The organism is Gammaproteobacteria bacterium (genome assembly GCA_032250735.1).
Classification (GTDB): Bacteria; Pseudomonadota; Gammaproteobacteria; order SZUA-152; family SZUA-152; genus SZUA-152.
Genome location: JAVVEP010000006.1, coordinates 114466 through 156400 on the forward strand (window position 1 = coordinate 114466; position 41935 = coordinate 156400).

Genomic DNA, 41935 nt, shown 5'->3' on the forward strand with positions numbered 1-41935 from the left:
GGGTTCAGGCGGTCTGGCGGCAGAGACCGACGCCCTGCTGGCCTGGCAGGGATTGGAGGACCCGCTGCTGCGCGCGGCGCAGTTTGACCTCTTGCAGGGCGATCCCTTTGTTGCGCTGACGCAATTAAAGGCCGCGCAGGCGCAGGGGCATATCAAGGGGCCACCGGGACAGCTGCAATTGACCCTGGGCGGGATGTATCTCGCCTACGGGGCGCACTACAGGGCGGCCGAGATTTTCAGTGCGCTGGGCGAAAGCGGTCAGCCGCAGGCGGTGCGTGACCTGGCCTGGCTGCGTCTGGCACAGGTGCAATATCAACGCCGGCAGACCGATCAGGCGCTGGCAAGCCTGGGTCATATCGCGGCGGCCTTGCCCAGCCAGCAACAGCAGGAGCGCCTGTTGCTGATGGCCATGCTGCTGATGCAAAACCAGCGCTTCGATGAGGCCATCACCTATCTGCGTCAACTGGGACAGAAATCCCTGGTGCAGCAGTTGAGCGAAAAATCCGTCTGGGCTACCTATGGCCGGTTCAATCTCGGCGTGGCCTTGCATCGCCAGGGAGAAACGCAGGAGGGCGAGAAGCTGTTGCAAGAGCTGGGCGCGGCATCCGCCACCACCGAAGAGGAACTGGCGCTGCGGGACAAGGCCAATCTGACCCTGGCCTTCCACTATCTGGCGAAAGAAGACCCGGCGCAGGCCCAGCATTACTTCGAGAAGACACGCCTGCAGGGGCCGATGTCGAGCAAGGCCCTGCTGGGTCTGGGGCGCGCCTATTCGGCCCGACAGGAACACAAAAAATCGCTGGTACCCTGGCTGAAACTGAGCCAGCAGAATCCCAGCGATCCCGCAGTGCAGGACGCCCTGCTGGCCGTGCCCTATGCGTTTGGTCAATTGAATGCGCTCAAGCAGGCGCTGGAGTATTACCAGCAGGCGCTGGCCGTCTTCAAAAACGAAATGCAGCAGGTCGATCGGGCCGAGGAATCGGTGAAACGGGGGGTGTTGGTGGACAGTCTGGCGCGCGAGCTGGGTGGGCAGGAGCGGCCGGGTTATGGCGCGCTGACCGACCTGCCCAACACCCCCGGCGGCCATCATTTGTGGCAGTTGTTTGCCACGCATGAGTTCCAGGAAACGCTAAAGAATTACGCCCAGTTGCGGCTGTCGCTGGGCCGCCTGGAGCAGTGGTCATCGGAAATTGATATCAATGAGGGGCTGGCGCCGTCGCAACGCCAGCAGCTGAACACCCGGATTCTCAACGCCCAGGGCAAGGTGATCGACATGCTGGATAGGCTGCAGGTGCATCTGCAGGATCTGGCCCTGGCAGAACTGGATAAACGCCGGCAACGTTTGCAGAGTTATTCGGGTGAGGCCCGTTTCTCCATGGCGCAGATCTATGACTATGCCGCAAAACGTTGGGGTGCAGAGAAATGAGAACGTATTTAGGCGCGTCAACACTGCTGCTTGCGCTGATGATGGCGGGCTGCGCCGCGCCGCCAAAGCAGGAGACGCTGGGTGATCTGGGTGAACTGGGCGATCTGGGTATCAAGATCGATACCGAGTCCCCGATCGATGATGGTCGCAATAAGGCGATGGATAATTATTGGGAGTTCATGGCCGGCGCGGAACAGGAGTCGCAGAAGATCGAGGCCCTGCGCCGTCTGGCGGATCTCGAAATGGAACGCAGCGAAGAGCGTTTTCAGAAACAGATGGAGGTGCTGAGCCAGGGTGAGGCGGGGGCCGATGCGGATCCGGATGCACTGCGCAGGGCGACCTATCGTGGCGCGATCAAATTATACGAAGATGCGCTGAAGGTGGCGGGTGACGCGCCGATCAGCACCCGCCTGCTGTATCAGCTTTCAAAGGCCTATGAACAGGCGGCGCAACCGGAAAAGGCACTGGAGGCCCTGGATCGCATGCTGGTCCTTGAGCCGCTCGCCGCAAACCGCGATGAGGTGCAGTTCCGTCGTGGTGAATTATTGTTCGGGCTGCAACAATTCAAACCGGCCGAATTGGCGTACACCCAGGTATTAACCGCAGGGCCAGACTCGCGCTATTTTGAAAAGGCCATGACAAAGCGTGGCTGGGCATTGTTCAAACAGGAAAATTATCAGGATGCACTGCGCGCCTTTTTTGAGCTGGCGGATCGTAAACTCAAGCCGTTGGTGGGTCTGGTCACAGAGCGCAAGCTGAGCCGCGGCGATGAAGAGCTAGTGGACGATGTGTTCCGGGTGACGATACTAAGCTTTAACGAGCTGGGTGGGGCCGACGCCGTAAAGACCTTTTTCGAAGGCTTTGGCCGCCGTGATTATGAGCTACGCGTGTATCGAGAGCTGGCGGAATTTTACCTCAAGCAGAATCGGGTGCGCGATGCGGCGGAGGTCTATCATGCCTTCGCGAAAGTGTATCCCATGCACGAGCAGGCCTTTGAATTCGAGCTTGAGGCGATCAATGCCTACACCGCGGCCGGATTCGCCAGCGTGCTGATGGAGGAAAAGCAGGCGTTTGTGCGGCGTTATCGTGTGAATGGCGCGTATTGGAAAAAATATGAAGAACGCGAAGACACCGTGCTCGCCGATCTCAAAAAGGCATTGAGAAAAAACTCGGAAGATATCGTGCGCCACATGCACGCACAGGCGCAGAAAACAAAAACCAGCGAAAACTATCAGCGTGCCTTTATCTGGTACCGGCAGCATCTGAAATGGTTTGAGCAAGGCCCGAACACGCAGAAACTAAATTTTCTGTATGCCGAGCTGTTGTTTGAATCCGGTGATTTTGAAAAGGCGGCCGAGGAATTTGAGAAAACGGCGTATCAGTATCCGCGTTTTGGCAAGGATGCCGAGGCTGGTTATGCCGCCTTGCTGTCGTATGCGGAGGCCGAAAAGAAGGCGCAAGGAAAACAGAAGGCGGTCTGGAGCCAGTTGGCCGTGGGCAGCGCATTACGCTTTGGCAAGACCTTCCCCGCCGACCAGCGCTCGGCAGAGGTGCTGACCAAGGCCGCGCAGGATATGTTTGCGCTGGAGAAATATGCACAGGCAGCCGTGGCGGCGCGAGAAATACTCGAGATCTCGGAGGGGGCTACCACAGAGACGCGCCGCACCGCCTGGAAGATTATTGCCCGCGCCGAATTTGAGAAAGGCGATTACACCCGGGCGGAGGTGGCCTACAAGGTCGCCTTGAGTCTGACGGATAAAAAAGATGCCAGTCGAAAGGCCCTGGAGGATGGCCTGGCGGCCGCGGTGTACAAGCATGGCGAGTACATGCGCTCGAAAGGCAACTTCGAGGGGGCGATCGCACAGTTTGAGCGTGTGGAGCAGGTGTCGCCGGATTCTTCGGTGGTGGTGTCGGCTGAATTTGATATTGCGGCAAGCCTGATGCAGTCCATGCAGTGGGCCATGGCGATCAGCAAGTTTTCTGATTTCCGCGACAAAAATCCTGCCCATCCCTTGGCGGAGCGGGCCTCTGAAAACCTGATCAAGGCCTATCTGGAGACCGAGCAGCACGCCAAGGCTGCCGAGGAACTGGAGAGGCTTTCGGCCAGCAAGTCGGACCCGGAGATCAAGCGTGATGCGCTGTGGCAGGCGGCAGAGCTGTACGAAAAGGCGGGCGCCCAGGCAAAGGTTATTGAAACTTATAAGCGCTATGCCGGCACCTTTCCGCAGCCGCTGGAACCGGCAATGGAGGCGCGCAATAGACTTGCCGAGCATTATGCAAAGGCCGGGCAGGTGGATGATCAACGGTATTGGTTGAAAGAGATCATTCGCCGCGACAGTGAGGCGGGAACGGCAGGCACTTCGCGTACGCGCTACCTGGCGGCAACGGCCGCCTTCGAGCTGGCGAAGCCTGCCTTGCAGGCTTACCAGCAGGTGAAGCTGGTGCGGCCGCTGAAGGATAACCTGAAGCGCAAGAAACAAAAAATGCAGGAGGCGGTTGATGCCTATAGCCTGGCCGCCGATTATGGCATTGCCGAGGTGACCACCGCTTCTGTCTACTGGTTGGCGGAAATCTACAATGAGTTCGGGCGCGCATTAATGGGCTCCGAGCGGCCGCCCGGCCTGTCGGAAGAGGAGCTCGAGCAATATGATATTTTGCTGGAAGAGCAGGCCTATCCGTTTGAGGAAAAGTCGATCAATATCCATGAGACCAATGTGGGTCGCGTGAGTGAAGGGACGTATGACGAGTGGATCGAAAAGAGTTTTGGCAAGCTCAAGACCCTGAATCCGATTCGATATGCAAAGGTCGAGAAGAGTGAGCCGATGGCGCAATATATCTATTAATGTTGTCAGTCTGAATGCTGTTGGGTTTATGTTTGCGGTGGTTGGGTTGATCTATCACAGGCGATAGGCGATAACGACGATATTTTTCAGGAAAAGGCGGGAGTGCTGAGTGACACGTTTCAATCAGATGGCAATTGTTGTACTGGTCCTGTTGCTTGCGGGTTGTGCCGCGACCGGACCGGGTGGCGGCACAGACAGACCGGCAGCGGAGGCGGTTCAGCCCAAGGTGGATCCGAAGATAACAACGGCCTATGAACTGGCCTTGTCGGCGATGCAGGACGGCAATACGGCACAGGCGGAGTCGGCGTTGCGTCAGTTGGCAGAGGCATATCCGGATTTTTCCGGCCCGCACGCGAATCTGGGCATCCTGTATTTTCGTGACAACAAGCTTGAACAGGCAAAGTCAGAGTTTCACGCCGCGCTCAAAATCAACCCGCAGAATGTCGTCAGCCTGAATCATCTGGGGATCATTAGTCGTGGCGAAGGCAAGTTTAAGGAGGCCCATGACTACTATGAAAAGGCCTTGCAGATCGATCCCGAATACGCTTATGCTCATCTCAACTTCGGCATTTTGCTTGAGCTGTATATGGGCAAGCTGACGGAAGCGCTGGGGCATTATGAGCGCTATCAGGAGCTGATTAAGGCCGAAGGCAAAGAAGAAGATGCAGAAGTGGGCAAATGGATAGTCGATTTGGGCCGCAGGGCCAAAAAATGATGCGCTGTCTGATTTTCACCTTGGCGACGCTGCTTGTTGTGATCGCCACGCCGGCGTTAGCGGCGGATCGGATTGAGCTGGATGCTACCGCTATTCAGGGTAGTCGTGAGTTGCCAAAGGTTTTATATATCGTTCCGTGGAAAAGTTCGCGTCTGGGTTCGTTGTCGAGTGCCGCGGGCAGTAGTTCGCTGGATACTTCGTGGGAAGTCCTGGACAGGGATGTTTTTCGGCGTCAGGTCGAATATTATGGGATGCTCTATGGCAGTAGTGCCAAATAGACGGTTTGCCGACGTTTTCACTGTACGGATGTTGAATTATTTTCCTCGTTTTTGTCGATAGCGTTCAAGAATCTCACCGGATGGTCGCCTAATGTTTCGTTATCGGGCGGTCGTAAACTGCGGGCGTTGTGAACTGCATCAACTACCGAGAGGCCTGTTTTGTGGCATGGTGTGCGGTATTGTTTAAAAAGCAAACAGCACGATGATGGCATGTGTGAAGTTAAGGAGAAGGGTATGGAAATCGTTAACGCGATCGTAAAATTTTTTCAGGAGGGTGGGATGTTTATGTATCCCATCATGTTCGTGTTTGCGTTGGGCGTGGCAATTGCGGTGGAACGGTATCTTTATTTGAGCCTTGCGAAACAGAGCAATCGCAGCATGTGGGATAAGCTGACACCGCTGGTGAAAGCCAACAACTACGATCAGGCGCTGGCGCTCAGTAGCCGTTCCAAATCGGAAGTGGGTAAGATTCTATCCTATGGCCTGAGCCGGCTGCGCATGACCAGGCAACGTGATGATATCGAGATTGCGATGGAAGAAGGTTTGATGGAAGTGATCCCGCGCCTTGAAAAACGCACGCATTATCTGGCGACCTTCGCGAACATTGCCACCTTGCTGGGTTTGCTGGGTACGATTATCGGTCTGATCCAGGCCTTTACCGCGGTGGCAAATGCCAACCCGGCCGACAAGGCCGATCTGCTTTCCGCCAGTATTTCCGTGGCCATGAACACCACCGCCTTTGGTCTGATGGCGGCGATCCCGTTGCTGCTGATGTTTACTGTCCTGCAAACCAAAACCACTGAGATTGTGGATAGCATGGAAATGGCGACGGTGAAGTTTTTGAACTCGATCACCGAGTACAGTAAAGACACCGCCCGTAGCGCAGAATAAGCGGGAATATTTCGTATGTCGGTAAGAGCCCGTGTCAGACGCGCGCATCGTGATGCGCCGGAACTCAATATCACTGCCTTCATGAATCTGATGGTGGTGCTGGTGCCGTTCCTGCTACTTTCCGCGGTGTTTACGCAGCTCAGCATTCTGGAACTCAATCTCCCGCCGGATACAAACTCACAGGCCGATCAGGATCAAAACAAGGTGCGTAACTTTGAAGTGATCGTGCGCAAGGATAAGCTGGTTGTGGCAGATAACATCGGTGGCATCCTGAAGGTGATTGAAAACACCGGTGGTAATTATGATTTTGCCGCACTGTCCGATTTTTTGATCAAATTAAAGCTGCGCTTCCCCGAGAAGCAGAATATCAGTATCTTGCTGGAGCCCAGCATTGAATATGAATTATTAGTCAAGGCGATGGATACGGTGCGCGAGGTCAGTGTGGTTGAGGCGGCATCGGTTGTGAAAAAAGAGCTGTTTCCCCTGATCGCCATTGGTGATGCCCCGTGAAAGTATCACGTCGCGCAAAACGCATGACGCGTCATCATGCGCGAACCAAACGCAGCGCCAGTTTAAACATGGTCTCCCTGATGGATATCTTTACTATCCTGGTGTTTTTCCTGTTGGTGAGTTCATCTTCGGTGCAGGATCTGCCGAATGCAAAGCAGGTCCAGCTGCCTGAGTCCGTTTCTGACCAGTTGCCCAAAGAGACGATTGTCATCGTTGTGGGAAAGAACGATATCGTTGTGCAGGGAAGAAGGGTTGCCTCGATTTCCGATGTGATGCGTGGTGGTGAGGACGATCAGGAAATCGAGCCGCTGAAGGCAGAGCTGTTGCACCTGGCGGGTCGCAAGGTGCGCCAGACAACGCCGGACGGAAAACCCATTTTGCGTGAAGTAACGATCATGGGCGACAAAAATATTCCCTTCTCCCTGCTCAAGAAGATTATGTTGACCTGCACCAAGGCGAGTTATACCAATATTTCACTGGCCGTCCTGCATAAACGGCAAGAAGGGTAGCGCGACCGTGTCTGTACTCGTCTATCGTTCATTTGTACTGCCCTGGACCCGTCTGGAAAACGACGAGGGCCGTCTCAAGAAAATCATTATTGTCGTGCTGGCAATCTCATTTGTGTTAAGTGTGGCGATTCCATTTATTCCCGTGCCCAAAGCGGACAGAGACAAGGCCGAAGAGCTGCCGCCGCGACTGGCCCAACTGTTGCTGGAAAAGCAAAAACCCAAACCCAAGCCGGTGCCGAAAAAGGTAGAAAAGAAAAAAGAAGAGAAGAAGGAAGAAAAGAAGGAAGAGAAAAAGAAAGAGGAAGAAAAGCCCAAAGAGAAGGTCGAGGAGAAACCCAAGGTCGATCGCGTCGCAGAGGCACGCAAGAAGGCCGCCTCATCCGGTCTGCTGGCATTTTCTGACGAACTGGCGGATCTGCGCGACAAGCCGGTGACCGACAAGCTGAACAAGAGCCAGCCGCTGGCCAAGGGCGCCACCGCCGCCAACGTGAAGAAGCGCAATATTCTGACCTCCGGCACCGCCAGCAGCGGCGGTATTGATACCTCAAACCTGAGCAGCGGGGTGGGTCGGAGTTCGCTCGCCGGTCGTGAAACAACGCATGTTGAGAGCCCGGTCGATATGGTGGCGAAGGCGGGGCCACAGGTCACGGGTGAGAGCGGGTCAGGCAAACCGTCACGTACCTTTGAAGAGGTCACCCTGGTTTTCGACCGGAACAAGGGCGCCATCTTTTCACTCTACAGCCGTGCCCTGCGTAAAGATCCCACCCTACAGGGCAAGGTGGTTCTGGAGATTACCATTGCCGCATCGGGGCAGGTGACCTCATGCACCCTGGTATCCAGCGAACTTAATAATGAAGACCTGGAAAGAAAGCTGGTTGCCAGGGTCAAGTTGCTGAACTTCGGTGCCCGCGATGTCGAAGAAATGATCGTCACCTACCCGATCGATTTCCTGCCCAGTTAAGCCCCACCACGGAATCCTGCTCCAGGTCTCACGGCCTAGGAGGCTGTCGGATTTAGGATGAATTGGCTGCGGAAGCGGGAGAGCGGCCCACTATCCCCAATTTTTCGTTACGTAGAACCACTATGCGCCTCAACATCGGAAATAGTGTGCTCACTCTCCTACTCCCTCGCTACAATCCACCTAAACCGGCAGCCTCCTAGCAATTCCCTGGCCTGTTACAACGCCCTCTCGGTTAATCCCTGCGACCCTGCCGTAGAACATGGCAGTGCTCATCCGTTGGCTGGCGCGCTTTTGAAAGTTTGCGACTAGCGGGTGTTGGCACCCTTTTCAGGGGCGGATGATGACTGAATCTGGCAATGGGTGAGGGCGGTACGGGTCGTGGAGATGTGCAAGGCTGACGTACTGCGGGGCGAGATTGCCGGACATCAACATCGAAAAAAGTACCGAACTAAAGTACCGGATCAGGCAGTGACATCCAGCAGGCTGCCGAGGATATCATGCACGCTTTCCACAACCTTGGCCGATGCCTGAATCTGCAGGCTGTCCAGTTTGGTATTGACCAGGGCAGAGGCGACATCCGTATTCTGATTGCTGCCGACCGCCTGAGCGACGGCGGAGGCATCGCGGCGCAAATGGCCAAGGCCTAGATGGATGCCGTTAATACCGGCGTTGAGGGCGGGAATACTCATGATCCTTGGCTCGCTGCACCTGTTGTTTGGTTAACCTGGATGGACCTGCCTGGAGACAGCCCATTGCTAGCGGCCATCGGGGAATAGCAGGCCTTATCCCCTGTATCGTACAGCGGCCACCTGGCTTTAGTGGATTTAACCCGGATAGTGAGGCCGAGATTCAGGCGCGATGCCGCCCCGGTTGCCAGAGCACATCAGACTGGCCTGCCTGCTGGTTCAGATAGCGGGCCACCACAAATAACAGATCCGAGAGCCGGTTGAGATAGTGCAGGGCCGGGTCGGTCACGGCCTCTTCACGGGCCAGGCTGACCGTACGCCGCTCGGCCCGACGACACACCGTGCGCGCCAGATGGCAGGCCGCCGCGGCAGGGCTGCCGCCGGGCAGAATAAATTCCTTGAGCGGCTCCAGCCCGGCGTTGAGTGCATCCAGTGCGTGTTCCAGTCGCGTCACATAGTCCGGCGTCAGTGCCTCGCGTCCCGGGATACAGATCTCACCACCGAGATCAAACAGGTCGTGCTGGATGCCGGTCATCAGGTCCTGGATTGTGGCGGGGAGTGCGTAGCTGAGCAACATCCCGATGTGACTGTTCAGCTCGTCGATGTCACCGAAGGACTCGACACGCAGGCTGTCCTTGGCGGTACGGCTGCCGTCACCCAGCCCGGTGCTGCCATCGTCGCCGGTGCGGGTATAAATTTTAGAAAGTCGATGTCCCATGCTGGGTCTCCGTAGAGTTTGGATAGTGACGAGCGGCGTATCACCGCTGGTACGGACAGTCTGTCATAACATCAATCGGTGCAAGGCAAATGGGTTGCGCACCGGCTGTCAGGCAGTTTTGATATCACGCTATACTGGCGCTGTAAATGATTCCGACCAAAGGTTTTTAAGGTGCGCGCGATTTCGGTTATGGTTCTTCATCTGTGTGGCAGTCTGTGCCTTGCGTTACTGCAAATAGGTAACAGCGTTGCCGCGCCGCTGAGTGTGGTTGACGATGCGGGCCACATCGTCAACCTGGATCAACCGGCGCGGCGCATCATCAGTTTGGCGCCGCACGTGACTGAGCTGTTGTATGCGGCGGGTGCCGGTGACCGCATCGTCGGTGTGGCCGAATTCAGCGATTTCCCCGAGGCGGCGAAAAAGCTGCCGCGGATCGGCACCCATAATGCCTTTGATCTGGAGGCCATACTGGCATCGAAACCGGATCTGGTAATTGCCTGGGAGAGCGCCACCCCAAAGGCGCTACTGGCAAGGCTGCAGAGCCTGTCGATAGCGGTTTTTTCTAGCGAGCCCCGCCTGCTGGAGGATGTCGCCAGCAATCTGCAACGACTGGGCCGACTGGCCGGCACGCTGACCATTGCCAACCGTGCCAGTGCGGCATTTCGCCGGCAGCTAGCCGACCTGCGGGCGCAGTACGGCAACCACGAACAGGTATCCGTGTTCTATCAGATCTGGCATCAGCCGTTGATGACCATCAATGGCGAGCACATCATCAGTCAGGTGATCGAGCTGTGTGGCGGACGCAATGTGTTTCACGATCTGCCCGTTCTGGCGCCCAGGATCAGCCTGGAGTCGGTGCTGATGAATGACCCGGAGGTCATCATCGCGGGCAGTTCGGCAGACCATCACTCGAACTGGAAGGCCGAGTGGTCTCGCTGGCCGCAGCTGCGGGCGGTGAAGAACGGCCACCTGTTTTATATCCATCCGGATATCCTGCAGAGAAACACGCCGCGTATTTTGCAGGGTGCGGATCTGCTCTGTCGGCAGCTGGCGCAGGTGCGTGCTGCGCGTGATACGGCTCATCAGTGAGCGCCGATTCATCTGCTTTAACTTTCGTGTAACTGGTAACGCACCGGCAGTTGCAACTCCATTGCCTGAAGGCGACCCAGTGTGTCAGGCAGGAAAATCTGTTCCAGCTTGTTAATGGCATTCACCGCAGAACGATCGAGTAGCGAGTGACCTGAGCTTTTCGCCAGACGCACATTGTGGAGATGACCGGTGATATTGATGTCGAAGGCGACCATCACCTCACCCTGCCAACCTCTTCTGCGGGCGACAACAGGGTAGCTCAGATAGCGGTTCAGCCGACTTTGTAATTCACCCAAAAGATAGTTGCGTTGTGTTTGTCGTTGACTGGCAAGTTGTTTGGTTGTCAGTGGTGCTGTGTTGTTTGTTACAGCCGTTGCCGTGGTGACCGGTTCGGTCTGTCGAGGTGTTTCCTGTAGTCTACGCAGTCGAGGTGGCTCCGCGCCTATCCCCGTTGTTGCTTCGGATTTTTTCTCGGGATGTGTTTTGAATTCGGTGTTACTGGTTGCTGAAATAGTTGAAACCGTTGATGGCTTTGTGGTCTCTGCTTTGGGTGTTAATTGACGCTCTTTGGTCGAAGGTCTTTCTGGCTGAGTCAAAGGCGCAGCCTTGTGTGATTGGGGTAGCGCGGGTTGATCTTTCGCGGGCGATAATACCGTGCTGATGATGGTCGCACCGAATCGGCGTTCGCTCAATTGCACGACGGGCTCTGCTGGAAACAGCAGGCTTACCCCATGCGCCAGTGTCGATAAAACAACGAAGGCGAGCAACAGCCACGACACATTGGGGAAATGTGCCGGGGCCATTGGCTCGCCTTGATTGCGGAATTGCATAAGCGGTGTTTACAACTCACCCTCGAACGTAATATAAAGCGCGCGTTCGGGCAATGGGTAGTAGGTGTATGGCGGTGTTAACCACCAGGCATAGTAGCCGGCGTCAGCGACATTGACGTTAGTTAGATTTTGCACCAATACGCGCGCTTTCCAATGACTGAACTGCTGGATGTAACTCGCATCCACCTGAGTGTAGCTGCGCATTTGTTTGCCGACGTTAGCAAAGTCATTACCAAAATAGCGTTTGCCATTATGCGCGACATTCAGTCCCAATTGACGCTTGTCATCTAACTGGTAGTTGCCGGACATGGTTAGCTTGTGTTTCGGTACCTGTGGGACGATGTTGTCGTCATTGTCGCCGGCGCGGAAGCTGGCCTTGCGATAGGCATAACCCGCGTTGATCGACAGTTGTGAAGTGATAGTCGTGTTTAAGTCAATGTTAAGGCCGTCATGACGGGTCTTGTCGAGATTGACGTTGGCGCTGCCGTCGTAAGCAATTTCATCGTTGATATTCATGCGGAACAGGTTAGCGCTGAGCTGCATGCCATTGCCAAAGGTTTGCCGTGTACCAATCTCTACATGATTGGCGGTCTGTGGTTTCAGTAGGCCAATGCTGCCGTCATAGTAGCTCCACATTTCATCCAGCACTGGCGAACGAAAGCTGCGAGCAAGGCGTACATAGTTGCGGCCACCGTAATTATGCTTATGGCTCAGGGTGATGTCGGCAGCATTGAGTTTATCACCGCTGTCGTCGCTGACTTGGCCGCTGAGGGTGCCGTCGTTTTCAATATCCAGTTTCACTTGCTGATGCCGAGCGCCAAAGTTCAATGATGTACTGTCACCGAAGTTAATGGTGTCAGTAATGTACAGGGCATAACTGTCGCGAGTGATTTCGCTGTCATTGATGATGAAAGCGGGTGGAGCAAAGGGGGAATTGTCCCATACCGCATTTGTTTCCAGGCGGCTGTGGTAAAGGTCGGCACCGGCTACCAAATTGTGATTGCCGTATTGACGCTTGGTGCGCGGCGTGAAAGACAGGGTGCTGAGATCCGCCACGACGTCGCCGAATACAAAGGCCTCCTGATGTTTTTTGCTTAGAGTCAACTCGGCGGCGAGATTCTTGCCGGCAAAGTAGCCTTCAATGGCAAAGCGCCGTTCTTTGGCCTGTTCCAGGGGGTTGGCGGAGGCGGAGGGGTTGGATTTGAAGGTCGCCTCATCTAACGCGCCCGGTAATTGCAGTTTTTCGCGGCTGGCATTAATGCGCGCGCCATAGTTTTTACCGTCACGTTCGCGGCTAACCTCGGTCATCAGACTGAAACTATCGAAGGCGCCGTTGTCGCGGTAGCCGTTGGATTTCAGACCATCGAAGGCGAAGGACAGTGCGGTATCGTTGGCGAGAGTGCGCAGGTCACCAGACAGGCGTTGCGTCTGGAAAGAGCCAGTCTGCAATTTAAGCGTGCCCTGCTCGCCGTCGAAACCGTTTTTGGTGACGATGTTGATGACGCCGCCGACGGCGTTATCACCGTAGAGCACCGTGCCGCTGCCGTAGACGATTTCCACTTGCGCGATGCTGTCCAGCGGGATGGCGGCGAGGTTAGCACCTTGCAGGTCCACATCGTTGAGACGACGACCGTTAAGTAGCACCAGGGTGTTTTGGCCGCTGTTACCGCCGAAGCCACCCATGTCCACCTTGGCCTTGGAACCGGAGATGCCGAACAGGTTGGACACGCTAATGCCGGCCTGTGCCTTGAGTACATCAGACAAGGTGCTGGCATTGCTGCGCGCAATGTCTTCAGCAGTAATGGTGGTGACGTTCACGGGCGCGGTGTCGATGCTGGCCGCAAAGCGCGTGGCAGTGACCACGACCGGCGCTGCTGTCATGAATTTGTGTGCGCTATCATCAGCAGCGATAGCGGTTGTGCTGGCGATACTAGCCAGCGCAAGGCTGCTAACGGTAAATAGATTGTTGATGGCGATTTTCAAACGGCTACTCCCCAAAAATATTGCGCACACCCGCGCGCGTTTTTATTTTGACTGCTGCATTGGGGAATTGAGGAGGTCGAAAAAGGGCCGCAGCGCCTATCGCCCGCCATCGTCGCCCGCCGCAACGTTGTCTACGGATGCTCAGGCCGGTCTCCGGGCTTATGAGTGATCTTTCGATCCGGCAGATGCCTTCCCGTGCACAGGCACAGTGGCGTGATATCTGCCGCGAACTCAATTACCGTTGCGGGGGCAGCACTGGAATAGTCTTGCGAAGGGCTCGCGTGACGCACCAGTTTCCCGTTTCATCCCTGGAACGAAAGTTCATGGGACACCTGAAACAGGCGGCTACTGTATGGATTGATCGGCCGAGCGTCAAGCCTGTGGGGCACCTAAATCCCTGTCGATGATCGTCTGGCCAGTGTTGAGCAACTATTTTGGCCGTTTATCGCGCCCCGTTTCTGCCAGCCCGTTCTCAGGTTTTGCCCTCGGCTTGCCGTATAGTTTCGTTATGCAGCGTATTCTCGTACTCAACGCAAAAGGCGGTTGTGGCAAAACCACGCTGGCGACGAATCTGGCCAGCTATTATGCCGACCGTGGACGGGTCACTGCGCTGCTGGATTATGACCCGCAGGGCTCCGCGATGCGCTGGCTGAGCCTGCGGGATGCCGAGCGCCCGGCGATACACGGCATCGCCGCCTTCCAGCGCCGCCGTGACGTGACCCGCGCCTTTCAGCTGCGCCTGCCGGTCGCCGCGGAGCGGGTGATCATGGATGTGCCGGCCGGGGTATCGGGCCTGGGGCTGGTGGAATACGTGCAGCGCGTCGATGTCATCCTGCTGCCGGTGTTGCCCTCGCCCATCGATATCCATGCCGCGGCGCATTTTATTCAGGATCTGTTACTGGTGGGCAAGATTCGCAGCAGCGGCGTCAAGCTCGCGGTAGTGGCTAATCGGGTACGGGAAAATACCCTGGCCTTCAAGGACCTGGAGCGATTTCTCGCCACCCTGCGCCTGCCACTGGTGGCGACCCTGCGCGACAGCCAGAATTACATCCGCGCCGCCGAGCAGGGTCTGGGTATCCATGAGCTGGAACAGGGTCGCACCCTGCCGGATCGTCAACGCTGGGCCTCGCTCACCGGGTGGCTCGCGGAGCAGGCCGAGGCCTCGCCCCAGAATCAGGCCTCGACCCGGCTGGCCGGCGTGGTGCCGATTGCCAGTTTTACGTGCTGAGTAGGAGGCCAGTGAAATCGCCGAGGGGGCTCGGCTCCTACCAGTGCGCAAGGGCGTAATAACCGAAGGGCATTGCCCACCCTCAGCACTAAAAAAATCACCCCGGCAGATAAATCGTTCCCTTTGGTCCCTGCACCGAAATCACCGGATGCCCGTAGAGTCGTGACAGGGTGTCGGTGTTCAGCACCTCGCGGGTCGGCCCGCTCAGGTGCTCGCCGTCGCCGAATAACAGCAGCAGGTGATCGCAGAAACGGGTGGCGAGGTTGATGTCGTGCAGGATCATCAGCGAGGCGCGTCCCTGCTGGCTCACCCGTTGCGCGAGCAGGGAGAGCAGGCCGATCTGGTGATGGGGGTCGAGGTGGTTGGTGGGTTCGTCGAGCAGGAACAGCTGCGGGTCCTGCACCAACAGCGTGGCCAGGGCCAGCCGACGACGTTCGCCGCCGGACAGGGTGTTGACCTGCCGGGTGCCGAGGCCTGCCAGCCCAACATCGCCGAGCGCGGTCAGCGCCAGGGCCCGGTCGGCCTCGCTCTCCCACTGCCACTGGCCGAGCCAGGGGTGGCGGCCGCTGAGCACGGTCTCCAGCACCGTACCGGGAAAGGCGTCCACATCGTCCTGCAGCAGCACGCCGATCTGCTGGGCGATGCGCCGACGCGGCAGCGCCGCGAGCGCCTCTCCACCCAGCCATAAACTGCCCTCGCGGGGCGCGCGCAGCCCGGCGAGGGTGTGCAGCAGGGTGGTCTTGCCCACGCCATTCACGCCCAGCAGGCCCCAGTGCTGACCGGCCTGGATGTCCATATCCAGGCCCTGACACACGGACTTGCCGCCGATCTCGACGTCCAAGGCCCTGGCCTGCAACAGGGGTGGTTGACCTGCCGTGCTCACAGCCGGCCCCCGCGTCGATGCAACAGATACAGGAATACCGGCACCCCCAGCAGGGCGGTGATCACCCCCACCGGGAGTTGCTGGGGGGCCAGCAGGCTGCGGGCTACGGTATCGGCCAGCACCAGCAGGCTGCCGCCGGCCAGCACTGCCGCGGGCAGCAGGCGGCGGTGATCGGTGAGTCCCAGCAGCCGCAGTAAGTGAGGGATTACCAACCCCACAAACCCTACGCTGCCTGCGATAGTGACGGCGGTGGCGGTGAGCAGGCTGGCGACGAGGTACAGCATCAGGCGCAGCCGGGCGACCGATACGCCCAGCGCCCCGGCGGCCAGCTCGCCGCGGGCCAGCACGTTGAGGTCGCGGGCGAGGGGCAGACAGGCGAGCAGGCCGAGGCCGAGTACCAGTAGCCCCCAGTGCGGGGGTGGGGTGTGGCTCAGGTCGCCCATCAGCCAGAACAGCATGCCGTGCAGGCCACGTTCCGGGGCGATGGCCAGCATGAAGCTGATCACCGCCCCCCAGCCGGCGGCCACCACCACCCCGGTGAGCAGCAGCCGCAAGGGGCTCCAGTTGCCCCGGCCGTGGGCGAGGCCGAATACCAGCAGCATCGATAGCAGCGCACCGGCGAAGGCATTGCCGCTGGTCCAGGCCGCACCGAGGCCCAACAGCATCGACAGCAGGGCGCCCACGGCGGCGCCACCGGAGATGCCGAGGATGTAGGGATCGGCCAGGGGGTTGCGCAGCAGCACCTGCATCAGCGCCCCGGCCAGGGCGAGCAGGCCGCCGGCGGCGAAGGCGGACAGGGCGCGGGGCAGGCGTAGCTCCATGATCAGGGTGCGGGGCAGGTCCGTGTTGTCAGGGCCCGCCGCCCCGCTCAGCACCCCCCATAGCACATCCCACAATACGCCCCACAACACATCAACCGAGAGGGGCACACTGCCCACCGCCAGTGCCAGCAACAGGCTCAGCGGGGCGATGATGAGCAGCAGCGGCAGGGGGAGGCGGGGGCTCATCGGCGGGCCACGGCCCGTTCAGGCATCAGCGGGCGCAGGGATTGCGCCGCGCAGGCTGATGATCGGCCAGCCCTTGCTGCGGGCGTGATCGGCCAGGGTGGTGTCGGGGTCTACTGCCACCGGGTGGGTGACCAGCTCCAATAGCGGCAGGTCGTTGTGGGAGTCGCTATAGAACCAGCTGTGGGCCAGATTTTCCTGATGCCCGGTAAGCCAGTGTGTGAGCCGCTCGACCTTGCCGGACTGAAAGCAGGGCGTGCCCGCGACCTGCCCGGTGTAGCGCCCGTCGATCTCCTCCGGGGTAGTGGCGATGAGGTGTTCCACCCCCAGGGCCGCAGCGATGGGGGCCGTGATGAAGCTGTTGGTGGCGGTGATGATCAGCAGGGTGTCGCCCTGGGCGCGGTGTTTTTCCAGCAGCAGTTGGGCGGCGGGTAGCATCACCGGGGTGATGATCTCCTGCATGAATTGCTGGTGCAGGGCGTCGAGGGTGTCGCGGCTGTGCTCGCTGAGCGGTTTCAGACTGAAGGCCAGAAACTCGAAGATGTCGAGACGGCCGGATTTGTAGTCGTTGTAAAAACGCTGGTTTTCACGGGCGTAGACCTCGCTGTCGACCAGGCCCTGCTGCACCAGAAACTGGCCCCACAGGAAATCGCTGTCATCGCCCAGCAGGGTGTTATCGAGGTCAAAAATAGCCAGGCTCATGATCTGCATCTCTTGATGGTAATGGCGGTGTTGAGTAAACGAGCGCCATCATAGCGAATGCCGGCCCGTGCGGGAAACGCATACGGCTTGCGTGGTTGGCGGGGGATGTGGAACAATCAAAGCTAATTTTTAACATAAGTCTTTGATTGAACGATGATTGATTCTGAGGGTTACCGGGCCAATGTGGGCATGATCCTGTGCAATGCGCAGGGGCGTCTGCTGTGGGCGCGACGCATTGGTCAGGATGCCTGGCAGTTTCCCCAGGGTGGCATCAAACCCTATGAGACTCGCAAGGAGGCCCTGTTTCGGGAGTTGCAGGAGGAGATCGGTCTCACCTCGAGCCAGGTCGAGCTGCTGGGCTCCACCCGCAACTGGCTGCGCTACGAGCTGCCGAAACGCTTTTTGCGCCACGGCTCCATGCCGTTGTGTATCGGCCAGAAACAGATGTGGTACCTGCTGCGACTCACGGCCAGGGACGAGGACGTGCGCCTGGATGTCGGCGCCCAACCAGAATTTGATGACTGGCGCTGGGTCGATTACTGGCATCCCATGGAAGAAGTAGTGTCCTTCAAGCGCGAGGTCTATCGCAGCGCGCTGCAAGAGCTGGAGCCCTTGTTGAAGACCATGCTCAGCCGCGCATCCTGATCCACAGCGTTAGCACACCATGAGCGGGCGCAGACTCGCGTAGATCGGTAATCACCACCCCGGATTCATTATCCCGGATTCAACACGCATCACGAGGCCGTCCATGCTCAATACGCTACGACGCATCATTCAGGAAGTCACCGCAGCCAGGGATCTGGATCAGGCCCTGGAGGTGATTGTGCTGCGCGTGAAAAAGGCCATGAAAGTGGATGTGTGCTCCGTCTATCTGCTGGACAAGGCCCACCATGAAAATGTGCTGATGGCGACCGATGGACTGAACGCAGAGGCCGTGGGCATGGTGCGCATGAAACATAACCAGGGCCTGGTCGGCCTGGTGGGCGAGCGCGAAGAGCCCGTCAATCTGGCCGATGCCCCGAGCCACCCCCGCTACCAGTATTTCCCCGAATCCGGAGAAGACCGGTATCACGCCTTTCTGGGGGTGCCGATCATCCATCACCGGGAACTGCAGGGCGTACTGGTGGTGCAGCGCCATTCACGGCTGCATTTCAGTGAAGACAAGATCAGCTTTCTGGTCACCATCGCGGCACAGCTGGCGGGGGCGATTGCGCATGCGGCGGTCAGTGGCGGGATTAACGGCCTGAACAGCGGGACACGTGAGCTTGCGCCCCTGACCGGGCAGTCGGGCGCGCCCGGCGTGGCGATCGGCACCGCGGTAGTGAATTATGCCCTGGTCAATCTGGACTTTATTCCGGATCGCCCGGCCGGTGATGTGAAGCAGGAGATCCGGCGTTTCAAGACCGCGGTGGCCGAGGTGCGCAAGGATATCCAGTCCATGTTAGAGCGCATGCAGGAGGTGTTGCCGGCAGAGGATCGGGCCTTGTTCGACGCCTATCTGCTGATGCTGGAAGGCGAGGCCATCACCGGTGAGGTGGTGCGGCGTATCAAGAATGGCAACTGGGCCTCCGGCGCCCTGCGCGAGACCATCGTTGAGCACATTCAGGCCTTTGATGCGATGGAAGACGAGTATCTGCGGGAGCGTGCGGATGATGTGAGGGATCTGGGCCGGCGCATCCTGGAAAAGCTGCGCGCCAGGGAGCCACAGAAGCCGAAGAGATTTCCCATCCGCACCGTGCTGGTGGGGGATGAAATCACCGCCTCCATGCTGGCTGAGGTGCCGATCAAACGCCTGGCGGGCGTGGTCTCGAAGCGTGGTTCACAAACCTCGCACGTGGCGATACTGGCGCGCGCCATGGGCGTGTCCGCGGTGATGGGTGTCGATGACCTGCCGGTCAATCGAATGGATGGCCGCAGCGTCATCGTTGATGGTTACGCTGGCCGCGTGTACGTCAATCCATCAAACGCCATTCGTGAAGAATTCAAACACCTGTTGCGTGAAGAGGCGGAGCTTTCCAAAGAGCTGCGTGAATTGCGCGACAAGCCGGCGATCACCCCCGACAATGTGGGTATCCCGCTGTACGTCAACAGCGGTCTGCTGGCGGATGTGACCCCGGCCAGAAAGAGTGGCGCGGAAGGTATCGGCCTGTACCGTACCGAATTTCCGTTTATGGTGCGTGACCGTTTTCCGGGCGAAGACGAGCAATATCATATCTATCGACAGGTGTTGAAATCCTTTTCTCCCGCGCCGGTGACCTTGCGCACCCTGGATGTGGGCGGCGACAAGTCCCTGCCCTATTTCCCCATTGAGGAAGACAACCCCTTTCTGGGCTGGCGTGGCATTCGCATCAGCCTGGATCACCCGGAGATCTTTCTGGTGCAATTGCGCGCCATGCTGCGCGCCAGTGCGGGATTCAATAACATGAATCTGTTGTTGCCGATGATCAGCAGTGTCAGCGAGGTGGACGATGCCCTGCGCCTGTTGCGGCGCGCCCATCATGAGCTGATCGATTCCGGTGTCAGCATCAACATGCCGCGTGTCGGGGTGATGATCGAAGTGCCCTCGGCGGTGTATCAGGTGCGCGAGCTGGCCAAGCGCGTGAATTTTCTGTCCGTGGGAACCAACGACCTGACCCAGTATCTGCTGGCGGTCGATCGCAACAACTCCCGCGTCGCCGGTTTGTACGATTCCCTGCACCCCGCCGTGCTGCGCGCCCTGCAACAGGTACTGGAAGGCGCCAAGGCGGAAAAGACCCCGGTCAGCGTGTGCGGCGAAATGGCCGGTGATCCTGCCGCCGCGATTCTGTTGTTGGGCATGGGGGTGGATTGTCTGAGCATGAGCGCGCCCAACCTGCTACGGGTGAAATGGGTGATCCGCACCTTCACCCGGCGCAAGGCGCGCATGCTGTTAACCGAGGCGCTGACCTTTGAGTCCGCCCATTCCGTGCGTAATTTTCTCAATACCGCGCTGGAAGATGCCGGGCTGGGTGGGCTGGTGCGCGCTGGGCGTTGATTCGCAGTTTCCTAGAAGAAAGGAACATACGCCTCAAGGTAGGCCTGATCTTCTCCGCCGAGGTCAAAACCCCTGGTGAAACCCATGCGCAGATCCATTGCCAGCCAGTAGCCGAGTACCAGCTCGGCGGTCAATTCGATGCCCGCACCCCGTCGTAGGCGGGGGATGCCATCGGCCTGATTCCAGCCCTCACCCCAGTTATAGAGCAGTTTGCCGTGCAGCTGATGCAGGCCGATGGGGGGTGCCATCAGGCCCCGTTCCACCAGGGCGATGGGGAAACGCCATTCGGTCTCGAGCAGTGCCATGCGCCGGCCGCGCAGATCGGCGCGCCCCTCCGCATAGCCGTGCAGCGGATAACGGCGGTGACCGAAGAGGCTGCGGGTGGGGGTGCCGGCCGTTGCCTGAGGGGCCGGTGCGACGCTGGTCTCCAGGGTGCCGCCGAGCCGAAAGGCGCGGGGCTGCTCGGTGCCCCAGCCGAACATCGCGCGGGCGGCGAACACGTGCTGGCCCGGCAGGTCGATGAACTCCCGCCAGTCGAGGCTGTAGACCTGGCCGCTGTAATCGCTGTCCAGGATCTCATTGTCTTCCGCGACCAGTCGCAGCTGGCGTCCGTAACTGGGGCTGATGGAACGCGGGTAGTTGCGGCTGGAGTTGAAGCTGACGGCAAGCCCCAGCAGACGGTCGTAAAAGGTCGGGGCCGGACCAAGGCCCGAGACGATCTTCTTGTCCGCCTCCGTTTCGCTCACCATGCCGGCGTGCAGCAGCCATTGTTGCCGGTAGCGAAACAGGGGCCAGATGGCCTCGGCGGAAACGATGTCCGAGTTGCGATAGCGTTCCACCTCGTCAGCACTATCCAGATACGCCAGCACCTGTCGGTCTAACGAGAACTTGATACTTGGGTCCCAGCGATCATAGAGATAGTTCAGTCGTCCCACCAGCCACTGATGATCCGTGTCATAACCCAGCAGCAGGTTGTACTGATGCCGACGCAAGGGGTCCGCGCCAAAGGTGGTAAGGCCTATTTCGCTGCGCACCTCGTCAAACTGTAAGTAGGGAAACCAGGAGGTCGGCGTGATGCGACCCAGTGCGTTGTAAGGCTCGCTACGTGTGTCTTGCAGGGCGGCAAATTGCTGCGCGCGGGTGCCGGTGGTGGTCGGCAGGGGAGTGATATCCCTGGCGGCATCCAGGTTCACGGGCGCGATATCGCTTAGCTGAAACAGGTCGTAGCCACTGTTGCCCAGACCCACGTAAACCAGCCGCTTGCCGGCGGGAGTGTGGTACAGGACGGGCGAGGTCGCCTCGCCGATCACGTTGGTCAGTCTTTGCGGCTGGTGGCTGCCCGCCTGCAGCTGGTAGATGTTAAACACGCCATCATAATCGGCGCTGAACACAATCGTCTGTCCGTCGCTGGCAAAGCGCGGGCTGGTCTCGATCGCGGTGTCATGGGTCAGCTGCGTCCACTGGTGGCTGCGGATATCGAAGCGTTCGAGATTCCACAGGCTGTCGGGCCGCCAGACCGACATCACCAGGCTGTTGCTATCGGCGGACCAGTCCATCGCGCTGATCACCGTGTCATCCACGCCCTGCCACAGGCTGTCGAGTTTATTGCCGCGGGCATCCAGTCGGTGCAGGGCGTGCTGACCCAGTTGGTTATGTACCGCGATAATCTCCTGCCCGTCAGGACTCCAGACGGCATGCAGGTAACGCTGACCACGGGTCAGGGCGGTTTTTTTCCCGCTGGCGGGATCAATGTGGTACAGGTCGGAGAAGGCGTTGGTGTTGTCGACCAGGTCGACCTCGGCGGCGACAATGCCGGCCGTGGGATGCAGGTCAAAACTGCTGCCGCGCACATCGCTGACTATTTCTGGTTTGCGCTCGCCGTTGCGCAGCAGCATCAGCCGGGGCTCCGATTGCAGATCGTTTTGCAGATAATAGATGTCGCCCTGGGCGGAGATTCTGGGGTTGGTGGTGAAATAGCCGGTGTCGGTCAGGGCCATGCCGCTGACCTCGCCGGCCTGGCGGATGTGCTGGATCTCGGCCGAAAACGCGGTGCGCAGGTGGGCGCGAAACTCCTCCCACAGCGCGGCCATGTCCTTGCCATAGACCCTGCGGCTGTTGCTGTTGAGCGCAAAGGGCAGCAGGTTATTGCTGTACTGCTCGATCAGCTCGGTGATCTTTGCTGTGCCACTGCCCGGCGTGCCACTGTCCGTCACCGCACGCTCGGCCAGAAACTGATAAAAATACACCCCGTAGAGATAGCGCGTAGTGTTCAGCGGCCAGCTCACCAGCGGCTGATTGACCTGCTGCAAGGGCTTGATGCCGGCGACTACCTCCTGCCGCATCATGCCCCGGAACTGGCTGCTCTGGCCGCGGCCGATGCCGCGGGTTATGTCGGTCTCTTCGTAGGTCGCCAGGCCTTCAATCAGCCACGGCGGCTGCAACAGGTTGGGAAACAGGAACAGGTTGCGCCCGAACAGTCTGCGCAATTGCGCCGGCGTGCCGCTGGCCTTGTCCAGGTGCAGCACGTGGGTGTACTCGTGAGTGATGAGCAGCTCCAGCCAGTGGTCATGATCGGTGATCATGCCGTTGCCGACGGGCGCGCTGACCAGCAGCTGCATCAGGTTGCGCGGCAGTGGCGTGGCCGAGCCATTGGCATAATCAAAACGATCGGTGAGCAGCACCTGGGTGCGCTGTTGCGGGAGCCAGTTGTACTTCCTGCTGAGCCTGGTATGCACCTGTTCGGCGATGGCCCCAACCTGCTGTGCCAGCGCCGCCTCAGCGTCGTGAAAGTGGATCTCGAAGTGTTCGGTGTACAGTGTCCGCCAGTGCAGGCTGGGATCCTGGGTCAGGGCCGCATGCAGCTGGCCGCAGCAAGCAATTAACATTGTGCCGAGAATAAGGCGGAGTAACTGGGGCGTGATCCTTGCCCGCATGACATTGCGCATGATCATCCTTCTTTATTGTTTTATTCCGTCATTCTATGTGACACAGGGAGCCGCATAAAGGCGCGATACAGCAAAGGTATAACAAAAAGTGTCAATACGGTGGAGAATGCCAGGCCCCAGACGATGGCCGAGGCCACCGGTCCCCAGATCAGGGATTCGCCGGCCAGGCCGGCGGCCAGTGAGAACAGGCCGGCGATGGTGGTCAGCGAGGTGATGATGATGGGTACCACGCGACGGCGTGCGGCATAAATCGTTGCATGCAACACGCTCATGCCGGCATTCAGCCGCCGGTTGGCGGCGTCGATCATGACGATGGCGGCGTTCACCGCGATGCCGACCAGGGCCACCACGCCGTACAGGGTGAACATGCTCAACGGATTGCCGGTGGCGATCAGGCCGAAGGTGACGCCGGTGAAGGCCAGCGGCACGGTGGCTAGTATCATCAGCGGCTGCCAGTAGCTTTTGAACTGGGTGCCGATGATCAGATAGATCAGTCCGATCCCGAACAGGAATAACACCAGCATGGAATCCAGGCTCTCCTGGATGTCTTCCAGCTCGCCGGAATAGTCCAGGTCGACGCGGGGGTGCTGGTGACGAATCTTCTCCCAGTCCTGCAGGATGAGCCGGTTGGCCTCCAGGGTATCCATCTGTGATTTATCGAGATCGGCCTCCAGGCTGATGGCGCGGCGGAAATTGTGGTGGCGGATATTGCTGCGGGTGAGGCCGGTCTCCGCCGACACCAGCTCGCCCAGCGGTATCTCGCCGCCCTGCGGCAGGGCCAGCGGCGTTGCCAGCAATTGATCGATGCTCTGCAGGCTGCTGCGCTGGGCCTGCACCCGCACCTCCACCCGTTCCGATTCGTATTGCATCGAGGCCACCACATCACCGTCAAACAGCAGGCGCACGGTGTTGGCCACGGCGGCGGGGGCCAGGCCGCTACGGTGTACCGCGTCGGTATCCAGTTGCAGTTTGAGCTCATGCTTGCCCGGGCTGTCGTTGTCGGCGATATCCCGCACCGCTGGCATGCCGCGCATGATCTCGCGCAGGGCATCGGTTGCCGCCCGCAGTTCGGCAAAGTTGTCACCGCGTATCTTGATGCTGATGGGTTTGGTGACGGGCGGCCCCTTGGCGAGCTTGAACAGGGTGATGAGGCGCGGGGCCGCGGTGTCCATCACCTCGGCGCGCATGGCGTCGATGACCTCGCCTACCTCGCGCATGTCGCCGCGTTTGGGATTCAGGCTGATGAAGACCTGGCCATAGTTGTCGCCAAAAAACGGCGCGGTCTCGGTGAACATCTGCCCGGCGGTGGCGCTGACGGCGCGGGTCTCGTCGTCGCGCAGGTGCCGGCGCGCCTTGTTGGCGATGGCCTCCACGGTATCCATGGTCTGTTGCAGGGTGCTGCCTGGCGGCATCTCGACATTGATGTAAAAGGCGCGCATCGGGTCGAAGGCAAAAAATTCCAGCCGCACCATGCCGCTGCCGATGGCGCCCAGGGCCGCGAGAAACAGTACCAGCACCAGCGCCAGCGAACGCTTCGGCCGGCGCAACACCCGGACCAGCAGCCGGCTGTATTTCAGGCGCAGCCAGTGGTTGAAGCGGCTGCGCTGACGTTGCAGCCTACCCGGTGATGACAGGTCCAGCCTGCTCATGGAGAGGTGCACGGGCAGCATCCAGAAGGCCTCCAGCAGGCTGATGGCCAGCGCCACGGAGACCACAAACGGCACCACGAACATGAACTTGCCAACAATGCCGGGCATCAGCATCAACGGCAAAAAGGCCGCCATGGTGGTGGTGACCGAGGCGGTCACCGGGGTGAAGACCTCGGCCAGGGCATCCAGCGCGGCCTGCAGGGTCTGCGCGCCACGCTGCAGGCGGTAGTAGATGGCCTCCACCACCACCACCGCGTCATCCACCAGCATGCCGAGCACGATGACCACCCCCAGCAGGATATTCTGATTCAGGGTCTGGCCCGTCGCGCTGAGCAACCAGAAGGTGCCGGCGAGGGTGAAGGGGATGCCGATGCCGATAAAAAAGGCGATGTGCGCACCGAGAAATATCCAGGTGATCAGCATCACCAGCAGCAGGCCGAGCAGGGCATTGCCCTGCATGATATCGATCGCCTCGCGGGTGCTTTCGGTCTGGTCGTCGAGCAGGGTGAGCTGTAGGCCGGACTGCGCCAGCACAGGGTTTTTCTGTTGCTGGTAGTGGTTGATGCGCTCAACCAGATCGAGAATATTGCTGGTGGCCTGCTTGGTGACGGCAAGCGTGACCCCGGGCCGGCCATTGAAGCGCGATAGCTTGGTGAATCGGTCGTGCCCCCAGCTGACCTGGGCGAGTTCGCCGATGGTGATCTGCTGCGGCACGCCGATGATCGGCAGGCCGGCCAGGTAGCCTGGGTCGGCATCGGTGCCGATCACCCGCACTAACCAGGATTGTTGGCCCAGGTGCAGGTCGCCGGCGACCACGTCCCGAAAATAGCTGCGCACGGTATCGGCAAGCTGGGCGGGAGTAACGCCCTTGTTGCGCAGCAGGACGGGATCGAAGCTGACCTGTAATTCCGGCTCGGCAAAACCGGCCTCGATCACGCTGTTCACCCCCTTGATGCGTTCCAGGTCCTTGCGCACGTTCAGCGCCGCCTTGCGCAGCACCTCGTCATTGGCCTCGCCGGTGAGGATCAGGGTGGCGGTGGGAAAATTATTGGAGGTGGTGATCTCCAGGATCACCGGATCCACGGCCTCGGCCGGCAGCTCCGCATTGGCGCGGTTCTGGATCTCGCGGCGCAGGTCGTTGATGCGCTTGTCGAAGCGGCGCTCATCGATATCTTCAAAGCGCACCAGGATGTCGGAGATACCCTCGCGACTGGTGCTGGAGACAAACTTGATGTCCTGCACTTTCTGGATGGCCTCTTCCAGCGGATCGGTGACCAGCTTTTCCACATCGCCTGCGGCGGCGCCCGGCAGCGCGGTGACGATGCTGATCCAGTTGAAATTGACGTCAGGGTCCTGGGCCCGCGGCAGTTGCAGATAACTCAGGCTGCCGACCAGCAACACCACCGCGAAGCTGGTGTTGGCCAACACATGGTTACTCAGCAAGGCCTTAAGCCACATCGCACACTCCCCACGCCCTGATGATGGTTAACGGCTGGTTTTTCACAAAAGCTTCACAGTGCCGTCATCAAGCATACACACATTCTCGGCAACATTGCCCGTGTAACCGCTGGTGAAGTGGCAGGGAAACCGCGTGATGCACACCACGGTAGGTAGGCCGGTGTTTGGTAATCAACAGGCAAGAGGAGAAATGCAATGACCTTTTTTATTCGAGAATGGCCCAACAAAACGGCGACCCTGATGGCGGATAACGGCGCCGTGCTGTGGACCTTTGACAGCGTCGAGGCCGCCCAGCAGGTGTGTCGTGACTGGTACCGCCTGCAGATCCGCAAGGAAGACATGATGGACATGAACGATGACTTCGACCTGATGGTGGCGCGCTGCGCCTGAGGGGGTTGCAGCCGCGATCAATAGTAACCGGCGCCGCCGGTTCAGGGCAGTACCGCGCTGCCGGTGTCGAGCACCGAGATCGCATCGCCGTCATTCAGGCGATAACGGCCCTCGGTGATGACGGCCGTCTCCGGCTCCAGTCCCGCCACCGCCGGGCGGCCGATCTCGGCCCCCTCAATAGGCACGAAGCGGGCCGTGTCGCCGGCCTGCACCAACACCCCCAGCCTGCCCTGACGCTGGCTGATCAGCTCGGCCGGCAGGTGGGCCTGGATCGGTGACCACACCAGCCTGCCGGCGGCGCCGGGTAGGGGTGGTTGCGCGGTGAAGCGCAGGCGGGCCTCCTGGGTGCGGGCCTGGGTATCGAGCGCCGGGACAATGCGGCGCAGGCTGACCGGGTAGCGCTGCCCTGCGCTCACAAACACCGGCGCGCGATGGCGCTGTTCCTCTCGCGGTTCATTATAAGCAAGGTCAGCGGTCTGGGCAGGCGACAGGCGGGCGGCCAGTTCCAGGTTTTGGGTGTCCATGATGCGCAGCAACGCGGTGCCCGGATGGGCCAGTTCACCGAGCTGGGCGATGCGCTCCATGATCAGCGCCGCGAAGGGCGCACGGATCTCGGTCTTGTCCAGTTGTTGGCGGGCCTGGGCGACGGCGGCCTGTCGCCCCTGCCGTTCGGCCAGCAGGGCGTCGCGCTCGGCCTCGCGCTGCTTGAGCAGCTGTTCGGAGACCGCCTGTTGCTCGGACAGGGCGCGGGCCCGCTGCAGTTCGTAGTCCGCCAGCCCCAGCCTGGCCTCGACCGCCGCCAGCGCCGCCGCCTCCTGTTGCTGTATCAGCTCAAAATCCCGGCCATCGAGGCGCACCAGCAACGCGCCCTTTTCGACGCGGTCGCCCACCTGCACGGGGATGTCCACAATCCGGGCCTGGAGCTCGGCGCTAAGGCGGCTGTGGTTGTCGCTCACCACCGTGGCCGGGGCACTGAGTGGGGGATAGATGGCCAGTTCGGCAAACGGCTGGACATGCACCGGGATGGGCGCGGCGGCCACGGAATGGCTGGCAATCGAGAATAGTAGGGTGGGCACCGCCCACCAAAAATACTTAAGCGCAGTGAACTGGTGGGCGGTGCCTTTATGCCCTGGAGGGTACACCCTACACGGCCGCAGGGACATCCGTGTCCGCGTCATTTTTTGTCTCCGGGTCATTACAATTGGGCGAAGACTTTTTCCGCGGCGTCCAGGGTGGCGGCAATTTCGGCCTCGCCATGGGCCGCGGAGACAAAACCGGTCTCGTAGGCCGAGGGCGCCAGGTACACCCCTTCGTCCAGCATCAGGTGGAAGAATTTCTGGAAGCGCTCGATATCGCAGGCCGAGACCTGGGCGAAGTTGGTAACATGTTCTTCCTCGGTGAAGAAGAAACCGAACATGCCGCCCATCTGGTTGGTGGTCAGTGGAATGCCGGCCGCCCTGGCGCGGGTCTTCAGGCCTTCGCAAAGCTGTGTGGCCGCAGCGCTGAGGCCGTCATGGAAGCCCGGCGCGGAGACCAGTTCCAGGGTCTTGAGACCGGCGGCCATGGACACCGGATTGCCCGACAAAGTGCCGGCCTGGTACACCGGGCCCAGCGGCGCGATGTATTCCATGATCTCGCGTTTGCCGCCGAAGGCGCCCACCGGCAGGCCGCCGCCGATGACCTTGCCCAGGGTGGTGAGGTCGGGGGTGATGCCGTAGTGTTGCTGGGCGCCGCCGAGGGCGACGCGGAAGCCGGTCATCACCTCGTCGAGGATCAGCACGGAGCCGTATTCGTCGCAGATCTCGCGCAGGCCTTCGAGGAAGCCGGGTACCGGCGGGATGCAGTTCATGTTGCCGGCCACCGGCTCGACGATGATGCAGGCCACGTCCTTGCCGATCTCGGCGAAGGCCTGTTTTACCGAGTCGATATCGTTGTAGGTGAGGGTGATGGTCAGCGCGGCCAACGCGGCGGGCACGCCCGGCGAGGTCGGCACGCCCAGGGTCAGGGCGCCGGAACCGGCCTTCACTAGCAGCGAGTCGGCGTGGCCGTGGTAGCAGCCCTCGAATTTCACAATCTTGTCGCGGCCGGTGTAACCGCGGGCCAGACGAATCGCGCTCATGGTGGCCTCGGTGCCGGAACTGACCATGCGCACCATCTCACACGACGGCACCAGCTCGCAGACCTTGTCGGCCATTACCGTTTCGATGGCGGTGGGTGCGCCGAAGCCCAGACCGTTGGCCACCACGTCCTGTACCGCCTTGATCACCTCGGGGTGCGAGTGACCGACAATCATCGGCCCCCAGGAACCGACGTAATCCACGTAGCTTTTGCCGTCCTCGTCGGTGATATAGGCCCCTTTGCTGGACTTGAAAAACACCGGGTCACCGCCCACCCCACGGAAGGCGCGCACCGGCGAATTGACGCCACCGGGGATGTGGGTCTGGGCGGCAATGAAGAGGTCGTGGGAACGGGTCATGGGTTTACCTTTTTCGATGTAGTTATGGTTGTGCCCGCCGCAGCCAGGCCCTGCGATGGGGCAGCTCGCGCACAAGCAAAGGGGCCGATATTTTGGCGGGTTTCGGGCCTGCTGGCAACCGAGCCCGCAGGCGCTGTGCAAACCACTGAAACGCGAACGGCGATGTGGCGGGGCGATGTAGGCGGTCTTACGGCAACAGGAAAAGCCAGGTAGAGAGGGTGTTTTTTTTGCGTCCACGCGGAATCAGCAAAAACATATAGAGAGGTGTAAGCTTCCCCAGCACGGTAGAGATAAAGGGTAGAGAGGATACTTGTCCCTTTGGCTTGTTTCCAACGAGGTGGCAGAGCTCGGAGCGGCGCCTGGGCAGTGGTCAGAAAAACAGTCGTAATCGACTGAATATAATCCACACCAACAGGGTGAACGGAGGGCACTGAACAGTTTCTCAAGGAGGCGCGATATACCGTTATATCAAGACTTGACTCTGAACAGACCCTGCCCTGAATATTCGGACCCTGAACATTTGTGTGGAATTTCAGCGTAAGAGTGGAATTCAGGCCGGATTTTGGAAGATTGAACGGCTGCGTGGCGGGTCAATGACGACTAACTATCGTTGGACCTGGGCAAAAAGGACGTTTATTCTTCCTATACTTCTTCGCTAACGAAAATACCCTGAAACAAATCCACTGGCGACATTTCATTACAGATTGCAAGTCGCTATCGGCTGATTTCGCCAGAGTCACTGAAATGGCGGAGCAGGAACTGGCAAGAGCAGAAACTTGGTTGCGGGAAGCGTTTGAAGACATAATGCGAAACGTTGACTCCAACGTGGTGAAGATTAAAGAAGAAGAGGAAAATCATCGTGGCGCCGTGGCATTTGATGGCTTGGCGGAGGGTGATGCAGATGAATAAAAATCACGGATGTGCTGGCCGGATAAGGAGTTCTTTAAAGCAATCAAGGGAAGCGTCCCATTTATCTCCCATTTATCCGTTGGGAAAGGTTGAAAGAGGGAGTTGAGTTTGGCAACAAAGGACAGTCTACACTTCGACGTCAGCACGGGCCTTAAGCGCGTGCTGGGCCGCGAACTTATCACGGATGACGAGGTTGCGATCTTCGAACTCGTCAAGAACTCCTTCGACGCCGGCGCTGACAGCGTGCAGTTGTACTTCGGCGTCGGCGTGGTCGTCATTGCGGATAATGGCTCCGGCATGTCCTACGAAGACCTCACGGATAAGTGGCTGTTCGTTGCCTATTCGTCCAAGCGCACCGACCGCTCTGCGGACGACTTTCGCAACATCGCCGCGGAGCGTAGGCACTACGCCGGGAGCAAGGGAATCGGACGCTTTTCGTCTGATCGACTGGGTGAGGAGGTTGTCATACAAAGCCGCCCTCGTGGCCGTGCTAAGGCGGTCCATCAGCTGACCGTCGATTGGGAGCTGTTCGAAAAGGACGCCAAGGAGCATTTTGAGAAGGTTCCCGTCCGCTATGCCAAACAGGACGCGTTCCAGCTGCCGCGCGAGTTGCGCAGGTTCGAATCGAAACTCAAGCATGGAACCGTAGTAACCATTAAACGGCTGAGGCGTCCGTGGCCGCGACAGCGCATTCTTGATCTGAAGGCCTCGCTGGCGAAGCTAATCAATCCTTTCGGAGAAGAGACTGACGGCTTTGGTATTCACATCACCGCACCGGCCGAGGTAGTAGAGGACAAACGGCTAATTGCACTCCATGCCAAGAAAAAGGAGAAGCCGCTTCCCAAGGATCTAGTCAACGGCCAGATCGGCAATTTCATCTTCTCTACGCTGCAAGATAAGACAACATTCATTCGGGTTATCATCGACGGTGAGGAACTGCTCACAACGCTCACGGACCGTGGAGAGGTGATCTATCGAATCGCCGAACCGAATCCGTATCACGATCTTAAGGATGCGGGGTTTAGATGCGAGATCTATTACCTCAACCAGTCAGCGAAGATTACATTCGCTCGACGAGTTGGCTTGCCTTCCACACAGTTCGGATCGGTTTTCCTCTTCAGGAATAACTTCCGCGTCTACCCAATCGGCGAAGACGGTGATGACTGGTTTGGGTTTGGTCGCCGTAAGCAGCAGGGTTACGCGCGCTTTCTAGGAACGCGAGAAATCATCGGTCGCGTCGACGTGTCGGGAACGGACGAAGATTTCCAGGAAGCCTCAAGCCGCAACCAGGGGCTGATCGAAACTCCCGCTTCCAGTCAGCTGCGCAAAGCGGTCATGGATCACTGTTTGAAGCGCCTGGAGAAGTACGTTGTCCCGGTGTCTTGGAAGGACGAGGCAGACGGGAAGACAGATGATCTGTCTCGTTTGATGACGGACCCAGGGCGCGCGCGTGTGTCGGCAGCGGTTGCCAATCTCGTTGACAACGAAAAGGTGCGTCTGATCGAGTACAGCAAGCGGCTCGTCGACTTGATCAACGAGCGCTCCAGTGATTTCGAGACATCGCTGGTCAGTCTGCGGGCAATCGCCGAGAAAGCGAGCGACTCGAAAATGCTAGCGCGTCTCGACGAGGCAGAACGCCGATTCGACGATCTAAAGAAGTCTGAGGCCGATGCGCGCCGCGTTGCCGACAAGGCGCTGGCGCTGGCAGAAACTGCAAACCGCCGCGCTGCTACGGCAGAAATAGAGGTGGAAACGGAGCGGCGCCGTGCGCACTTCCTGGAATCCTTCGTTAACGTGGACACCGCCACTATCCTAAACCTGCATCATCAGGTGACGATCTATGCTGTGGACATTGCCCAGCAGATCGAGAACTTCCTGACCGAAACCGCCGGCAAGACATCGATACCGCGCGGTACCGTTCTCAAGACGCTGGAGCAGATGGCCTTTCTCAACAGGAAGGTCATGTCGGTGACGAAGTTCGCGGCGAAGGCTAACTTTAAACTCGACTCAGAAAAGATTGAGACTGACCTCGCCGCGTTCATCTACGACTACATTGAACAGATTGCTCGTACCACGGGCAGCGCCCGGCTGCGGATCATAGCCGAGAATACGCACCCTGGTATAAAGCTATGCTTCAACCCAATCGACGCGTCGATCATTGTTGACAACCTGATCAGCAATGCGAGGAAGGTCAGGGCGTCTCGTATCAAGTTCGTCCTGTCACAAGAGGGTAAGAGTGGCCTAACGATTCATGTGAGTGACAACGGGCGCGGCCTGACTCCAGGCACAAACCGCTCACACATTTTTCAGATGGGGTACACCACCACACAGGGCTCGGGCTTAGGCCTCTATCATGTCCGGCAAGCCCTTGGTGAAATGGGGGGCAGCATCGAACTCGACGATCAAGTGGAGAAAGGCCTGGGCTTTGTCATCAAAATCGCCGCGAAGGGGAAAAAAGCGTGAGACTCGATTTCAACGTGCTATGGGTAGATGACCAGCCTGACAGCGTGGCCGCGCAGATCAAGAAAATTAAATTGCAAATGGCGGACGAAGGGTTCGAATTCAAGCCCCGCCAGTGCACCACGATTTATCAGGTGGAGGAGGCCATCTCGGAAGACGTCTTTACAGACGAGGTTGACCTGATCCTGGTGGATTGGGATCTCGGTAAGGGCGAGTATGGAGAAGACGCGATCATTCGCATCCGCGAGTCCGTTCCATACAAAGACGTTGTCTTCTATTCTGGGCAAACGCCAGCTATGGAACTGCGTCAGAAAGCCTTTGAGAAGCAGCTGGAAGGCGTCTACTGTGCGCACCGAGATGATCTAGTCGACGAGGTGGTCGGCGTCTTCGATTCGCTGATCAAGAAGGTACTCGACCTTGATCACACTCGCGGGATCGTCATGGGGGCCACGAGTGATATCGACTACATGGTCAACACGTGCTTGGCCATGGCGCACGGCAAGCTCGATGACGCAGGCAAGGCCAAATTCGTTGAGGAAGCACTTAGGCGCGTGGAAGAACAGGTGAAGAACATCGCCAAGCAAGGCGAGAAGCTCAATGCTACACCGAGCGTTGAAGCCTTGTTCAAGGCGCACATGCTGTTCACCTCGGATCATCGTCTGCGCATGCTGGCGAGAATCTTGGGCATGGACGAATTCGCAGCCCATGCGGACGGCGTGACGACAGTCCAGTCGTATCGCGATGGCGTCGTCCATGACCGCAATACCCTCGGGCATGCGGTTTTGGTTCCTCAGGGCAAGCCAAGTAGCGTCATTGACGATACCGGAAAGGTTGTCGACATCGCCCAGATGCGGGAGCTTCGTAAGTTGATTCTAAGCCTACGCGCGGACTTCCGCGCCCTGCTGGACGCCATGCAACAGTGAGCAGACCTTGCGATCACTCGCGCCCGCTGTCGTAGGCTTGTTTCTGAGCAGATCTGTCAACGTCTCGCCAATCGCGCGCGCCACAAGCGGCGGTACCGCGTTGGCCACTTGCGTGAAGCGAGGCACTTCTTGTTTTCGAAGGTGACCACCGGTCGTGTACTTGCCCTGGAATGAGTACCAGTCTGGAAAGGTCTGCAGCCGTGCGTTCTCGCGAACCGTCAGCGTACGCGGCTCTGAATAATGCAGTAGATCATCTGGCATGCTTGTGATTGTTGGCGACGGGCGATCAGGATCGAGTACCCGCAGTGCCATCTTCTTAAGGCCGAAACGCGCGCGCATTTCAGTGCCAATGCTGGTGTTAAGTCGGCCTTCGGCGTGGCTCAGCTCGATTATTTGTTTGAAGCGATCAGTAATGTTCACGGAGTGACGTGCCAGACGCAGGTCAGCGGGAACTTTACACCCTGAGTTCATCAGCTTTTGGTAGCGGGTGAGAGGGCCGGCATACCGAGTCTCTTCGAAACCCTTGCTCTCCGAGGATGGTTGAGTGCCGCTGCGACTGACCTCAAGATCTGAAATTGCTGCCGAAGACGAGACTGGGACTGATAGGCGCAACGAACGCAAGAAAGAAGGTAGGCTACTTTGAAGATGAGCAAATGGATCAGGAACATTCAATTCAGAGCGAAAAGCGAGAACGAAGTAGCGCGTACGCGCCTGCGGTACGCCGAAGATTGATAGGTCGAGCAACTGCTCATGGACTGTGTACGCGCCAGATAGTTGTGCTTTGAGCGTCTGCGAAAAGTTCTTGATCTCTTCGTCAGCGCTGAAATCGAGAGTGAACCCCCGGACGTTCTCGATCAAGACCGCCTTGGGCTTGATGATGTCGACCAAATTCAAATAAGAGGTAAACAGCTGATTACGCGGATCATCATGCTGTCGCCGGCCCGCGCTGGAGAAGCCCTGGCACGGCGGCCCGCCGACCAGCACATCGACGGTGCCCGCGAATGCTTCGAGCTTCTCTCGGTACTGGCTGATGAGTTCGACGATGCCTATTGGCTCTTTGGGGAGCCAGCGTGGCCAGACGTACTTGTGAGGCGAATTCTTTGCCAGCAAGTTCGCCTTCAGAGTGGCGAAGGCGAACTTGTCGCGCTCGACCGCAAAGCGGCCGGTCCAGCCCGCTTGCATCAGTCCGAGGGACAGACCACCACACCCCGCGAAGGCGTCGATGAACGTCAGTGGCTTGGAGGAAGATCGCGGCATCGTTTTTCAGTTTTTTGCTGTTTGTGGGCGTGTCCCAAGCGATTATGCCCGGTCCAGTGCAGGATGACCAGGCCGAATTGCCCTCACCATCGCTACATCGGCGAGTCCCGGTTGTATAGTAAAGCAACAGTGTGACCGCTGGCCGGATTGTGGCTGCTGAGGACGAACCACGCCAAGCAATTGTATAGCTCAGGGGCAGAGCGCAGCCAGACCCTGCGGTGGGACGGCTTGCGCGCAAAGGGGCCGATATTTTGGCGGGTTTCGGGCCTGCTGGCAACCGAGCCCGCAGGCGTCATCCACGGCACCCGCGCCTAATGCAGGCGCTGTGCAAACCACTGAAACATGAATGGCGATGTGGCGGGGCGATGTTGGCGGTCTTACGACAACGGTTGCCAGTGCGGGCAGGTAGGTTGCGGCGACAAGTGAATCACCAGCAAAAGGAATCGGTCCGCCTTTATTCATCACCCGATTTTCCCGATTGCCTTTCGTAAAATCAGATGTTTTTACGCCTGACCTGTTCTAACAAAACTCTCGTCGAAATCTAATCTACACTTATTTCGTACTCGCTTCTGAACTTGATGGGGTTGTGAATTCGGGGCATCGGAAGTGCGTGACATTTGTGATTTCAGCGAGGATAGAATAATGACGAACGCGAAATGGATTTTCGGCTTGCTAACCGCGTGCCTGATTTGGCCGGCGACTGCCATTGCCATACCGTATAGCAATCTCTACGTGTTTGGCGATAGCCTCTCAGACACAGGAAATATGTATGCCGCCACCGGCGGTATCCTGCCGCCAGCTCCTTATTATGACCAAGGACGCTCGTCAAACGGGCCGCTCTGGGTTGAACAGTTGTCACCACGCCTTGGGTTGCCGTACCAACAATCGACGAACTATTCATGGCTTGGCGCCGGCACGGGTTATAACAATGCCTGGGATCTCGATGGGCCAGCGGGTGTGGATTTCTGGGGACTGTCAGATGAGATCAATTATTTTCTGACATCGACCGGCGGTATGGCAGATCCCAATGCCCTCTATGTTGTGTGGGCCGGCCCCAATGATTTCATATCGATCACGGATCCCACGCAGATACCAGCAGCGATTGCTAATGGTGTCAACAATATTGCCACCGCGGTTGCAACACTGAATGCCATCGGCGCTCAACACTTTCTGGTGCCCAACATGCCCGATCTGGGTTTGACGCCCCGGGCGAGTGCCTTTGGGTTATCGGAGTCGTTGAGTGCGGTAACCACAGCCTATAACGGGTACCTGGATATAGCCCTTATGTCACTGGGTTTGGATATCATCACGCCTGATACCGCGGGGTTGATTCGTGATATCGCGGCGGATCCATTTGCGTACGGACTGACCAATGCCAGCGATGCGTGTTTCAATGAATTGATACTGTATGCCGGTGGTGTCCCTACTATTTGTGCCGATCCCCAAAACTATCTGTTCTGGGATACCCTGCACCCCACGACGGCTGGCCATACCCTGATGGCGAATTTGTTTGCCGAAGCGCTTGGTGTACCGGAACCCGATACTTATGTGTTGTTATTGTTTGGTCTGACGATTGTTGTTGGCATGAGGGTGAAGAAAAACCAACTTTCGACGCTATCCCTAGCCTAGTCACGTAGGGGAATTATTGACCGGGACAATCTCGGTATTATCGATGCTGATGGAACCCGATGTTGTTGGTTGACGGTGTATTAATCGGATGAAAGCGTATGCCATCCGCTTGAATAACGGGGCGGGTGCTGCCGCCATTTTTGATTCTTGCCCGGTGGGCATCGATTTCCTGTTCCAGCCACGCAAGCCAGGCCTGTATGCCTTTTCCGGTTGTTGCGGATGAGGCAACCACCGGGGCCGGGTTGGCAAGTTGTCGTAGATAGCGCTCTGCCTGCGCGGGACCCGTGTGGGACACTTTGAACCTAATACTCCTTAGTCGTCACTTCGCAGTAAACGCCATAGCGTTACTTGATCGGGGAATCCTGTTGGCTCAAGTTTCACTGAACGCTGGAATGCTTTCATGGCGTCAATGGTGGATTGATCGTAACTCCCATTGACCTTCCCCTTGTACAGGCCTTTGGCGGTAAGGGTCTTTTGTATGCGCTTAAGGACTTCCACATAAAGTGAGGTCTTTCGATCACCGACGGCCACTTCCGTCTTTTCTGAAAGCGTTTGCAAACGATCCTGGTGCAACTTCTGAAACAGGCTTTTCAGTACGGCAAACACCCGGTCCTTTGGATTGGCTATGCAATGTTTGTCGAGAATAGCCGTCAGCAGTTCCGTGGTTTCAAACGACAGTAGATCGTAGGTTTCCGGTGAATACTGGTTTGAACCGGTGATGAAGCCGTCAATCCATCCGGCTGTCATCAGATAGGCCTCTGATTTTGCCTCACGTTCTTTCACATAAATGGCACAGGGAAGTAGCCCGGCACCACGAAGCGCAAATTGCCCTTTGTCGTCCGCGGCAAAGACCCCCTGAGACATCAGGGGGTTTACTAACAGAGTCGTTACGACAACAACAAAGAATCTTTTACAGAGATTCTGTGGTATCAAAATGCGTATCCCTTACGGTCTGTAGATTCGTAACGGCGACGCAGGAAGCCCATGGCGAACAATCCAATGAGTAACATTCCGATGGTACCGGGTTCTGGAACCCGAACACCGATGGTGAATTCATTGCCTGCTATGCGTTCGAAGCCACCCAGGCCAAACGAGAAGTCGTATACCGAAAAGTCGAGCTTGTCTGTCTCAAACAAGGTATTGCCGAGTCCGAGTAGGCCATTCAAGCTGATGGGACCGATACCCAGTACCTCGACGCCGGCAACTGATGCGGTGGCCCCCAGCTTGAGCACATCCAGCGTGCCTATCAAGCCTAAATCGATGCCGAAATCGTTTGTGAGCATGGCATCGATCCAGTAGGTTGGCGAGAAGGTGGTGGTTTCGAATAAGGAAAAATCTGGAAGATCTGACCATTTGCCGGTCCAGCTCGTTTGTGGATCAAGCATGCCGGCAATCTGAAGAGGATTGCTGAATGCGAGTTCCACCATAAGTGTAGGCACCAGGTCGAATTTCTGGGTAATACCCAAAACAGGACCCGCATCCGCATCAATGAGATCCAGGCTGGCTTCAACCTTGATACCTGGAATATCAATCAATGTTGCATTCAGTCCTAATGGAGGAAGTCCTCCCAAGAGCGTGGCGGCGCCGTCAAGATCCAGTTGTGCGGAAAGAAAATCATCGCGACCGCTGGACGAGATCGTACCAGGGCCAGACTTAGTACCACTGGTCTCAATATCTGGAATCTGTACTTCTATTTCCGCCAAATCAACGCTGACGGCAGGACCAGGTGGTACTGTGCTTGCCAGGGTCAGACCACCAGGGCCTGTTAGCTTGAAACCCGCGTATGGCGGAAGAGGCGATGCGGCGCCTTCCAGGGTGAGAGATTGATTGAGTATGGGTACTTCGGCCAATGGTTCGTCACCTGGCAATATCCCATCCAGCACCTTAAGGCTATTCAGATCGACGGAAAGAATACGTTGATCCATGTCAACCGTGGGAATCGCGGTGCTGCCTTCCGCACAGCCAAGCAGTATGCCGCAGGCTTTTGCATTAACGGATCCCGAAAGCTGCATGATGGCACTGATGTAGGCCTCAACCTTCGGCGACTGGGTTTCAATGGTACCGCTATCGAGCAGACTGTTGGCGTTCAGATCAATGATATCGGTGGTTTCAACCGGGGCATCCGGCAAATCGGCCAAGGCGGAAAACTGCACGGTGGAATCCACTGAACCGCTATCGATGGAATAGCCAAACTCCAGGCCGACCTTGCCGGAACTGGTGACTTTTAGCTCAGCGCCTGTGCGGGTGTCTACAGTCGTGGTAACAGGCCACTTCGCTGGCTCGTCTCCGCATAACACATCAATGGTATTTTTACAGGTCCACCAGGCTGCCCAAAGGGGATTGGTGTTAACCGTCGTTGAGGTGACACTGCCCGCAATGCCACCAAAGGATGCGGTTTTATTGGTCCATTGCGTCCCGACAAAAACCGACTCTTCTTTTCTAAACGCAGCACCGGTACCCCACATGCTTTGGCCAGTGCTTTCGAAGTTCAGCGTCCCCGCATCATAGGCGATTGCCGCCGCATGGGCGCCTGCAGAGAGCATGAGCAGTGCGCAAGTTGCAGCGATTGCACCGGCACGGGGCCAAAAGGTTGAAATTCCAGATCCCTTGAAAACAACACAATTACGATTGCTAGCAATTGACTTCCCTACCACGTCCTTATTCATAGCCTGCTCCCAGTTATGTTTTTTTTGAAGCCTGTTTGTAAGAATAACTCTAATTTGTCCGCAGGGACGATACCCGAATCACTATAAATAGGAAACAACTATATGTAATTCAGTTCATGGTATTTTGGCGTAAAATTTGCCTGCTATACGTAAAGTGAAGTGGCAAACGTAGAGAATAGCCACAAGTATAATATGGTTATTTCAGATTGCAGTGCACCACCAGGTAATAGGGGCCAGACCAGGTAATAGGGGCCACACCAGGTAATAGGGGCCACAGGTAATAAGGGCCAGACCACGATTTATCTCAGGCCATGCACGGTGTGGATGGAGGTACCCTTAGTGGACCTGATGGGAAGTATGCTCTCCCTGCAAACGGTACCGGCGTGCGACGAGCCGTTCGACGCCGGGGTGGCCAGGTAGCTGGCTTTAGCTTGCACGCCGGGGCGCAAGCGAGGGCCCATGAACGCAACAAGCTGGAACGGCTGTGCCGGTACGTCAGCCGACCGGCGGTGTTAGAGAAGCGGCTGTCGCTCACGCCGAATGGCAACATCCGTCACGACGTGAAGGGATTCACTAGTGTCGCGGGCGCAGGGATGCGCAGGAGCGACCCAGCTGAAGACCCCTTACCGCGACAAGGCCGAACGCCGCCTGCGCTACCTGCGCCTGCAACTGAGTCAATACCGGAGGGAGACCATCGACTTCGTCAGCGAGCGGCAGTATCAGGACAAACTGCTGGATAAGCGCTAATCCCGACTTTTCAACTCGCTGGTGCCGCTCGGTTTAATCGCCGCCTATCCCGGTAACGGAGCATGAGCATTCCAAACGCCCCCAAGGCAATCAGCAACACCGTTCCGGGTTCGAGAATACTTGTCGTCAGCACATAGCCCGACCGTATATTGGCCAACTGCGGGTCAGCCGTGGTGGTGGCGGTGAGTGTGAACATGGCATCGATCAGATAGTCCTCCGAAGAGAGCGCACCAAAGGTGCCAAGATCCAAAACGTTGTCACTGAAATAATCGAGCAGCGTATCGAGAGTGTCGGTTTCAGCCTGCCAATAAAAAGAGTGCATGGAGTTGGCGTCATTGAGCATGATCGCCAGACTGACCTCGCTGAACATGCCGTTCAAATCGAAATCAAACAGCCCCAGCTTGAGATGACTGCTAGGCCTGACTTTGGAGGCATCGATAAGAAACTCCGACGACACAGAATAGGTCGCCATTCCCGCACTGCCAGAGAGATCGGCAATATTCATCATGCCCAGGCCGTTGGCGTGCACCAGCTCGTCCAGCAGCGTCGAAGCGTTTGGGCTGCCTTGCAATGCGCTCTCCACATCACTCAGCAATGGATCACCCATCGCAATGCCACCGGCAAAGCCGCCGACACTGGCCGTTTCAAACGGCGGCAGGGAACTCATTGCAACGCCAAGCCCTGCCTGCGTAAATGCAGTGGCCGGGCTTTTGGTCGGTGCGGTAGCCTCACTGGATGCCTTCTTTACTTTCTGATTCATCTCACTACCGAAGGCATTGGCTTTTGCCACCGCCTTGCCGGTATCAGTCGTGCCATTGGCGGTGGCCTTGGCCGTGGCGTTATCAAGACCGCGGCCATTGACATCGCCAATTGCAGTGGCAACAGCCGTACCTTCACCAGTCGTTGCAGTCGCCTCGGCCCTGGCGCGGCCAAACTCCTTGCCAGCCCTTGCCGTTGCATCTGCCTGGGTATTGCCTTTGGCGCGGGAACTATCAGCCTTGGCCCCGGCCGAGCCAAGTGTTAAACGAGAACTGTCGGCATTGGCGGTTGCCGACTTGCCGTCAGTTGTCGTCGCTTGCGCAGAGGCATTGGAAATTGGTTTGCCGAATGGATCGGTAGTGGTATTCCCACTCCAGCCGCTGCCGCTGGTGGCGAAGGCGCTGCTAGTGCCGTCAAAGCCCTGGGAGTTGGCCACGGCCTTGGCGTAGCCAGCTTTCCCCTGTGACACGCCCAGACCACCATCACCGCCAGTGGCGGAAGCAGAGGCGTTACTGCGATCAGCGGTCGTCGCCGTAGCCATTGCCGTCGCATTGCCCCCCTGGCCACCAACAGCACCACCAGGCTTCGATCCAGGCCCGGCATTGCCACCTTTGCCGCCATCGGCGGTAGACCAGGCGCTTGATGCACCCGTGGTGGTTGCATTGGCATTGCCACCGTCACCGCCATCGCCAGGTTTGCCTTTTTCGGCCTTGCCAATGTACCCACCACCATCACCACCAACACCGCCTACACCACCAGTGGCCTTGCTGTTGGCATACACGGCAGTTGCCGCCGCCTCGGCATCACCACCCTTGCCGCCATCACCACCACGGCCGCCATTGGCATTGCGACCGGCGCCACCCTTACCGCCCGTACCGCCAGGCCCGCCTGTGGCAGTGGCTTCGGCATCGCCGGAGGTATGGGTCGATTTAGCCGTCGCCTTGGCAAGGCCTGCGCCACCTCCATCGCCACCTCGACGACCGACACCGTCAGCAGTCAGCGCACCGCCCTGGCCACCCTCACCACCGCGGCCACTGGCGGCCTTTGCTGTATTTTCCTTATCTCCCTCGCTTGCCGCCGGTGTGGTTGCAGTGGCGGGATCGCTGCTTCCGCCTGTAGCACCATCCTGATTGTTGGGTGCCTTGGGCTTGTCCTCACCTGCAGCAGAGGTTGCCTCTATATCAACGGCGTAAGTCTGCGAAGACCAGCCAAAGGCGAGGGCGATGAAACCGGCTGCGAGAACTGCCTTGAGAAGATTTCTATTGTTATTACCGAGGGCGCCAACCATTTTGACCTCCTGTCGTTCAATGGTTTTCTGAATGTGTAAAACTAATATAGAAGAGCACTGCTGTCCCGTTAAGAAGTAAGAAAGAAGGCCTGAAACCCAACTTGTTTTGA

The 41935-nt window shown here is 58.2% G+C and carries 34 protein-coding genes, 1 pseudogene and 1 riboswitch (1 of these 36 cut by a window edge); of the genes and pseudogenes, 20 read left to right on the forward strand and 15 right to left on the reverse strand.

What is annotated here, in order from left to right:
• The 8 genes from RRB22_05590 to RRB22_05625 all read left to right on the forward strand — a co-directional run.
• On the forward strand, positions 1–1426 hold the 3' portion of the coding sequence (locus RRB22_05590) for a tetratricopeptide repeat protein (GenBank protein ID MDT8383868.1). 86 nt of this gene lie to the left of the window's left edge; 1426 of the gene's 1512 nt are visible here — the last part of the coding sequence; its start codon lies beyond the left edge, outside the window; its stop codon occupies positions 1424–1426.
• Positions 1423–4269: a tetratricopeptide repeat protein gene (locus tag RRB22_05595; GenBank protein ID MDT8383869.1), complete on the forward strand. Its 2847-nt coding sequence runs from the start codon at positions 1423–1425 to the stop codon at positions 4267–4269. Before RRB22_05590 ends, RRB22_05595 begins: the two co-directional genes overlap by 4 nt.
• Positions 4270–4396: 127 nt before the next feature.
• A complete protein-coding gene (locus tag RRB22_05600; GenBank protein MDT8383870.1) occupies positions 4397–4984 on the forward strand; it encodes a tetratricopeptide repeat protein in 588 nt (195 codons plus the stop codon).
• Entirely contained in the window at positions 4948–5262 is a 315-nt protein-coding gene (locus RRB22_05605) for a hypothetical protein (protein MDT8383871.1), read from the forward strand. The genes RRB22_05600 and RRB22_05605 overlap by 37 nt, the downstream gene beginning before the upstream one ends.
• A 234-nt stretch (positions 5263–5496) precedes the next feature.
• A complete protein-coding gene (locus RRB22_05610) occupies positions 5497–6153 on the forward strand; it encodes a MotA/TolQ/ExbB proton channel family protein (GenBank protein ID MDT8383872.1) in 657 nt (218 codons plus the stop codon).
• A 15-nt stretch (positions 6154–6168) separates the two neighbouring features.
• Positions 6169–6663: a biopolymer transporter ExbD gene (locus RRB22_05615; GenBank protein ID MDT8383873.1), complete on the forward strand. Its 495-nt coding sequence runs from the start codon at positions 6169–6171 to the stop codon at positions 6661–6663.
• Complete coding sequence (locus RRB22_05620) at positions 6660–7172, forward strand: biopolymer transporter ExbD (protein MDT8383874.1); 513 nt, start codon at positions 6660–6662, stop codon at positions 7170–7172. The genes RRB22_05615 and RRB22_05620 overlap by 4 nt, the downstream gene beginning before the upstream one ends.
• 7 nt (positions 7173–7179) lie before the next feature.
• Positions 7180–8133 carry an AgmX/PglI C-terminal domain-containing protein gene (locus tag RRB22_05625; protein MDT8383875.1) on the forward strand — a complete coding sequence of 318 codons (954 nt, stop codon included), beginning with the start codon at positions 7180–7182 and terminating at the stop codon, positions 8131–8133.
• Between the two features lie 461 nt (positions 8134–8594).
• Here the strand turns inward: RRB22_05625 and RRB22_05630 are convergent, their stop codons facing one another.
• Both RRB22_05630 and RRB22_05635 read right to left on the reverse strand, forming a co-directional pair.
• Positions 8595–8822, reverse strand: a complete 228-nt coding sequence (locus RRB22_05630) for a hypothetical protein (protein MDT8383876.1) — start codon at positions 8820–8822, stop codon at positions 8595–8597.
• A 160-nt stretch (positions 8823–8982) separates the two neighbouring features.
• A complete protein-coding gene (locus RRB22_05635; protein MDT8383877.1) occupies positions 8983–9537 on the reverse strand; it encodes a cob(I)yrinic acid a,c-diamide adenosyltransferase in 555 nt (184 codons plus the stop codon).
• Positions 9538–9726: 189 nt separating this feature from the next.
• Between RRB22_05635 and RRB22_05640 the strand changes: the two genes are divergently transcribed.
• Complete coding sequence (locus tag RRB22_05640) at positions 9727–10626, forward strand: cobalamin-binding protein (protein MDT8383878.1); 900 nt, start codon at positions 9727–9729, stop codon at positions 10624–10626.
• Between the two features lie 17 nt (positions 10627–10643).
• On the opposite strand, the gene RRB22_05645 is transcribed toward RRB22_05640, so the two are convergent.
• Entirely contained in the window at positions 10644–11456 is an 813-nt protein-coding gene (locus RRB22_05645; GenBank protein MDT8383879.1) for a TonB family protein, read from the reverse strand.
• 9 nt (positions 11457–11465) lie between these two features.
• Positions 11466–13439 (reverse strand): TonB-dependent receptor, encoded by a 1974-nt coding sequence (locus tag RRB22_05650; GenBank protein MDT8383880.1) that lies wholly within the window; start codon positions 13437–13439, stop codon positions 11466–11468.
• 126 nt (positions 13440–13565) lie between these two features.
• A riboswitch (cobalamin riboswitch) is annotated at positions 13566–13790 on the reverse strand.
• A 157-nt stretch (positions 13791–13947) separates the two neighbouring features.
• On the opposite strand from RRB22_05650, the gene RRB22_05655 reads away from it, so the two are divergent.
• Entirely contained in the window at positions 13948–14667 is a 720-nt protein-coding gene (locus RRB22_05655) for a ParA family protein (GenBank protein MDT8383881.1), read from the forward strand.
• A 97-nt stretch (positions 14668–14764) separates the two neighbouring features.
• Here the strand turns inward: RRB22_05655 and RRB22_05660 are convergent, their stop codons facing one another.
• The 3 genes from RRB22_05660 to RRB22_05670 are packed head-to-tail and all read right to left on the reverse strand — an operon-like array spanning position 14765 to position 17256.
• A complete protein-coding gene (locus RRB22_05660) occupies positions 14765–15550 on the reverse strand; it encodes an ABC transporter ATP-binding protein (GenBank protein MDT8383882.1) in 786 nt (261 codons plus the stop codon).
• The gene (locus RRB22_05665) at positions 15547–16557 is read right to left on the reverse strand and encodes an iron ABC transporter permease (protein ID MDT8383883.1); all 1011 of its coding nucleotides are present in this window, start codon (positions 16555–16557) and stop codon (positions 15547–15549) included. The genes RRB22_05660 and RRB22_05665 overlap by 4 nt, the downstream gene beginning before the upstream one ends.
• Positions 16558–16575: 18 nt before the next feature.
• Complete coding sequence (locus tag RRB22_05670; GenBank protein MDT8383884.1) at positions 16576–17256, reverse strand: HAD family hydrolase; 681 nt, start codon at positions 17254–17256, stop codon at positions 16576–16578.
• Positions 17257–17409: 153 nt separating this feature from the next.
• Between RRB22_05670 and RRB22_05675 the strand changes: the two genes are divergently transcribed.
• Positions 17410–17901 carry an RNA pyrophosphohydrolase gene (locus RRB22_05675; protein ID MDT8383885.1) on the forward strand — a complete coding sequence of 164 codons (492 nt, stop codon included), beginning with the start codon at positions 17410–17412 and terminating at the stop codon, positions 17899–17901.
• 103 nt (positions 17902–18004) lie between these two features.
• Entirely contained in the window at positions 18005–20269 is a 2265-nt protein-coding gene (gene ptsP / locus RRB22_05680; protein MDT8383886.1) for a phosphoenolpyruvate--protein phosphotransferase, read from the forward strand.
• A gap of 11 nt (positions 20270–20280) precedes the next feature.
• Here the strand turns inward: ptsP and RRB22_05685 are convergent, their stop codons facing one another.
• Both RRB22_05685 and RRB22_05690 read right to left on the reverse strand, forming a co-directional pair.
• Positions 20281–23214, reverse strand: coding sequence for a hypothetical protein (locus RRB22_05685; protein MDT8383887.1), 2934 nt, complete (start codon positions 23212–23214; stop codon positions 20281–20283).
• A gap of 20 nt (positions 23215–23234) precedes the next feature.
• Positions 23235–26321, reverse strand: a complete 3087-nt coding sequence (locus tag RRB22_05690) for an efflux RND transporter permease subunit (GenBank protein MDT8383888.1) — start codon at positions 26319–26321, stop codon at positions 23235–23237.
• Between the two features lie 195 nt (positions 26322–26516).
• Between RRB22_05690 and RRB22_05695 the strand changes: the two genes are divergently transcribed.
• Positions 26517–26711 (forward strand): hypothetical protein, encoded by a 195-nt coding sequence (locus RRB22_05695; protein MDT8383889.1) that lies wholly within the window; start codon positions 26517–26519, stop codon positions 26709–26711.
• 41 nt (positions 26712–26752) lie between these two features.
• Here the strand turns inward: RRB22_05695 and RRB22_05700 are convergent, their stop codons facing one another.
• Positions 26753–27787 carry an efflux RND transporter periplasmic adaptor subunit gene (locus tag RRB22_05700; GenBank protein MDT8383890.1) on the reverse strand — a complete coding sequence of 345 codons (1035 nt, stop codon included), beginning with the start codon at positions 27785–27787 and terminating at the stop codon, positions 26753–26755.
• 119 nt (positions 27788–27906) lie between these two features.
• Positions 27907–29187 (reverse strand): glutamate-1-semialdehyde 2,1-aminomutase, encoded by a 1281-nt coding sequence (gene hemL, locus RRB22_05705; protein ID MDT8383891.1) that lies wholly within the window; start codon positions 29185–29187, stop codon positions 27907–27909.
• A 744-nt stretch (positions 29188–29931) separates the two neighbouring features.
• Here hemL and RRB22_05710 point away from each other — a divergent pair.
• The 3 genes from RRB22_05710 (at position 29932) to RRB22_05720 (ending at position 33479) form a co-directional block, all read left to right on the forward strand.
• Positions 29932–30096: a hypothetical protein gene (locus tag RRB22_05710; protein MDT8383892.1), complete on the forward strand. Its 165-nt coding sequence runs from the start codon at positions 29932–29934 to the stop codon at positions 30094–30096.
• Between the two features lie 108 nt (positions 30097–30204).
• Complete coding sequence (locus RRB22_05715) at positions 30205–32559, forward strand: sensor histidine kinase (protein MDT8383893.1); 2355 nt, start codon at positions 30205–30207, stop codon at positions 32557–32559.
• A complete protein-coding gene (locus tag RRB22_05720; protein ID MDT8383894.1) occupies positions 32556–33479 on the forward strand; it encodes a hypothetical protein in 924 nt (307 codons plus the stop codon). The genes RRB22_05715 and RRB22_05720 overlap by 4 nt, the downstream gene beginning before the upstream one ends.
• Here RRB22_05720 and RRB22_05725 read toward each other — a convergent pair.
• A complete protein-coding gene (locus RRB22_05725; GenBank protein ID MDT8383895.1) occupies positions 33435–34736 on the reverse strand; it encodes a DNA cytosine methyltransferase in 1302 nt (433 codons plus the stop codon). The genes RRB22_05720 and RRB22_05725 overlap by 45 nt on opposite strands.
• Before the next feature lie 642 nt (positions 34737–35378).
• Here RRB22_05725 and RRB22_05730 point away from each other — a divergent pair.
• Both RRB22_05730 and RRB22_05735 read left to right on the forward strand, forming a co-directional pair.
• A complete protein-coding gene (locus RRB22_05730; protein ID MDT8383896.1) occupies positions 35379–36365 on the forward strand; it encodes an SGNH/GDSL hydrolase family protein in 987 nt (328 codons plus the stop codon).
• A gap of 88 nt (positions 36366–36453) precedes the next feature.
• The gene (locus tag RRB22_05735) at positions 36454–36588 is read left to right on the forward strand and encodes a hypothetical protein (GenBank protein MDT8383897.1); all 135 of its coding nucleotides are present in this window, start codon (positions 36454–36456) and stop codon (positions 36586–36588) included.
• Positions 36589–36677: 89 nt separating this feature from the next.
• On the opposite strand, the gene RRB22_05740 is transcribed toward RRB22_05735, so the two are convergent.
• On the reverse strand, positions 36678–37229 hold the full coding sequence (locus tag RRB22_05740) for a peptidoglycan-binding domain-containing protein (protein ID MDT8383898.1): 552 nt from the start codon (positions 37227–37229) through the stop codon (positions 36678–36680).
• A gap of 65 nt (positions 37230–37294) precedes the next feature.
• Positions 37295–39031, reverse strand: a complete 1737-nt coding sequence (locus RRB22_05745; GenBank protein ID MDT8383899.1) for a PEP-CTERM sorting domain-containing protein — start codon at positions 39029–39031, stop codon at positions 37295–37297.
• A gap of 357 nt (positions 39032–39388) precedes the next feature.
• Here RRB22_05745 and RRB22_05750 point away from each other — a divergent pair.
• Both RRB22_05750 and RRB22_05755 read left to right on the forward strand, forming a co-directional pair.
• Positions 39389–39597, forward strand: a pseudogene (locus tag RRB22_05750) (transposase).
• A 10-nt stretch (positions 39598–39607) separates the two neighbouring features.
• Positions 39608–39778, forward strand: a complete 171-nt coding sequence (locus tag RRB22_05755; GenBank protein ID MDT8383900.1) for a hypothetical protein — start codon at positions 39608–39610, stop codon at positions 39776–39778.
• Positions 39779–39788: 10 nt separating this feature from the next.
• Here RRB22_05755 and RRB22_05760 read toward each other — a convergent pair.
• On the reverse strand, positions 39789–41935 hold a 2147-nt coding region (locus RRB22_05760), incomplete at its 5' end, for a hypothetical protein (protein MDT8383901.1).

Bases quoted from the DNA above. Each gene is read 5' to 3' on its own strand.
- RRB22_05710 (MDT8383892.1), top strand. From the start codon at position 29,932: ATGGCGGAGCAGGAACTGGCAAGAGCAGAAACTTGGTTGCGGGAAGCG.
- RRB22_05655 (MDT8383881.1), top strand. From the start codon at position 13,948: ATGCAGCGTATTCTCGTACTCAACGCAAAAGGCGGTTGTGGCAAAACC.
- ptsP (MDT8383886.1), top strand. From the start codon at position 18,005: ATGCTCAATACGCTACGACGCATCATTCAGGAAGTCACCGCAGCCAGG.
- RRB22_05670 (MDT8383884.1), bottom strand. From the start codon at position 17,256: ATGAGCCTGGCTATTTTTGACCTCGATAACACCCTGCTGGGCGATGAC.
- RRB22_05605 (MDT8383871.1), top strand. From the start codon at position 4,948: ATGGATAGTCGATTTGGGCCGCAGGGCCAAAAAATGATGCGCTGTCTG.
- RRB22_05745 (MDT8383899.1), bottom strand. From the start codon at position 39,031: ATGAATAAGGACGTGGTAGGGAAGTCAATTGCTAGCAATCGTAATTGT.
- hemL (MDT8383891.1), bottom strand. From the start codon at position 29,187: ATGACCCGTTCCCACGACCTCTTCATTGCCGCCCAGACCCACATCCCC.
- RRB22_05730 (MDT8383896.1), top strand. From the start codon at position 35,379: ATGACGAACGCGAAATGGATTTTCGGCTTGCTAACCGCGTGCCTGATT.
- RRB22_05640 (MDT8383878.1), top strand. From the start codon at position 9,727: ATGGTTCTTCATCTGTGTGGCAGTCTGTGCCTTGCGTTACTGCAAATA.
- RRB22_05665 (MDT8383883.1), bottom strand. From the start codon at position 16,557: ATGAGCCCCCGCCTCCCCCTGCCGCTGCTGCTCATCATCGCCCCGCTG.
- RRB22_05610 (MDT8383872.1), top strand. From the start codon at position 5,497: ATGGAAATCGTTAACGCGATCGTAAAATTTTTTCAGGAGGGTGGGATG.
- RRB22_05600 (MDT8383870.1), top strand. From the start codon at position 4,397: ATGGCAATTGTTGTACTGGTCCTGTTGCTTGCGGGTTGTGCCGCGACC.
- RRB22_05630 (MDT8383876.1), bottom strand. From the start codon at position 8,822: ATGAGTATTCCCGCCCTCAACGCCGGTATTAACGGCATCCATCTAGGC.
- RRB22_05685 (MDT8383887.1), bottom strand. From the start codon at position 23,214: ATGCGCAATGTCATGCGGGCAAGGATCACGCCCCAGTTACTCCGCCTT.
- RRB22_05725 (MDT8383895.1), bottom strand. From the start codon at position 34,736: ATGCCGCGATCTTCCTCCAAGCCACTGACGTTCATCGACGCCTTCGCG.
- RRB22_05645 (MDT8383879.1), bottom strand. From the start codon at position 11,456: ATGCAATTCCGCAATCAAGGCGAGCCAATGGCCCCGGCACATTTCCCC.
- RRB22_05595 (MDT8383869.1), top strand. From the start codon at position 1,423: ATGAGAACGTATTTAGGCGCGTCAACACTGCTGCTTGCGCTGATGATG.
- RRB22_05615 (MDT8383873.1), top strand. From the start codon at position 6,169: ATGTCGGTAAGAGCCCGTGTCAGACGCGCGCATCGTGATGCGCCGGAA.
- RRB22_05675 (MDT8383885.1), top strand. From the start codon at position 17,410: ATGATTGATTCTGAGGGTTACCGGGCCAATGTGGGCATGATCCTGTGC.
- RRB22_05690 (MDT8383888.1), bottom strand. From the start codon at position 26,321: ATGTGGCTTAAGGCCTTGCTGAGTAACCATGTGTTGGCCAACACCAGC.
- RRB22_05740 (MDT8383898.1), bottom strand. From the start codon at position 37,229: ATGTCTCAGGGGGTCTTTGCCGCGGACGACAAAGGGCAATTTGCGCTT.
- RRB22_05735 (MDT8383897.1), top strand. From the start codon at position 36,454: ATGAAAGCGTATGCCATCCGCTTGAATAACGGGGCGGGTGCTGCCGCC.
- RRB22_05635 (MDT8383877.1), bottom strand. From the start codon at position 9,537: ATGGGACATCGACTTTCTAAAATTTATACCCGCACCGGCGACGATGGC.
- RRB22_05695 (MDT8383889.1), top strand. From the start codon at position 26,517: ATGACCTTTTTTATTCGAGAATGGCCCAACAAAACGGCGACCCTGATG.